This window comes from Streptomyces sp. NPDC042259, assembly GCF_055582085.1.
Map to the genome: position 1 here is coordinate 167,974 of NZ_JBVJDW010000003.1, position 47,079 is coordinate 215,052.

The following is a 47,079-nucleotide window of genomic DNA, read 5'->3' on the forward strand; positions in this document are numbered from 1 at the left end:
CGTCGTCCAGGGCGGCGCACATCCGGGCCGCGATCTCCTGACGCCCGGCCAGGCGACCGTCGAGGCGGGTGAGCTGAGCGCGGGCGAGCGCGGCGGCGAGGGGGTGGATGCGCAGTTTCAGGCCCATGCCGGTGACCGCGAAGCGGGCGAGCGGGTGGCTGTTGGGGATCTCGCGGCGGCACCGCTTGTTGTACTGGCCGTGCAGCAGCACGCGGTAGTACAGCTCGGTGTCGTTGGTGGCGACGAACCCGCCCTCGCCGGCCGAGAGTGGCTTGGGACCGTTGAGGCTGAAAGCGGAAGCGGTGCCGAATGTGCCGGCCATCTGGTGGTTCCAGGTGGCACCGTGGGCGTGGGAGCCGTCCTCCAGCAGCATCAGCTCGTGCTCGTCGGCGAACGACACCAGCGCGTCCATGTCCTCGGGCAGCCCCCACAGGTGCACCGCGACGACGGCCTTCGTCCGGGCGGTCAGCCGCCGCGCGGCGTCGTCGAGATCGAGCTGGCCGCGGGCGTCGACGTCGGTGAGCACGGGGTGGGCGCCGAGGTGGAAGAGCGGGGTGGCGGTGGCGTGGAAGGTCAGGGCCGGGACGATCACCTCGTCACCGGGGCCGAGCCCTGCGGCCGCGTACATCGAGTGCAGCGCGGCCGTTCCCGTGCAGGTGGTCACGGTGTGCCGGACCCCGAGGTAGGAGGCGAGTGCGTCCTCCAGGTCGGCGACGATGCCGGAGCGGTCGGGGATCGAGACGGCTGTCTCCAGCTGAGCTGCGACCGCGCGCCGGTCGGCGTCCTCGATCGGCGGCCAGGCGAAGTGCGGCCCCGGGGCGGTGACGGCCGGCTCGCCGCCGAGCAGGGCAAGCGGGGAGACGTTCATGCCAGGAACTCCTTCGGGTCGGCTGGGCGGTTGGCGGTGGCGGAGGCGTAGGCGGCGGCCAGGAACGCGGTGTGCGGCAGGTGGGCGGCCGGGCCGGACGGGTTGGGGGCGGTGCCGTCCAGGACGCGGCAGAAGCGGTCGATCTGCACGGCGGGTGGGCAGGGCCAGGCCGGCTCGCGCAGCAGCGACTCGATCACCTGCCCGCCGGGGGCGAGGAGGCGGGCGGTGCCGCGCTCGACGGCGAGCGTGCCGTGCGGGCCGGTGATGGCCAGGCGCTCGGTCTTCGGGCCAGCGGAGCGGGAGACCAGCAGCGAGCCGTACAGGCCGCGGTCGTAGGCGAGGTGGACCAGGGCGGTGTCCTCCGCGTCGTATCCGGCGCCGGGCACGGCGGCGGTCGAGGTGTCCGCGAGGACGCGGTCGGGCAGCCCGAGGTACCAGATCAGCAGGTCGATGAGGTGGTAGCCCATGTCCGCCAGGCACCCGCCCCCGGCGAGTTTCGCGCGGCCGCGCCAGCCGGCGGCCGGTTCCGGGCAGTGGAAGGTGTAGCGGCCCTCGACCAGGTAGGGGGTGCCGATCCGCTCCAGCAGTTGGAGGGCGGCGGCGTAGACGGGGTGGAAGCGGCGCTGGACGGTGACCATCAGCTCGATCCCCGCTTTTGCGCACAGCGCGGCCAGCTCGGCCGCTTCGTGGGGGTCGGTGGCGAACGGCTTCTCCTTGAGCACGTGCACCCCGGCCTCGGCGCACGCGGCGATGACCTCCCGGCCGGCGTAGTGCGGTACCGCGGCGACGACGAGGTCCGGCCGGACCTCGGTCAGCAGGCGATCGACGGTGGTGAAGCCGGGCACCCGGTGCACGTCGGCCGCGGCGGCGACCCGGTCGGCGTCGACGTCGCAGACCCCGGCCAGTTCGGCGAGGTGGCACTGGGCAAGCCCGGGCAGGTGGTCGCTGGTGGCCTGGCCGCCGAGCCCCACTATCGCGGCCCTCTTGCGTACGCTCATCGCTCACATCCCCTTTCGGATGTGCGGCGGCGGCCCGCCGTCCGGGGCGCCTGCCTTCCGAGAACACCGCGACCGCGACGTCGGCGGCAGGGGCGTTGCCGTGCACCGCAAAGCCGTTTGCATCCCGTGCAAAGCCCCTGTCCCGCAGCTGCCGGCGCCGGTACGGTGAGCGGCGGCCCACCTCTCGCCGACGAGCGGGGACGGTATGGACGCGGTCCGAGCGCAGCCGGTGGCGGACATGACCGCCGGCGACCTGGTCCGGCAGACACGCAAGAAGCAGGGCCTGACCCTGGCCCGGCTCGGCGCGCTGACCGGGTTCTCCGCGGCCCAAGTCTCCCGGTACGAGCGCGGCATCTCGCCGCTGACCGACGTCACCGTGCTGCGGCGCTTCGCCGACGCCCTGGGCATCCCGCCGCAGACCCTCGGCCTGACCCCGCAGCCGGACCTCCGGCACGGACGCGCGATCGGCCCGACCACCGCATACCCCCGCCTTCCGGGCCCTAGGGTGGCAGGAACGGCTCGTCGAGAAGACGGAGAGGCCCCGGTGCAGCGCAGGAAGTTGCTCGCGAACCTCGCGGCCACGGCAGCCGCGGCCGTCGGCGCCCCCATCCTGCCCGCCGGCAAGACACCCTCCGAGAACGTCGCCGTAGGCGAGGCCCTGGTCGCGCGCGTTCGGGACGCCATGCTCGGCCTCCACTGCGACGTCACCGTGCCATCCGCAGCGGTCCTGTACACGGATCTGGCCCGGGCCTTCGCCGACTTCCATACCTGTGCGTACGGGAGCCTGGCCGTGCGGCTGCCCCGGCTGATCTGTGCGGCCCACGCCCGGGCCGGAGGCGCTGAGGACGACGGGCTGCTGGCGCACAGCTATCTGCTGGCCACACGCATGCTGATCAAGCTGGACGAGCAGCAGCTCGGCTGGATGGCCGCCGACCGTGCCCGCCAGGCCGCCGAAGCCGTCGGCCGGCCCCTGCTGGTCGCGGAGGCTGCGCGGCAGCTCGCGGTTCTGGCCCGTAAGGCCGACTGGCACGAGCAGGCGCTGTCCATCGCCCTGGCGGCCGCCGACCACCCCGCCCTCCGCGGCGGTGAGCCGGCCTTGGCAGCCCAGCGGGGCCTGCTGGTCCAGTCCGCCGCGTACACCGTCGCCCGCACCGGCGACGCGGCCGGGATGCGGGAGCTGACCGGTGAGGCCGCCGCCATCGCCAGGGGGCTCGGCCCGGCCGCCGTGCTGCGGGATCACGGCGGCGGCTTCAGCCCCACCACCGTCCAGCTCCATCTGATCTCCGCGGAGAACTCCGCCGGCGACCCCTCCGCCGCGCTCGCCGTGGCGAAGACGGTGGCGCCCGGGAGCCTGCCGAGCACCGAGCGGCGGGCCCGCTACTACACCGACGTCGCCACCGCCTTCGCCCGCTGGAACCGCCGGGACGAGTGCATCCGCGCACTCCTGGCCGCCGAACACCACGCCCCGGAAGAGACCCACGCCCGCCCCGCCGTGAAATCCCTGGTCTCCGGACTCCTGGTCTCCGGACGAACGACCACCGAGCTACGCGGACTCGCCGCCCGCATCGGTGTCATCGTCTGACGGTTCGCTCACCGTGCAGGACGGGGCATCATCGCCGTACGGTCCGAACGGGTCTTCCTCTCCCGGTTCCGCGCCCAGGTGCGGGGCGCCGCCCTTGGTGCGGTGCGGGCCGGGGATCACCGGTTGCCGCCTCCGAGCCGGCGGGCTACCTCCTCACTGCCCGGCGCGTAGTCGACCGTAGGGCGTGCGCGGTGTCGATGGCCGCGGTACGCGTGCGGTGAGCGGCTTCCCGCAGCGGGCTGAGTGAGCGTTTGCCAGGGCCGCGCTTGAGCAGGTCCTGGTAGAGGGCGAGGTGTTGCTCGGCTATGCGGTCCGGGGTGAAGCGGACCGAGTTTCGCCGGGCCGCCTCTCCCATGCGCCGGCGCAGGGAAGCATCACGAATGAGGTCGCACAGCGCGGCGGTGAGCCCTTCGACGTCGCCGGGGCGGACCAGGCGTCCGTCGACGCCGTCGGTGATGATCTCGCGCGGCCCGTTGGGGCAGTCGGTCGAGACGACGGGGAGGCCGCAGCGCATGGCCTCGGCGATGGTCATGCCGAAAGACTCCCGGTCGGAGGCGGAGACGGCGATGGACGCCTTCCCCAACTCGGTTGCCAGTTCGCGGACATGGTCGTTGAGGAACACGTGGCCGTTCAGCCCGAGACGGTCGATGAGGGCGGTCAGGGCGCGTTTTTCGTTGCCGGTGGTGTCGCCTCTGCCGAAGATCCGCAGCTGCCAGTCCGGGTGGGAGGCGACGACGTCGGCGAAGGCCTCGATGAGGAGGTCGTAGCGTTTCACCGGGACGAGCCGTCCAGCGGCTACGACGATCTTTCCGGTGCGTTCGGCCGGCCTTGCGGTCATGGCGGGGACGCTGTTCGCGATCGCCCGCACCCGCACGCCGGGCAGACCGAGTTGCCGGTAGGCATGCGCGTCGGCTTCGGTCACGGTGGTGAGCGCGTCGAGCAAGGGGTAACGGTGGCGTATCTCGTGGCGCATGCGCAACCCGTGGCCGGAGAGGGTGAGGTGTTCTTGCCCCACTCTGATGGCGGCGGGGTGGGCCTGCCGGGCGACGTGCACGTTCAGCCCCGGTCTGGTGCCGACGATCACGTCCGCCTCCAGGCGGGAGAGATGGCGGCCGATGCGTTCATCCGTGAGGCGGCTGTACTGCCTGTGACGGCCGTCCGCGCGGGGAAAGACCCGGGCGGGCTGGGCGTGGCGGGGATCGTCGCCGTCGTAGTGCGCGGAATCGCGGCACAGGTCCACCAGGTGTGTCAGCCGCACCCGCGGTGGTGCGCCCATCGCCGGGGTCTCGCGGTAGCGGAGGACCGAGACGATCTCCACGTCGTGGTGGTCGGCCAGTGCGGAGGCGAGGTTGAACGTCGATCTGATCGTGCCGCCAATGGTGTAGGCGTTGTGGAGCAGGAACGAAATACGCATGCGTTTGCACACCTCCGGCTGGCTGGTGGAGAGGGTCACGGGCGGTGGACGGTGCCGGGACGCGGAGCGGCCGGGGACAGAAGCCGGGTGAAGGTGACGAAGTCACCCCCGGGCACCTGCCCCCTCGACAGTCCTGGGGACGGCGGGGGCGGTGCCGACGGGGAGGTCGGGGAACGGGGCGGGCGATGTCCTCGCGGTCACCTGACCGAGGACGCGGGCGCCGATCCCCAGCCCGCGCCTGGACCGATGCGAGCCGTCGTGGCCCGCACCTGCCGTCACAGCATGCGCGAACCAACCCAAAGATGATCTAAAAAACCTAAAGGTGATCTTTAGGGACAAGGCGTACAGCGTGACAGGCTGCATCCTGTGAAAGGCATCCTGGTCGTCGAGGACGATCCGCAGCTCGGGCCCGCCCTGCACCGCGGCCTGACAGCGGAGGGCTACCGCGTCGAACTCGTGCGCGACGGCACCACCGGACTGGAACGAGCCCTGACCGGCGACCACTCGGTCATCGTGCTGGACATCATGCTCCCAGGCCTGAACGGCTACCGCATCTGCTCCGCGCTGCGCGCCGCGGGCGTCCACACGCCCGTGCTGATGCTCACCGCGAAAGACGGCGAGTACGACGAGGCGGAGGGTCTGGACACCGGCGCCGATGACTATCTGGTCAAGCCGTTCTCCTCGGTGGTCCTGCTCGCACGGCTGCGGGCCCTGCTGCGCAGGGGCACCACCGCCGCGGCCGGCGGGTCCGTGCTGCGCGCCGGTGACCTGTGGGCGGACGTGACCTCCCGCCGCGCCGGCCGGGGCGACGTCGAGTTCGCCCTGACACCGAAAGAGTTCGCGATCCTCACCTGTCTGCTGCACGCACCGGACCACCCGGTGTCGAAGGAGGAGATCCTCGACGAGGTGTGGGATCCGGCCTACACCGGGGGCACCGCCATCGTGGAGGTCTACATCTCCGCACTGCGCAAGAAGGTCGACGCCCCCTTCGCCACCCACAGCATCGAAACCGTGCGCGGACGCGGCTACCGCCTCACGCCCCGTGAACAGCCCTGATGACCGCCCGGCAGCATCCCTCGCGTCGCACACCCGCCCTGCTCCACCGCCTGCCCGGACAGGTGCGCATCGCACTCGTGGCGGGAATCACCGCCCTCGTGCTGTTCGGCACCGGGGCGTGGTGGCTGTTCCAGCACGTCCGTGCCGACGCCTTCCGGACGACGGACAACCGGGCATTCGAGCTGTCCACTCAACTTGCCGCCCAAGCGGCCGAAGGCAAGGAAATCCTCAGCGACCCCCTGCGCGGCTGGCCGCTCATCGAGATCGACCGGGCCGGCCGCACCATCGCCGCGGCCGGCGGCACCCAGCACCTCACCGACCTGCCGGCTCTGCTCCCCCCACCCCCCGTCCCGCCTCCCCGCCGGGCAACCGGCAGCCCGCAGCGGGGTACGGTCCACATCGGCGCGGTCGACGAACGCGACCACGGCCGCTTCCACCGTCCCGACGGCGCGCTGAAGCCGCCACCCAGCAGTGACACCTCCGCCGAGCAGAAGGCTCTCATCGCCCACCGGCACGCCCACGTTCTCGCCCACCGCGCCACCACCGTCTTCGCCACCGCCGTGCACACCCCCGCGAACGCGTGCCGCCTGCCCACGGAAGCCGACGGGTCGTGCCGCTCCACCCTCTACGTCCTCGTGCCCTCCGAAGACGCCGAGCGCGCCACCACCCCCTTGCGCACCCCGCTCATGGCGGGAGTCCCGCTGGCCGCGCTGCTGGTCGCCACCCTCGCCTGGACCGCCGCACGCCGCTCCCTGCGCCCGGTCGAGGCCATCCGGCGGGAGGTCGCCGAAATCACCGATACCAGCCTCGACCGCCGGGTCCCCGTCCCCGACGCCCGCGACCCCGTCCGCCGCCTCGCACTGACCACCAACACCACGCTGGACCGGCTGGAAACCGCCGTGGAACGCCAACGCCGCTTCGTCGCGGACGCCTCGCACGAACTGCGCTCACCCGTCGCCGCGCTCCGCTACGAACTCGAAACCGCTCTCACCCACCCCGACACCATCGACGCGCACCAGACACTCCACAACGCCCTCTCCGCCACGCGGCGCATCCACACCCTCACCGAAGACCTGCTCCTGCTGGCCCTCCCCGACCATCCCGCCGCCCACTCCCTGGTCGACCTGGCCGGCCTCGCCGCGGAACTCGTGCACGAGTACCAGCACCGCGGTCACCCCGTCTCGCTGCGCCACAGCCCTGACCAGGTCCCCGTCCGCGGCGACGGAGTACAGCTCCACCGCCTGCTGCGCAACCTCCTCGACAACGCCGTACGGCACGCGCACACCGCGGTCGTCCTGGACATCACCACCGACGGCCGAGCACACACCGTCACCATCCACAACGACGGCACGCCCTTGGCCCCGGACGAGTACGAGCACGTCTTCGAGCGGTTCACCCGTCTCGACGAGGCCCGCGCTCGCGACACAGGCGGCAGCGGCCTCGGGCTCGCCATCGCCCGCGACATCGCCGAACGCCACCACGGCACCCTCACCGCCCATTCCGACCACCCCCACCCCGGCACCACCTTCACCCTGGTCCTGCCCGGCCCACCGGATACGAGTCCAAGCTGAGCGAGGTCGGAGGCCGGCACGGGCGGCACCCGGCAACACCGCTCTCCCCGCGACGAACCGCCACCGCGGCCCCGGTACAGTCGGCCCGGAGGCGCGGCGCGGGGGTCGGGCCCGGGGTGCCAGGGACGTACGTACGCATGACAGCAGTGGACCGGCTCGCCGGGCGGGAGAGCGAACTCGCGGAGATCGACGCGTTTCTGACCGGTGTGCGGGCCGGCGCCGGGCGGGCGCTCGCGTTGCGGGGTGAGCCGGGGGCCGGGAAGACCGCGTTGTTGCTGTGCGCCGTCGAGCGGGCCGCTCCCGCCCGGGTGCTGCGGGCGACGGGCGCCGAGCCGGAGGCGCAGATGGCGTTCGCCGCGCTGCACCAGCTGTTGCGGCCCGTCGGCGCACTGGTGGACGCACTGCCCGAGGCGCAACGCGAGGCCGTGCGGGGGGCGTTGGGGCTGGCCGCGCCGGTGCGGGAGCCGGATCGGTTCCTGGTGGCGGCCGGTGTGTTGTCGCTGCTTTCGGAGGCCGCCGTCCCCGATGGGCTGGTGTGTGTCGTCGACGATTTCCAGTGGGTCGACCGGGCGTCGGCCGACGCCTTGCTGTTCGCGGCGCGGCGGCTCGGGGCGGACGGGGTGGGGTTGCTGTTCGCCGCGCGGGACACGGCCGAGGCCCGGCACGCGCTCCGGGACGTGCCGGGCATGGACATCGGAGGGTTGGGCGCGGCGGACGCCGCGCGGGTGCTGGCCGCGAGGTCGGCCGTGCCGCCCGTGGCGGACGTCGCCGCGCTCGTCGCGGCCGCCACCGGCGGCAACCCGCTCGCGCTGCGGGAGACGGCGGAGTTGCTGACGCCCGAGCAGTTGACCGGGCGTGCGCCGCTGCCCGATCCGCTGCCGGTCGGTGACGGCATCGGCGCGGTCTACGGCGAGCGGATGGCCCGGCTGCCCGAGGACACCCGGCGCGTCCTGCTCGTCGCCGCGCTGGAGGGCCTGGGCGACCCACGACTGGTGCTCGGCGCCGCCGCGCGCCTCGGGGTGGCGGCGGACGCGCTGGACGGCGCGGAGGCGGCGGGGCTGCTGGAGATACGGCCAACGGGCATCCGCTTCCGGCATCCGCTGATCCGGTCGGCCGTCCACACGGGGGCGAGCGCCGCCGACCGGCGGGCGGCGCATCGCGCGCTCGCCGCCCAGGCGCAAGAGGCGGGCGACACCGGACGCCGGGCCCGCCACCGGGCGGAAGCGGCGCTGGGCCCGGACGAGGACATCGCCGGGGAACTCGCGGCCGCCGCCGGCCTCGCCCGGGCCCGGGGCGGTTACGCGGACGCCGCGCGGACGCTCCTGCGGGCGGCGGAGCTGACGCCGGATCCGGGGACGCGGTCCCGCAGGCTGACGGACGCGGCCACCGCGGCCTGGCTCGGTGGCCGGCCGGGGCAGGCCCGCAGTGCGCTGGCCGCGGCCCGTGAGGCCGCCGGGAACAGCGGGCCGGTCGCGGAGATCGCCCGGCTGGGCGGCCGGTTCGAGCTGCACTCGGGGGACGCGGCGGAGGCGTTGCGCATCTTCCTGACGGCGGCCGAACACAGCCGGGAAGGGAGCCTGGCGATCCTGGCGGACGCCGCCGAGGCCGCCTCCTACGTCGGGGACACCGACGCCGCCGTCCTCATCGGCCGGCGCGCCGAGGCGCTGCCGGAACCCGGTGATCCGGCCGAGGTGTTCCTCCGGGACGTCCTGATCGGCATGGGCGCCCCCCAAGGGGACGGTGGTGGGGCGCGGCGGTTGCGCCGCGCGCTCGACGCCGTCCCGGACGACGGCTTCGACGCCGCGCTCCTGCTGTGGGCGGCGGCCGCCGCGAGCCTGCTCGGCGAAGGCGACGCCGCGGCCCGTTTCGGTGCCCGCGCGGGCCGTGCGGGCCGGGTCTCGGGCATGGTCGGCACGCTTCCCGTCGTGCTGGAGAACACCGCCACCGCCGAGCGCATGAACAGCGACTTCACGCTCAGCGCCGCCCTGTCCGAAGAAGGGCTGACGCTGGCGCGGGAGACCGGGCTCAGCAACTGCGCCGCCGCGCACCTGGCGAACCTCGCCGTCTGCGCCGCCGTGCGCGGCGACGAGACCGCCACGCGGGCCCACGCCCACGAGGCGCTGGCCATCGCCATTCCGCACCGTCTCGGGCTGCGGGTGGGCGTCGCCTCGTACGCGCTGGGGCTGCTGGACCTCGGTCTCGGCCGGTTCGAGCGGGCACACGAGCGGCTCACCGCGCTGACCACGGCCGGGCCGGGTGCCGGGCACCCCGCCGCCGTGTGGGGGGCGACGGCGGACCGCGTGGAGGCGGCCGTCGGCGCGGGTGACCTCGACGCCGCCCGTGCCTCCGTCGCCTTCCTGGAGCGGTGGTCGGCCCACGCGACGTCGCCCCGGTCGCGGGCGCTGCTCGCCCGCTGCCGGGCCCTCGTCGCGGCGGAGGGCGCCGCGCCGGAGCTGCTGCGCACGGCGCTCGACCAGCTGGCCGGTGACCCCGGTGCCGCCTACGACCGGGCCCGCACCGCCCTGCTGCTCGGCGAGCGGCTGCGCCGGGAGCGGCGGGCCGGGGAGGCCCGCCCGTATCTGCGGCAGGCCGCGGAGACGTTCGGGCGGCTGGGCGCCGTGCCGTGGGAGCGCCGTGCCCTGGGCGAGCTGCGCGCGGCGGGCGAGGCGGGCGGCCGTGCCGAACCGGCCGCCCTCGCCACCTTGACGTCGCAGGAACTGCGGATCGCGCGGCTCGTCGCCGAGGGGCTGGCCAACCGGGACGTCGCCACCCGGCTGTTCCTCAGCACCCGCACCGTCGAGTACCACCTGTACAAGGTGTATCCGAAGCTCGGCGTCACCTCGCGGACCGAGCTGGCCCGGCTACTGGCATAGGCGATGGCGGACCACGTGGCTGGTGGACTACGTGGATGGCGGGCCACGTAATCACACCAGTGGTCCTACGGATGGGCCACGGGCCGCCGCGCGGCAGAGTTCACCCTTGTCAGCCGGACACCAGCAGCCAGACACCAGCACGGACACAGGAGAACGGCACCGTATGACCGCAGCAGCACAGCTCGTCCGCGTCGGCGACATCGAACTCTGGACCGAGCAGTTCGGTGACCCCGCCCACCCGGCCGTCCTGCTCGTCATGGGCTCGATGAGCCAGGCGGCCCTGTGGCCCGACGAGTTCGTCGGCCGGCTCACAGCCGCCGGGCACCGGGTCATCCGCTACGACCACCGGGACGTCGGCCGCTCGACGGCCCGGGACTTCGCGGCCCACCCGTACACCTGCGCCGCCCTCAAGGACGACGCCGTCGGGCTGCTCGACGCCCTGGGCATCGAGCGGGCGCACCTCGTCGGCCACTCGGCGGGCGGTCTGTTCGCCCAGTGGATCGCGGCGGACCACCCCGACCGGGTCGAGACGCTCACCGTGATCGGCTCCTCGCCGCTCGGCGGCCGGGAGGGGCAGGTCGTCATGCGGGCCCTCAGGGGAGAGCCCCAGCCGGAGGGCAGCCTTCCGGGGCCGCTGCCGGCGTTCGTCGAGCTGTTCCGGCGGGCGGCCGTGGCTCCGCCGCCCACCACCCGCGCCGAGTTGATCGACTTCCAGATCGAGGTCGCCCGGGTGCTGGGCGGTACGGAGCTTCCCTTCGACGAGGACGCCCAGCGGTTGTTGGAGGAACGGCTCCTCGACCGTGCCCGCGACCCCCGGACGACGGCGAACCACCGGCTCGCCTGGGCGGCCGACCCGGAATTCGAGCCGGTGGGCGCACTGGCCCGCGTCAAGGCACCGACCCTCGTCGTGGAGGGCACGAGCGAGCCGGTCAAGCCGGGCCACGCGCGGCTGATCGCACGGGAGATCGCCGGCGCGCGGACGGTCATGGTGCCGGGGATGGGCCACATGATCACGCCCCCGGTGGCCGGGCCCCTCGCGGAGGCGGTCACCGCCCACCTCGTCCCGGCCGCCGACGGCGTCTGATGACCGGTGGTGCCGGCGCCCGGGCCGGGTCTCGGCCCTCGTGGTGGCGCGGCCTACGCTGGGCGTGATCACGAAGGGGAAGGCGGTGCGCCCCATGGGCACCTGGAAGTTGAGCAGGACATTCGGCAGCAGCGCGGGCGAGGTGCGGTGGGACAGCCTCGGTGAACCGGGGCGGGATCCGGTGGTGTTGCTGCACGGCACGCCGTGGTCGTCGTACACCTGGCGGGCCGTGGCGCGTGGGCTGGCGCGGCGCCATCAGGTGTTCGTCTGGGACATGCCGGGCTACGGGGCGTCGGAGAAATTCGCCGGCCAGGACGTCTCGCTCGGCGCGCAGGGCACGGTGTTCACCGAGCTGCTCGCCCACTGGGGGCTCGCCGAACCGGCCGTCGTCGCCCACGACTTCGGCGGAACGGTCGCGCTGCGCGCGCGTCTGCTGCACGGGGCGCGGTACCGGCGGCTGGCGCTGGTCGACCCGGTCGCCCTGGCGCCGTGGGGGTCGCCGTTCTTCCGGCTGGTCGGCCGGAACGCCGACGTCTTCGAGGCGCTGCCACCGCCGTTGCACGCGGCGCTGGTCCGGGAGTACATCACCTCGGCCAGCTCCCCCGGGCTGCACCCGGGGACCTTGGACGGGCTGGTGGAGCCGTGGCTCGGGGAGGACGGCCAGCCTGCCTTCTACCGTCAGATCGCGCAGGCGGACCAGCGTTTCACCGATGAGATCGAGGGCCTCTACGGCACGCTCGACCTGCCGGTGCTGATCTGCTGGGGTACGGACGACACCTGGATTCCCGTCGACCGCGCCCACCGGCTGGCCGCCGCGATCCCCGGGGCGCGGCTGGAGCTGATCGAGGGCTCGGGCCATCTCGTCCAGGAGGACGCCCCCGCCGAACTGGCGTCCGTGCTGGGGGACTTCCTCTCCCCCGTCTGATCCCGGAACGTATCGGCGCGCCGATGGCGGTGCGCTCTCCGGACGGAGGGCGCACCGCCATCGGCGCGTCAGCGGAACGTCACCGTTCCCGGCAGAGGGGGAGCCGGGATCCGGGGCGCCCGCTCACGCGCCCTGGAGCTGCTTCCGCAGCTGTGCGATGTCGATCGACTCGGCCGGGGAGGGCGTCGTCGTCGGCACGGGCTTGTCGTAGTCCGTGATGACCGTCGTGGTGGTCTTGCCGCCCTCGGTCTGGACGATCTTCACCGGGTAGGGCGTGCCCTCGGAGGCGACGTACACGGTCGTCGTGTCACCCTTGCCGCTCTTGCCCTCCAGGGGGACGACCTTCGTGCCGTCGACCGTGGTCGGCTTGCCCTTGGTCATGTCGTCGCCGGAACCCTTGATCGCGGCCTGGAACTTCGTGAGGTCGCAGGTGTTGGCCATGCCGGCCAGCAGCGGGTCGCTCGTCGGACCGTGGATGTAGCGGCCCTTGGTGACGCCCTCGATGGTCGCCGCCTTCGTCGCGCCGATCTGCTCCTCCCACGTGGCGTGGTCGGGCTTCATCCAGACCTTGTCACCGAGCTTGATGACGTCGGTGGAGCCGCCCTTCGCCCCGCCCGCCTGTCCGGCGCAGGAACCCTGGCGGTCCAGGATGAGGTTCATCTTGACGGGCTGGCCCTGGGTGAAGCCGTCCTGCTTGAAGCGCAGCGACTTCGCGTCGCGCAGTGCCTGCATCGCCTTGTCGGATATCTGCCGGGCGGACATCGCGTCCAGCCCGCTCTTGCCGCCGCTCTTGCCGCCGCTGTCGCCGCCGCAAGCGGTGACACCGATCAGCGCCGCCGCACAGGCGGTCGCGGCCACGGTCACCCGCACCTTGTGGATCTTGTTCATTCGGGTGACGCTAACAAACCCGGGGCGCCGCCCGCTCGGCGAGGCGGTCCCAGGGCGGCCCGCGCGCGTCTTCCGCCTCACCCGGGGGTGTCGGCGACCGCCAGGGCCGCCGCGTAACCGGGGTCCACGGGGATGTCGGTCAGGGACCAGCCCGCGGGGGACGCCGGCTCCGGGCCGGAACCGACGTACGTGACCGAGGGGTCCTCCGAGAGCCCCGTGCCGATGCCCTTGAGGTAGGCCTCCTTGCGGGTCCAGCAGCGGGCGAACGCGGCGACGCGCGCCGCGTCCGGGAGCCCGGTCAGCTCGGCGGCCTCGGCGGGGTGCAGCGAGGGCGCCACCTCGGAGACGACGGCGGCGGGCTGCCGTTCCTCGACGTCCACACCGACGGGGGTGCCGGCGAAGGCGAACAGGGCCAGGTCGCCCGCGTGCGAGAGGTTGAAGTGCGGGGACGCCCCGGGGAGGGCGGGCCGGCCGTGCGGCCCGCCGCACCCGGGGCACGGCTCGCGGACCAGCTCGACCGCCGCCGGGTCCAGGCCCAGATAGGCGCCGAGGAGCCGCCGCAGCCCGACGTGGGCGGCGGCGTAGCGCGCACGGTGCTCCTCCCGGACGAACGCGGCGGCGCGGGCCCGTTCGCGGGCGTCGAGGATCCGCTCGTACCCGGCGGGCGGCCGCGGGGCGTGGCCGGGGATCCGCAGCAGCCAGACGTGCGGCGGGCCGGGGGTCCACCGGCCGGGCAGCGGGTCGCGGCCGAGGACCCGGGGCCGCGTCCCGCCGGCCCGCTCATCGCCGTCCACGACGCATCAGCCCTCTTCCAGGTGGCCGGCCACCGCCTCGGCGACCTCCGCGATCGGCCCCGGGCGGGTCATCCGCGAGTGCGGACAATCGATGTCACGGTTGATCAGGCTACCGGTGACGTAGGGGCGCCAGGCGTCCCGCGACAGCCAGTGCTCGGCGCGGGGCACGGCGGCGGTGAGGAAGAGGACGTCACCGTCGAAGACGCGGTGGCGGTGGGCGCGCATGAGGGTGACGTTGTTGACGGTGACGTCGAGGACGGCGGCGAGCGTGTCGTCGTCGAGCGCGGCGAGGGCACTGCCCTCGGCGCGCAGCCGGGCGGTGACCTCTCGGCGGGTGAGCGGCCCGCCTTCCGGGGTGCCCGGGCCGCCCGGGCCGCTCCGAGGGGCGCCCGGCGGGTCGTCCGCGGCCATGCTCAGCAGGGTGGCGAGGGCGTCGGCCTCGCCGGGGGCGGGTGCCTCGCGCCACTGGTCGGCGGGGTAGGCGTCCATGAGGGCGAGCAGGTCCACCTTCTCGCCCGCCTCCTGGAGGAGGACGGCCAGGGTGTGGGCGGCGACACCGCCGACGGACCAGCCGAGCAGCCGGTAGGGGCCGTGCGGCTGGATCCCCCGGACGTGCTCCAGCCAGCCGCGGGCCTGCTCCTCCAGGGTGGCGGGCAGGGTTTCCCCGGGGTTCAGGCCGCGGGCCTGGAGCCCGTACACCGGCTGGTCCGGGCCCAGCCCTTCGAGCAGCCCGGTGTAGCACCAGGCGAGGCCGACCGCCGGGGGCAGGACGAACAGGGGTGTGCGGCCGCCGGTGCGGCGCAGGGGCAGCACGGCGTCGAGCGCGCCCTCCTCGCCGTCACCGTGCAGCAGGCCGGCGAGCGAGGCGGGGGTGGGGGCGCGGAACAGCGTACCCAGGGCGAGGTCCACTCCGAAGGTGGCCCGGATGCGGGCCACGAGCCGGGCCGCCAGCAGCGAATGGCCGCCGAGGGCGAAGAAGTGGTCGTCGACCCCCACGCGCGGCAGCCCGAGCGCTTCGGCGAAGAGCCGGGTGAGCGTCTCCTCGCGCGGCCCGCGCGGCGGACGGCCGCCGGGGCGGGCGGCGGGCGCGGGGGCGGGGAGCGCCGCGCGGTCCAGCTTCCCGTTGGGGGTGAGCGGGAAGGCGTCCACGACGACGATCGCGCCGGGCACCATGTGCTCGGGCAGATGGGCGGCGAGCCGCGCCCGCAGGGCGCCGGGATCCGGCAGGGCCCCTCTTCCCGCCCCTCTTCCCGCGGATCCTCCCGCCGGGGAAGGACCGGCCTCGGCGGCGGCATCCACCGAGGCCGGAGTCACATGGGCGACCAGACGGCGGTCGCCGGGGCGGTCCTCGCGGACCGTGGCGCAGGCGGCGCCGACCCGGGGGTCGGCGGTCAGGGCCGCCTCCACCTCGCCGAGTTCGACGCGCAGGCCGCGCAGCTTCACCTGGTGGTCGGTGCGGCCGAGGTAGTCCAGGGTGCCGTCGCGCCGCCAGCGGGCCACATCGCCCGTGCGGTACATGCGCTCGCCGGGCCGCCCGGCGGCCTCGGCGAACGGGTCGCGGACGAAGCGTTCGGCGGTCAGGTCCGGGCGGCCGAGGTAACCGGTGGCGAGCTGGGCGCCCGCCACGTACAGCTCGCCGGGGATGCCGGGCGGGCAGGGCCGCAGGCCGGGGTCGAGGACGTAGAGCCGGGTGTTCCAGACGGGCCGGCCGATGGGCACGGGCCCCTCCTCGCCCGGCACGCAGGCGTGGTGGGCGACGTCGACGGCCGCTTCGGTGGGCCCGTACAGATTGTGCAGCTCGACGCCGGGGAGCGTGCGGTGGAAGGCATCGGCGGCCGGGCGGGGCAGTACCTCACCGCTGCACAGGACGCGGCGCAGGCCGGTGCAGCGGGCGGCGGCCGGCTCGTCGAGGAAGAGCCGCAGCATGGAGGGCACGAAGTGGGCGGTGGTGACGCCCTGTTCGCGGATCGTGCGGGCCAGGGCGGCGGGATCCTGGTGGGCGCCGGGCCCGGCCAGGACGAGCGTGGCGCCCACGCGCAGCGGCCAGAAGAACTCCCAGACCGACACGTCGAATCCGGCCGGTGTCTTCTGCAGCACCCGGTCCTCGGGGGTGAGCCCGTACCGGTCCTGTGCCCAGCGCAGCCGGTTGTCGATCGCGGAGTGCGGCACGACGACGCCCTTGGGGCGGCCGGTGGAACCGGAGGTGTACATCACGTACGCGGGGTGGTGCGGGGTGAGCGCGCGGCCCGGGTCGGTCGGCGGGTAGGCGGCCAGCCCGTCGCGCAGGGCCGGGTCGTCGAGCGTGAGGACGGGCAGCGCGGTGTCCGGCAGCGTGGCGCGGGTGGCGGTGTCGGTCAGGACGCAGACGGGGGCCGCGTCGTCGAGCATGCGGGCGAGCCGCCCGGCGGGGTGCCCGGGGTCCAGCGGCAGATACGCGCCGCCCGCCTTGAGGACGGCGAGGAGGGCGACGACGAGATCGACGGAGCGGGGCAAGGCGACGGCGGCGATGGCACCGGGGCGGACGCCGAGGGTGGCCAGGTGCCGGGCCAGCCGGTTGGCACGGGCGTTCAGCTCGCCGTAGGTGAGGGTCACCTCGTCGGCGACGAGCGCCGTCGCGCCGGGCCTGCGGGCGGCGCGGGCCTCGACCGGGCCGATGAGGGTGGTCGGCGGCACCGGCACGGCGGTGTCGTTGAACTCGACGAGCACGCGCTCGCGCTCCTCGGCGGTGCCCGGGGACAGCGCGCCGAGCGGCTGGTGGGGGTCACTGTCGGCGATCCGGGCCAGCAGATCGAGGAACCGCTCCAGATGGGCGGCGACGTCGGCGGCGTCGTAGAGGGCCGGGTTGGCGTCGTAGTCGATGTGCAGCCCGGTGCCGTCGACCCGGTCGTGGATGTGGACGGTGAGGTCGTCCACGGGACCGGCGGAAAGGTTGTACGCCGTCGACCGCGCGCCGGCGAAGGTGAGCCCGTAGTCGAACGGCATGACGTTGACGAGCGGGCCCACGAGCGCCCGGCCCTCACCGAGCAGCCCGAGGTCGCGGCGGATGTCCGCGTAGCGGTAGCGGCGGTGCCGGCGGGCCTCGCGGATGCCCAGGTCGGCCTGGCGGGTCAGCTCGGCGAAGGTGGTGTCGGGGGTGAGGGTGAAGCGCAGCGGCAGCACGTTCATGACCATGCCGGGGACGCGCAGCGCCACCGATCCCATGCGGCCCATCATGGGCAGCCCGAGGACGACGTCCTCGCTGCGGGTGGCGCGGGCGAGGTAGAGCGCCTGGGCGGCGAACAGGACGTCCGGCCAGGTGGCCCGGACCGAGGCGGCCAGCTCGCGCAGCCGCTCGGTGGCCTCGGGCCCCAGGTGGGCGGAGTGCCGCAGGGCCGTCCGCGAGGGCAGTGCGGTGCGGCCGGCGAGGGTGGGCACGGCGGGCCGGTCGCCGAAGCGCTCTTCCCAGTGGGCGCGGTCGCGGTCGTGGGTCGCCGAGTCGCGGTAGGCGGCGTCCTCGGCGACCAGCGCGGCGAGCCGCCCGAAGGGGCTCGGGCCGGGTGCGGTGCCGGCGGCGAGGGCGGTGTAGACCTCGGCGACGCGGCGGGCGATGAGGGAGTAGCCGTAGCCGTCCATGACGGCGTGGTGGACGCGCTGGTACCACAGCCAGCGCCGGTCGCCGACGCGGAAGAGGGCGTGGGCGAACAGCGGGCCGGTGGCCAGGTCGAAGGGCACGGCGAGGTCGGCGCGCATCCAGGCCCGGGCGGTGGCGTCGGGGGCGCGCTCGCCGCGCAGGTCGGCGGTGTGCAGCGGGAAGCCGCGGCCGGGCGGCTCGATGGCGATGGGCAGTTGACGGGGGCCGCTCTCGCCCTCGGCGGGCGCCACCAGCCGTACCCGCAGGGCGTCGGCCTCGCCGACGGTGCGGTGCAGGGCCTCGGCGAAGTGGCCGGGGTCCACCTCGCCGTGGATCTCGACGCACTCGGCGGTGTTGAGCGCCGGGCTGCCGGGGTCGAGGGCCTGGGCGAACCACATGCCCGACTGGGCGGCGGTCAGGGGCAGCCCCTCCGGCGCCGCCGGGCGCGGTGCGCCGGCGGCGGGCCGGTCGAGGGTGCGCGCGGCTCTCACGCCCCGACCCCCAGCAGCGGTGCCCATTGCTCGATGGCCGGCTGCTCGGCGAGGTCCACGAAGGTGACCTCGGTGCCGTGCTCGCGGCGCCAGCGCTCGACGAGGGTCATGATGCGCACGGAGTCGAGGCCGTAGTCGACGAGGTTCTCGTCGTCGGGGATGTCCGCGGGGTCCTCGCCGAGCACGTCGGCGACGTCGGCGCGGATCCGGTCCAGGGTGAGTGCCATGAGGGTCAGACCTTTTCGAAGAGGCGGTCGGTGGTCGTCACGACGGCGCACTTGGCGGCGGCGTAGCGCAGGGCCATCTCATGGTCGTCCGCGGAGAAGTCCGCGACGGCGTCGGCGACCAGGAAAGGCCGGATATCGCGCATCCAGGCGTCGCAGGCGCTCATCAGGACGCCGATGTGGGCGTAGACACCGACGATGATCAGCTGGTCGCGGCCCTGGGCCGCCATCCGCTCGGCGAGGTCGGTGCGGACGAAGGCGCTGTACTTCCACTTCGTCAGGACCGTGTCGCGCCCGGTGGGGGCGACGGCGTCGGCGATCGCCTTGGCCCGCTCGTCGTCCGGCAGGCCGGGGCCCCAGAAGTCCTGCTGGAGGCCGCGCTCCTCGGCGCTCTGGCCGCCGGGCTGGGCGGAGTAGACGACGGGCACGCCGAGGCGCTCGCAGGCGCTCTTGACCCGGGCGGTGTTGGCGAGGAGTTCGGTGAGCGGTGAGGCGTCCGGGGTGAAGGCGCCGAGGAAGTAGTTCTGCAGGTCGTGCACGAGCAGCACGGCACGGTCCGGGTCGACGGTCCAGTCGACCTTGTTCGCCGGGAGGTCGGCCGCGGTGGGCATGGCGTAGGGGGTGATGGCAGGGAGCGCCATGGTGGTGGGGAGCCTTTCGGAAAGCGTGCGGTGGGCCGGGGCCGCCGGGACGGGCAGGCGCGCGGGCGGCGGGCGGCGGGCGGCGGGCAGTTCAGGAGGTGGCGAGGCGGGCGGCGATGGCCGCGCGGAGGTCCTTCTTGGAGACCTTGCCGATGCCGGTCTGCGGGAACTCCTCGACGAACTCCACCCGGTCGGGGACCTTGTAGGCCGCGAGGCCGCGTTCGCGGACGAACTTCTTGACCGCGATCGGCTTGACCGGCCCGGCGCCCTCGCGCAGCACGACGTACGCGCAGGTGCGCTCGCCCAGGTAGTCGTCGGGCATGGAGACGACGGCGACGTCGTGCACGGCGGGGTGGGCGAGGATGTGGTTCTCGATCTCCTCGGCGGCGACCTTCTCGCCGCCCCGGTTGATCTGGTCCTTCGCCCGGCCCTCGACCACGATGTGGCCGGTTTCGGTCAGCCGGACGACGTCACCGGTGCGGTAGAAGCCGTCGGCGGTGAAAGACCTGGCGTTGTGCTCGGGGGCCCGCCAGTAGCCGCGGATGGTGTAGGGGCCGCGGGTGAGCAGATGGCCGGTGGCGCCGACGGGCAGCTCGTTGTCCTCGTCATCCACGACGCGGATCTCGTCGTCCGGGGAGATCGGGCGGCCCTGGGTGGTGACGATGGTCTCCTCGGGGTCGTCGAGCCGCGTGTAGTTCACGAGGCCCTCCGCCATCCCGAAGACCTGCTGGAGAGTGCAGCCGAGCGCGGGCCTGACGCGCCGCGCGGCCTCCTCGCTGAACTTCGCCCCGCCGACCAGCAGCACCTCCAGGCTGCTCAGGTCGTGCGGGCTGCTCGGGGCGGCCTCGGTCCACACCAGCGCGAGCGGCGGCACAAGACCGGTGATGGTGACGCCCTCGCGCTCGATGAGCGGGAAGGCGACGTCCGGGCTGGGCTGCGGGGCGAGGACCACGCGGGCGCCAGCGTAGAGCGCGCCGAGCGTGCCGGGCGAGCTGAGGGGGAAGTTGTGGGCGGCGGGCAGGGCGCAGAGATAGACGCTGTTCTCGTCGACCGCGCAGTGCTCGTTGGAGCCCCACAGCGAGTAGATGTAGTCGTCGTGGGTGCGCGGGATGAGCTTGGGCACGCCGGTGGAGCCGCCGGAGAGCTGGAGGAAGGCCAGGTCGCCGGGGGCCGGGCCGTCGGTGATGGCGACGGGCTCACGGGGCACCTCGCGCAGCGCGGTGTGCTCACCGGGCTCCCCCGCCACGAACACATGGCGCAGGGTGGGCACCTCGGCCCGTACCTTCGTCGCCAGGTCGCGGTAGTCGAAGCCGCCCGCGGTGTCGGCGATGACGTAGGCGACCGCCTCGGTGAACTCGCAGAAGTAGCGGATCTCCGTCTCGCGGTGCGCGGGCAGCGCGAAGACGGGGAGGGCGCCGATGCGGAACAGGCCGAAGATCACCTCGAAGAACTCGGCGATGTTGGGCAGTTGGACGACGACGCGGTCGCCCTTCGCGATGCCCCGGGCGAGGAAACCGGCGGCGAGGCGGTCGGCCCGGTCGTCCAGCTCGCCGTACGTCCAGCGCCGGCCCGCTCCGGCGGGGTCGACGATCGCGACGCGGTCGGGGTGGTTCAGCGCCCGCTCACGCAGCATCTGCCCGAACGTCTCGCCGCGCCACCAGCCGGCGGCGCGGTAGCGCTCGGCGAACTCGGCGGGGTAACCCGGGGCGTCGGCGGTGGGGGTGGGCTGGGTGCTCATCGGCCGGTCTCCTGGTGGTCCGCGCCGACGGCGTCGAGGAAGGTACGGAACTTCGCGCCGGTCTCGGCGGTCTCGGCCTCCGGTGTGGACCGGTCGACGACGCCCGCGCCCGCGTACAGCCGCAGGGTGCGCTCCTCGGCATCGGCCTCGGCGCAGCGGATGGTGACGACCCATTCGCCGTCGCCGCTCGCGTCGCCCCAGCCGACCATGCCGGTGAAGTTGCCCCGGTCGAAGGGCTCCAGTTCCTTGATGACCTCGCGCGCGGTGGTGGTGGGGGTGCCGCAGACGGCCGGGGTGGGGTGCAGCGCGCAGGCCAGCTCGAGGGCGGAGACGGCCGGGTCGGACAGCTCGCCGGTGACGGTCGTCGACAGGTGCCACATGGCGGCGGTCCGCACGAGGGTGGGGCGCGCGGGAACGTCGAGGGTGCGGCAGAACGGGGCGAGCGCCGCGCGGACCGCGTCGACGACGACGGCGTGCTCGTGCAGGTCCTTCTCCGACCGCAGGAGCGCCGCGGCCCGGCGCACGTCCTCGGCGAGATCGGCGCTGCGCGGGGTGGAGCCGGCGAGCGGGTTGGCGATCAGGGCGCCGCCGCGCCGGGCGACGAGCAGCTCGGGGCTGGCACCGAGGAGGGTGCGGCCGGGGCCGGTCGGCAGGGCGAAGGTGTATCCGGCCGGGTCGCGGCGGGCGAGCCGCTGGAGGAGTGCGGGGAGGTCCAGTTCGCGGGAGGAGCGCAGTTCCAGGGTCCGGGCGAGGACGACCTTGCTGAGGTCGCCCCGTCTCATCCGGCGGACGGCCTCGGCGACGGCGGCTCCGTAGACGCCCGGCTCGGGTATGGGCCGGATGTCCCAGTCGGCGGCGGCGGGGGCGGCGGCGGGCAGCGCGATCAGCGGGTCCTCGGACAGCGGCGGCGCCCAGCGGACGGCCTGCGGCACGGCGAGGGAAGCGGGGGCGCCGTGGTCGAAGGGGACCGCGCCGACGACGACGGGCGCCGGGTTGCCGGCGAGCAGTTCGGCGTCGAGGGTCTCGGTGACGCGCCGCGCCAAGGGGGTCTCGCCGTGGGGCACTTCGGCGCGCGTCCCGTGGGCGAGGAGCGTGCGGGTCGGCGAGGCGAAGAAGCGGGCCCGGCCGGGCTCGTAGGCGTCGAGCAGCGAGGTCGCGGCGCCGACGGTGTCCTCGGGCCGTCCGGTCCGCTGACCGGCGCCTCCCGGCACTGCGGCGAGGCGGCCGTCCGCGCGGGCTTCGGGCTCGCGCGGCCGGTCGGCGACGTGGTGAACCGTGGTCACCTGCTGCTCCGTTTCCTCCGGTGGGTCGCACCGGCGTGGTGTGAAGGGGGTCGGGCGGGGCCGGGCCGGCCGGATCCCGGTGGGGCGGGCCGCGCGCGGTGCTGGTGGTGCGGCGGGACCGCCCCGGGTCGGGCGGGGCCCCGGTGGCGATCGGGTGGACCGGGTGGGGGTCCGGTCGGGGGGAGGGCGTCGTGGGGGCGGGCGGCGGAGCGGCCGAAGGCCGGTCGGCCGGCCCTGTCGGTACCGGGCGGGCCGTCAGGCGCGCAGGGTGGCGCCGCCGTCGACGTACAGGTCGTGCATGGTGATGTGCCGGGCCCGGTCCGAGACGAGGAAGGTGACGGCGTCGGCGATGTCGGCCGGGGCGGCGATGCGGCCGAGGGGGATGCCGACGCGGTAGGACGCCAGGTCACCGTCGATGACGCGCTGGGGTGCCTGCTCGTCGGCCCACAGGCCGCGCTGCATGGCGGTGTCCGTGGAGCCGGGCGAGACCACGTTGCAGCGGACTCCGCTGCGGGCCAGCTCCAGGCCGAGGCACTTGGTGAACATGGTGGCGGCGGCCTTGGAGGCTGCGTACGCGGCCATGCTGGTGCGGGGCACGCCCGCGGCGTTGGAGCCGACGGTGACGATGCATCCGTCGCGGCGCTCGCTCATCCTGCGGGCCACGGCCCGGGAGGCGTTGAAGACCCCGGTGGAGTTGACGGCGAAGGTGCGGTCCCACACCTCGTCGGTGATGTCCACCACGGGGGAAGTGCGCAGCACACCGGCGACGTTGACGAGGATCGCGATCGGCCCGAGGGTGCGCTCCACCTCGTCGACGACGGCGTCGACGGCGCGGCTGTCGGCGACGTCGGCGCTGTGGGCGACGACCCGGTCCGCACCGAATTCCGCTTCGAGTTCCTTGACGCCCTCCGTGGCCCAGTCGACGGCCGCGACCCGTGCTCCACGTTCGACGAGGGCGCGGGTCACGGCCTCGCCTATGCCTTGTCCGGCACCGGTGACCAGCGCGACGCGGCCGGCGAGTTCTGCCTGCTGCACGACGGTTCCCCCATTCCATTCGAATTAGGTAAGGCTTACCTTACATGACGGACATGCCCGAAGGGAATTGACCGGCCGGAATGCCGTGTGCCCGGCCGCGCGACGCCGAGGCCCCTCGCACGGAACACCGGGACACCATGCGGAACTCCAGGTTTCGGTAAATGACGGGAAATGCGGAAACGTCAAGAAAGGTGCCGGAAGGCCGCACCCTCGGACCCGCCATGGCTTAGGACAGCCTAACCTCACTCTCTTTGGGGGTGGCAAGCTCCCCCCTCCCCACGGCCTCCCTCCAGCACTCCCACCGGGCCGCCCGTGCGGCCGGCCGCCGGGGCCCGGCCCGACGCGTCGTCATGTGGAGAGCCGGAGAACGGGTATGCCGGGGATGCCGATACCGAAGGTCTGCGCGTAAAGGGAGAGTTCCGCGTGCAAAGCCCGGACCATGGTGTCGGCCCGCCGGAAACCGTGCCCCTCGCCCTCGAAGGTCAGATACGCGTGCGGCACCCCCCGCCCGGCCATCGCCTCGACGAATCGCGCGCTCTGCGCGGCCGGGCAGATGGGATCGTCCAATCCCTGGAGAAGGACGAAGGCCGCGGACACCCGGTCGGCGCGATGCAGCGGCGAGCGGTCCCGGTAACGGTCGGGCACCTCCGCCAACGGACCGATCAGGCTCTCCAGATAGTGCGATTCGAAGTCGTGGGTGCCTCCCGTCGCCCAGGCCGGCAGATCCAGCACCGGGTAACTGATGGTGCCGCAGGCGTAGACGCCGGTGGCGACGAGCGAGGCGGCGGCCGTCCAGCCACCCGCGCTGCCGCCCCGGATGGCCAGCCGGGCCCGGTCGGCACTGCCCTCGTCGGCGAGCACCTCGGCCACGGCCGCGCAGTCCTCCACGTCGACGACGCCCCACCGCTCCCGCAGCCGGTCGCGGTAGGCACGCCCGTAGCCCGTCGAACCGCCGTAGTTGACCTCGGCCACCCCGATGCCGCGCGAGGTGAAATAGGCGATCTCCAGATCCAGTACCAGCGGTGCCCGGCTGGTGGGGCCGCCGTGCGCCCACACTACGAAGGGGGGCAGTTCGTCGGCGGGCGCGGTGTGGTCGGGGCTGTGCGGCGGATAGATATGGGCGTGGATGTCCCGCCCGTCCGGCCCGACGAAGGTGCGGATCAGCGGCTCCGGGTAGTACGCGGGGTCCACGGGATCGCGGTGCCTGGCGCCTATCGCCCTGGCCCGGCCGGTGCGGGTGTCGAGCTCGACCACCTCATAGGCCGTACGGGGGCTCGCCGCGACTCCGACGACGCGGGTGCCGGCGACCGCCAGCGTCGGGGCCCACTCCGTCCACGGGCCGGCCGCGTCGACCAGCTCGCCGGTCTCGGTGTCGAGTATCCCGAGGGCGGTGGCGCCCCGGCCGTGGATCACGGCGATCAGGCCGTGGTCCAGCGGCTGGAACCAGCGGTGGCCCACCCGCCACAGCGGGCCCGCGAACTCCTCCTCGCGCGGGCAGAGGTTGACGCTCTCGCCCGTCTCCGGGTCGAGGCGGTGCAGATTCCACCAGCCGGTGCGGTCGGTCGCGCCGAGCAGCGCGCCGTCGCGGTCCCACTCCACCTGGGCGACGGCCTCCCGGGGGCCGCCCATGACCGTGCGGGCGTCCGTGAGCCGGCCGTCCGCCGTGACGTCGGCGAGCTTCAGCTCGGTGCCCTCCCAGGGCATACGGGGGTGGTCCCAGGCGATCCACGCCGCTCGCAGACCGTCCGGCGAGAGCCGTGGCCCGGTGACGAAACGGTGCCGGTCGTCGGTCAGCTCGCGCACCCTCGCGCGGTCCCCGGCGGCGGAACCGTCCAGGGGGACGGCGGCGAGCACCCGCCGCACCTCGCCCGCCCCTTCCCCGGTGAACTCCTCCAGGACGCACCACACTTCGCCCCGCTCCGGCCGGAGCACCGGATCCGCCCAGCGCAGTCCGCCGCCGACCGGCGAGAGCGGCGTCAGCGGCCTCGGCTCACCACCCGCCGCGCTGTCGGGCTCGCAGACGTACAGCCGCTGGTCGGCGAAGTCGACGAAGACCAGCAGGGGTCCGCCGGTCTTTCGGGGCACCGCCGCCCAGGGCTGCCCCCCGTACTCCAGGAACCGGCTGCGCACGTTCCACGGGGCGGGCAGCGGGCTGGTCTCGCTGCCGTCGGGGCGGCGGCGCACCAGCGTCTGCCGCCCCCGCTCCGCCGGGCGCGGCTCGACCCACCACACCTCGTCGCCGACCGTGCCGGCGTACTCGGGTTTGCCGTCGTGCGACGCGGCGAGCGCGGCGTCGATCGGGGACGGCCAGGCTCCGTAGGGCGCCGTGGACACCATGATTACCGCGCCTCCTTGCGGCCGTCATCGGCCAGAAAGTGGTCCAGCACGCCCACCCCGAAGTGCAGCGCCTCGACCGGGACCCGTTCGTCGACGCCGTGGAAGAGCGCCTGGTAGTCGAACCCCCGGGGCAGCCGGAGCGGTGCGAAGCCGTAGCCGGCGATGCCGAGCCGGGCGAACTGCTTGGCGTCCGTGCCGCCGGACATGCAGAACGGCACCACGTGGCCGCCCGGGTCGAACCGCTCCAGGGCCGCCCGCATCCGTGCGAACACCGGGGCGTCGACGGGCGCCTGGAGGCCGTTCTCCCGGTGGTAGTACTCCCAGGCCACCTGGGGTCCGGTGAGCCGGTCCATGGTGGTGCGGAACTCCTCCTCGCCGCCGGGGACCATCCGCCCGTCGACGAAGCCGACGGCGGTGCCGGGGATGACGTTGACCTTGTACCCGGCGTGGAGCATCGTCGGGTTGGCGCTGTTGCGGACCGTCGGGGTGATCAGCGCGGCGGCGGACCCCAGCTTGCCCAGCAGCCCGTCGGCGTCGAACTCGGCGTCGTCCGGGTCTGTTTCGATGTCGTACAGCGCGGCGATCTCCCGCAGCGAGGCCCGCACGGTGGGGGTGAGCCGGACCGGCCACCGGTGTTCGCCGATGCGGGTGACGGCGGCGGCGAGCGCGCTGACCGCGTTGTCGGTGTTGACCTTGGAGCCGTGCCCGGCGGTGCCGCGTGCGGTGAGCTTGAGCCAGGCCGTGCCGCGCTCCCCCGCCGCCACGGGGTAGATCCGCAGCCCGCCGTCACCGTGGAAGGTGTACGCGCCGGACTCGCCGATGCCCTCGGTGCAGCCCTCGAACAGCTCCGGGTGTTCGTCGGCGAGGAAGCCGGAGCCGACGGCGGCGCTGTCCTCCTCGTCGGCGGTGAAGGCCAGCACGATGTCCCGCCGCGGCCGGAAGCCGGCCCGGGCCCATGCCCGCACCACGGCCAGGACCATCGCGTCCATGTCCTTCATGTCGACCGCGCCCCGGCCCCACACCACCCCGTCGCGGACCTCTCCCGAGAAGGGGTGGACGCTCCAGTCGGCGGGCTCGGCGGGGACGACGTCGAGATGCCCGTGGACCAGCAGCGCGTCCGCGCCCGGATCGGTGCCGGGAATCCTGGCGACCACGTTCGTACGGCCCGGCTCCTTCTCCAGCAGGGCCGGCTCGATGCCCGCCTCGGCGAGCCGCTCAGCGACGTATTCCGCGGCCGGGCGCTCCCGGCAGTCCCCACCGCCGCGATTGGTGGTGTCGATACGGATCAGCTCCGAAGTGAAGCGCACGGCCTCCTCCAGCGCCTGTCCGTCGACCCGCTCCGTCATGACGTCAGCCATATTGCTCCTCCACCGCGGCCGACACGACGGTCGTGACCGCCTTGAAGCAGCGGATGCCCTCGTACATGGTCGGCGTGGTGTAGGAGACCCGGCGCTCACCCGTGTGCTCGACGCCCGGCACGGCCGTCGCCGCCCCGGCCAGATGGGTGGCGTCGAACTCCAGCTCCACCGTGAACGGGCCGCCTTCGACGGGCTCGTGCCGCATCGCGAGCGCGGCGCCCCGGGACGCCGCAGCCCTGATGTCCGCGGCGGTACGGGCCGGGGTCCGGCACACCGCCGCGTACCGCGAGACATAGTCCTTGACCGCCACCGAAGGGGCCAGCGGCGCATATCCCTCGGCGTCCTCGCATGTGCGGTCGTCGCCGGTCACCAACACCACGGGAACACCGTATTCGGCCACGACCAGCGAGTTCAGCAGACCCTCGCTGGCGCGCTCACCGCTCACCCATACGCCGGTGAGGGAGTTGGCGAGATAGGTGTGCGCGAGGACCCCCTCCGCGCCCGCCGCCGCGTGGTAGCCGACGAAGGCGACACCGTCCACGTCACCGTGCTGGACGCCCTCCACCATGCTCAGCGTCTTGTGCTTGCCGGTGAGCATCTCGGCCCGCTCGTCCAGCTTCTCCAGCAGCAGATTGCGCATGCTCCAGTGCGCCTCATTGACGAGGACCTCGTCGGCGCCGCCGTCGAAGAACCCGGCGATCGCCGCGTTCACATCCGACGTGAACATATGGCGGCACCGCTCCCACTGCGGCGTGCCGGGCAGCACATCGGCGGGCCAGGTGACGCCGGTGGCGCCTTCCATGTCCGCGGAGATCAGGATCTTCATGCCCCGTCACGTTACGCGTCGGCGAACACCCGGACCAGGCCTGTGGATAACTCCGGAGGTCCAGACCACCGAAGGTCGACCCGGGTGGCCCAAAGGAAGGAACCGCATGCGGCCCACCATCGTGCTTCTGAGTCCCCTGAGCGATCACCGGGAGGTCGTGGCCAGGCTACGGCGAGCCGGCTCGTACACCGAGGGGACGGTCTTCGACCGTCTGGAGCGGGGAGAGGACGTTTTCGGGGTGGACGTCTCCGGTGACGTTCTCGACGAGTACGAGGAGGAGGAGACCGCGGCGATCTCCGGCCGACTCGGGGAATTCGGTGCGGTCCTCCTCGAATACCCGGCCGTACCCGCCGTGCGGGAACTCCTGATCGGGACGGTGCGGGGAATGCATGGGCTCCTGGACACCAATCACGGCGAACTCGTGCCGTTCGCCGACGTCCTGGCCCGTTTCCGGGCCGACCCTTCCTGGGACTGGAGACGCACCACCGCGCAATGAGCGACGAGATGAACGCTCACACATGCGTGTCGAGCAGCTCGCGCCGCCCCCGCCGCGCGCAGGGCCCCGGCATCCAGCTCGCCCCGTATGCGCGGGGCGAGCTGGGCCCGGTACATGTCCGGGCTGTTCGGGCGTGCTGTCGAGCGAGGGCGGTACCCGTCAATTCCGTCCGACGACGAACCAGTGGGCGGGCAATTCGATGCGCCTGCCGTCCGCGTGGAACTCCTCCATCGCCAGATCGATGTCCCCTTCGGCGAACGACTCCAGGCCCGCCGTCCGCAACAGCCGGCGCACCTCGTCGTCGGCGACCTCCGCGGGCCGCAGACCGTGGGCGAACACCCGCTGGAGCTTGTGCGACGGACCGCCCGGCTGCCGCGCCACCTCCTGGAGGACGTCCTTGGCCCGCCCCCGCAGCTCGACCACGAAGCCCCGCCCGCGGGTTCCGACCAGCTCGGCCACCGCCCCGGCGACGGCTGCCCGGTCCTGCGGATCGCTCTGGTGGATCACGGCCCGCATATAGACGTTGCAGTCCCCGAGCCGCTCGTGGAGCGCCCGCACCGCCTCCGTGTCCACCAGGTCGAGCTGCTCGAACGCGACGTTCGCGGCGGTGCCGTACGTGCGTCGCGCGTGCTCCACCGCGGCCCGCGAGAGGTCCACGCCGAGCACGCGGGGGAAGCGGGTGGCGAGGAAGCGGGTCTGGGTGCCGTTGCCGCAGCCGAGGTCGACGACCGGCAGCGCCGGGTCCATGTACGGTGCGAGCAACGCCAGATGGGGCGCCGCGGTCAGGGCGGGGTCCGAGTCCCAGATCGCGTCACCCGGGACGTCGGAGGTCTCCTCCCAGAACCCTTCCCAGGCCTTGCTGTACCGGTCCGACACACTCATGGGCACTCCCGATGCCGAGGGGCGACGACTCGTCACGATCTTGACTACGCCGTCGCCGGTCCCCCGGCAAGAGTCACCCGCCCACATTCACCCGGCCGAGGCCCGCCGTGGCGGGCGCGGCAGCGCTTGTTCGCACCAGACCGTCTTGCCCCGCCCCGAGTGGCTCGCGCCCCACGCCCGCGCGAGAGCGCCCACCACCCGCAGTCCCCGGCCGTACTCGTCGCCGGCGCCCGTGCTCAGCAGCGCGGGCAGCGTGTGGTCGTCGTCGGTGACCTCGCACAGCAGCACGTCGGTCCGCACCAGCCGGAGCCCGATCCGGTCGGTGCGGGCGTGCCGTACGGCGTTGCCGACGATCTCACCGACGAGGAGTTCGGCGGTGCCGACCGCCTCCGACAGCCCCCATGCGACCAGCCGGTCCGCCACGAGCCGCCGGGCCCGGCCCGCCTCGCGCGGGTCCGCCCCCAGCTCCCACTCGGCGACGTGCTCCGGCGCGATGCCGTTGAGCCGGGCCATCAACAGGGCCACGTCGTCCTTGCGCCCCTCCCCCGTGTTGAGGGCGCGGATGATGGTGTCGCAGGCGTCGTCCATGGAGGCCGCCGGGTGCGCGGCGGACTCGCACAGCGCCGCGAGGCCGGTGCCGATGTCCTGGCCGCGCACCTCCACCAGGCCGTCGGTGCACAGCACGAGCCGGTCGCCGGGTGCCACCGGCACCACCGCCTCCTCGAAGGGCACTCCGCCGACTCCTATCGGCGCGCCCGTGGGCAGCTCCAGCAGCACGCTGCGCCCGTCCTCGGCCCGCACCAGGACGGGCGGGATGTGCCCCGCGTTGGCGATGGTCAGCTCCGAGCGGACGGGATCGTAGACGGCGTAGAGGCAGGTGGCGAGATAGTGCTCGCCGAGGCGTTGCGCGATGTCGTCCAGATTGCGCAGCAGCTGCGCGGGCGGCAGGTCCAGGGCGGCCATGGTCTGCACGGCGGTACGCAACTGGCCCATCATGGCGGCGGAGTTCAGGCCGTGGCCCATGACGTCGCCGACGACGAGGGCGGTGCGCGAGCCGGGCAGTTTGACGCTGTCGAACCAGTCGCCGCCGACCCGGCCGAGGCGGGTGCCCGGCAGATAGCGGGTGGCGGTGTCGCAGCCGGCCATGCGCGGGTCAAGCCGCGGCAGCATGCTGTCCTGGAGGGTGTCGGCGACGTTCTCCTGGTAGGTGTACATACGGGCGTTGTCGAGGACGAGCCCGGCGCGGGCGGCGAGTTCGGCGCCGGTCGCGCGGTCCATGTCGTCGAACGGCGCGCGTCCGGCGCGGCGCATCAGGACCATGAAGCCGAGCACCACGTCACGGGCCTTGAGGGGCACGATGAGCATGGACCGGCCGTTGATCAGCGGCCGCAGGTCCCGCTTCTCGAACTGCCCGGAGATGCGGTTGCCCATCTCCTCGCTGACGTGGGGGATCAACACCGGCTCGCCGCTGACCATGCACCGGAAGAACGGGGTGTGCTCGGGGAAGGCGATGGCCTCGCCGACCGGCACCGTGTCGTCCCAGCGGCCGGGCTCGTCGTTGTGCTCGACCCAGACCCGGTGCCAGACGGTGGTGACGTCGGGCGGACCGTCGGGGAAACCCTCTCCCGCCAGGACGGCGGCCCGCAGATGGGTACCGGCGAAGTCGGTGAAGCGCGGTACGGCGGCGCTGGTGACCTCGCGGATGGTGCGTTCCAGATCGAGGGAGGTACCGATGCCGCCGCTGACCTCGTTGAGGAACTCCAGCCGTTCGCGCACGGCCGCGTATTCGAGGTCCTCGCCCTCGTACGCCCCTTCCGGCCCGGCCGGCCCGTCCCTCCCCACGGCACCGCCGGGCTCCTCGGCCCGGTCCGCGCCGGCCCGCGGGTCCGGGATCCGGCCGTCCGCCGACGGTAAGCCGCGGCGCCGCCGGGCGCGCCGCCCCGCGTACCTGGGCGTGCCCCAGTCCGGGGTCACGGGGACCCGCTCGGACCGGCTGAACTCCAGGGCGGGATAGCCCAGTTCGAGTACCTGCTCGACGATGCGGCCGCTCGCGGTGGGGCCCATGTTGGGCAGGATGTCCGGCAGTCGGTCGGCGAGGCCGTCGGCGCCGGACAGCTCGGTGTGCGGGGCGAAGCAGGGGGCCACCCGCTCCCCCTCCCCGCAGGGCAGGCCGGAGGTGTCCGCGGCCACCACCAGCAGCCGCTCCGGCCCGGGACCGGCCAGGGGGTACGCCCACCACAGCACGTCGAGCGGGCCGCGCCCGGGGCCGGCGAGACGGGCCCGGCCGGCCCTGGGGTAGCCGGGGGCCGGGTCCGCGCCGGCCGGCGGGGTCTCGTCCCAGTCGAGGGAGTCGTGCGCGGCGTAGCCCTGGAAGCCGTCGGCGCCGGGCAGGGCGCCGTGCACGGGCAGCAGATCGGTGGCGGCGCTGCCGACGGCCTCCTCACGCGTAGGTCCGAACAGCCTGCGGGCGCCGGTGCTCCAATGGGTCACCGACCCCGCGGAGTCCACGACGACGACCGCGAGCGGCAGCCGCCCGAGGGCGGCCTCCCGCTGCGCGAAGGCGGGCTCTGACGTGCCACGGTCCATGAGCGGTTGCTCCTTCGTACGCGTACGCAAGATCTGCGCCACCACTACCACGGTAGGCCCAGGGCGGGTCCTACCGTGGTCCATTAGCGGAATCCGTCGTGCGCTTTGCCTGGCCGGCGGTCGTTCGGCGACGAACGGGCGCCCTTCGGGCGTGTCCTCGAGTGCCGGACAGGCTCAACAGCCCGTCACGGCTGGTCGGCGTAGCCGAGTTGGAGGTCGCGCTCGGTGCGGCCGCCGCCCGCGATCTGGAGGACCGTGGCGACGGGCGGGTAGCCCGTGGCGACGACCGTGTACTCGCCCGCGGACAGGTCGACGAAGCGGAAGGCCCCGTCCGTTCCGGTGGTGGCGGTGTCCACCACATTGCCCCCGGCGTCGAGGAGGGTCACCCGGGCGTCCTCCACGGGCCGCCCGGCGCCCGCCCGCACGGTTCCGCGCAACACCGCGCCGCCCGCGAGTTCGACGTCCTGCCGGGTCTCGCGGGCGGACTGCACGGTGACCGGCAGCGCGGCGGGGCGGAAGGCCGGGGCGCTGGCCGCGAGGGTGTACTCGCCCGACACCAACTCGCTGATGACGTAGCCGCCTTCGCGTCCGGTGCGGGTGGAGGCGACGACCTCGCCGTGCACATTGGTCAGGGTGACCATGGCCTCGCGGACGGGGATGCCGTCGCCGGTGTGCACGGTGCCGGCCAGCCGTCCGGCGCCGCCGAGGACGACGTCGAGTTCGACCGGCCGTTCCCCGACGGTGACCGTGACGGCCTGCGGCTGGTGGCCGCCGGCGGCGGCGATGAGGACGTAGGCGCCGGTGCCGGGCGTGCTCAGCGCGTACCGCCCGTCCTCCCCCGTCGCGCCGCGGCCGATCTGGCGGCCCTGGACGTCGATGAGGGTGAGGGCGGCGCGGGGCACCGTGGTGCCGTCGGGGTGCTGGACGGTTCCGGTGACGGGGATGCCCGCGGTGAGCGGCGCCTGTTCACCGGCCGGGGGGAGGGCGGTGGCGCGGGGGGACGGGACGACGGGGGCCTCGGGGGCGTTGTGGGACACCAGTGGTTTCTCTTTCAGCAGGAAGGCGAGCAGGACGCCCACGATGAGGACCGGCACGAGGCAGAGGAAGACCCGCGGCATGGCCTCGGCGTAGGGCCGGCGGGCACCGAGGGTGCCGAGGACGGCGGCGCCGGCGAGACCGCCGAGCTGCAGGAAGTAGGCGTGGGCACCGGTGGCCGCGCCGATGTCGGCCGGGTGTACGGAGTTCTGCACGGCGAGGACGAGGACCGGCAGCACGAGGCCGACCCCCAGGCCGAGGACGGCCGTCCCGAGGCTGTGGGCCGGCCGGCCGGTGCCGGCGTCGGGACGGGAGAGCAGGTACAGGCCCCCGGCGCCGAGGGCGCAGCCGAGGGCGGGCAGGAGGGTGTGGCGTCCCGCGCGGCCGACGAGGCGGCTCGCCGCCGAGGAGCCGAGGGCGAGGCCTCCTGTCAGCGGCAGCACCAGCGGTCCGTACGCGGTGGCGCCGGCGCCGTCGGCCAGGTGCGCGAACGCCGTCAGGTAACCGGCGGCACCCATGAGGACGGCACCGACGACCGCGCCGAGAAGCGCGCTGCCGACGAAGACCCGGTCCCGGAAAAGGCGCGGTGGGATAATCGGTTCTGCTGCGTAGGACTCGACCACGACGAAGAGCAGCGCGGTGCCCAGTGCGCCCGCCCCGAGGCCGAGGACGACGTGGGAGCGCCACGCGTAGGCGGTACCGCCCCAGGTGGCCAGCAGCACCAGACAGGTCGAGGACGCCACGAGCAGCAGGGCCCCGAAGGCGTCGAACCGTGCCGCCCGGCGCGGCGGCCGGGGCAGCCTGAGGGCGGTGGCGACGACCACGAGCGCGAGCAGGCCGAGGGGGACGTTGCCGTAGCAGCACCAGCGCCAGGAGACATGGTCGGTGAGGTAGCCGCCGAGCGGCGGCCCGGCGAGGGCGGCGATCGCGTAGGCGGCGCCGAGGACGCCGAGGAAGCGGCCGCGCTCACGGGACGGGACGATGTCGGCGATGACCGCCTGGGCCCCGATCACCAGTCCGCCGCCGCCGATCCCCTGGAGCGCGCGGAAGACGACGAGTTGTTCCGTCGTGCGGGACGCACCGGCGAGCGCGGAACCGGCGACGAAGACGACGAGCGCGAAGAGGAAGACGCTCTTGCGCCCGTGGAGATCGCCGAGCTTGCCGTGGAGGGGCAGGGCCACCATGAAGGCCAGCAGGTAGGACGTCACGGCCCAGGACGGACCGCCCACGCCGTGCGGCACACCGGCGGCCCTCGGCAGGGCGGTGGCCATGACGGTCTGGCCGAGCGCCGCGAGGAACAGGGTGAGCAGCAGAGCGGTGAAGACGAGGCGGACCCGGACCGGCCCGGGGTGTGGCTCCCGGACGGCCGGCGCGGGCTCGGCGGCGGGCAGGGCGAGCGGTTCCCCGCTCCTCACCACGATGGTCTCGAAGGTGGTCACGCCCACGTACGTCTCCCCTCGTCGCGCCTGCGTCGCCGCCCATTTCTCGCATTACGCGACAACGGCGAGCAAGCGCGACGATTGACCGGAGAGGGCCCGAGAGGGGTGGCTGTGCGGCTTTCGTGCCGGTCGGAGGCGTACGGCACGTTGAGGCGCCGCTATGAAAACCACTCGAATCGGTGAGCCCGAACCGTGCGGGGTCCGGGCATTTCCGCAGACCGCCGCTACTTCTCGACCTCGTCCGCGAGCTTGTCGAGGACGGCGTCGTAGATCCGGCCGAGGCCCTTGGGCGCGAAGGCCCGCTCGAAGAAGCCGCCGATGCCGCCCGCGCCCTGCCAGACCGTGGTGACGACGACGTTGGCCTTGCCCTCGCCGGCGGGGGTGACGGTCCAGGTGGTCACCATGGAGGAGTTGAGGTCCTTCTCGACCAGCTGTCCGGTGGTCGGCTCGGTGACCTCCAGCAGGCAGTCGCGGACCCGCTTGCTGGTGGCCTGGAGCTTCCAGTGCACCTGGGTGCCCTCGCCGTCGCCGCCCTTGCGCACCTCGTACTCGCTGAAGTGCTCGGGGAGCAGCTTGGCGCGGGTGCCGCTGTAGTCCGCCAGCGCGTCGAACACCTCCTCCGGGTCCGCCGCGATGATCCGCTCCGTGGTGGCCTCGACCTGGCCCATGGCTTGTCCTCCCGGACGTCGTGCTTGGCATATCCGCCTGTCCGGCAAAGCCAACCATCATCGCCACACCCGCCCAAATCCGGGGCGGCCCATCGAGGACGAACGCATGTGCCACTCTTGCCTGGCCGGCGGATCTTCGGCTACCGGCCGTCTGTGCCGCCTGCGGCGGCTGAGCGCCCTGCGGGCGCGTCCTCAATCGCCGGACGGGCTCGAATCGAGCCCGCTGGGGGTCCCCCCAGCGGTAGCTGGGGGAGATTGAGGACACCGCCGCGCAGCGGAGGTGCGCCCTAGCCTTCATCCCCGCGGACGCGGGCCAGCGATGCGTCGGCCGCGGCGCGCAGCCGCTCGTGGGCCCGCGCGGCGCGGAGCACGGGCGTGGCACGGTCGTCGCCGAGGAGGCCGAGTCCTTCGACGCAGGCCCTGGCCACCGGCCAGCAGTGGTCCGGGGCGGCCAGCAGCCGTTCCAGGGTGGACGTCAGGGCGGGCACGGACTCGGGCGCGCGCAGTTCGGCGAGCAGCCGGACGGGGTGCACGGCGTAGGCGGTGCGCAGCGGGTTGGTGGCGAGGGCGGCGGCGGCCCGGGCGGTGCGGGGGTCGCGGAGCCGGCCGAGGGCGTGGGCGGCGGTCGCGCAGCGGACGGGCTCGCGGTAGTTGAGGAGGAGGACGAGGGTCTCGAAGGCGCGGCGGTCGCCCCAGGCCCCGAGGGTGAAGGCGGCGATCTCGCGGGCCCAGAGCGGCTGTTCGGCGGCGACCAGGATCTCGGCGAGCCGGTCGGCGCGCTCCGCGGCGGCCGGGGAACCGGTGGCCGGGGCGCCTTCGACGGCGAGTTCGAGCAACCGCTCGTACGCCGAGAATTCGGCCGGGGTGACCAGTTCGGCCCGCACCCGCCTCAGCAGTGCGCGGAATTCCTCTTCCATGTACCGCTTCCCTCCCGGAGTGGCCCAGGCCACATGGTATGTGGCGCGCACGCCCTCTGGCGCTCTCGGTTACCGGTAAGTTAATCTCCCGGACAAGAGCAGCACATCCGCTCGGCGGCCTGGTGACGCAGCCGCCGCGGCACCCTTGGGCGCTCTCGTTCAGCACTCTCGATGGCGGTTCGTCGGTTCGGCGCTTCGAGTACGGCACGGCCCCGGGACAGGGCCCGCCGGTCGCACAACTCCCTTTCCGTGGCCGTTCCTTACCCGCGCCCGGAAAATCCTCAGTCGCCGCAGCCCGGCCAGGGGCCCCTCCTTCGACATCCCCCTGCGCACGGGAACACATCCTGGAGTCTCGCGATGGACCGTACGTCCAGCCCTGAGCCGTCCCCTCTGTCCCCTTCCTCCCCCCTGCCCGCGCCCCGGCTGGGGACCGTCGCCGTGGTCGGCCTCGGCACCATGGGCACCGGCATCGCCGAGGTGCTGGTGCTGGCCGGCCGCGAGGTCGTCGGCATCGACGTCCGCGAAGCCGCCGCGGTGCGGGCCACGGCGGCCCTCGACGCCGCCACCGCCCGGGCGGTGCGGCGCGAGCGGATCACCGAGGCGGAGCGGCGGGCCGCGCTGGCCCGCTTCCGCACCTCCCGTGAGCTGACGGCCGCCGCCGACGCCGATCTGGTGATCGAGGTCGTGCCGGAGGACTACGCCCTCAAGCACGAGGTCTTCACCGCGCTCGACGCGGTCGTGCGGCCCGACACCATCCTGGCGACCGGCACCAACGCCCTGTCGGTGACCCGGCTCGCCGCCGACTCCGCGCGGCCCGAGCGCGTTCTCGGGCTGCACTTCTTCAACCCGGCGCCGGCGATGAAGCTGGTCGAGATCGTCTCCTCGGTGCTCACCGCGCCGGCCGCCGTCACCGCCGTCACCGATCTCGCCCGCGAGCTGGGCAAGGAGCCGGTCGCGGTCGGCGACCGGCCGGGGTTCGTCGCCGACGGCCTGCTGTTCGGCTACCTCAACCAGGCGGCCGCGATGTACGAGGCGCGCTACGCCACCCGCGAGGACATCGACGCGGCGATGAGGCTGGGCTGCGGTCTGCCGATGGGCCCGCTCGCGTTGCTGGACCTGATCGGCATCGACACCGCCCGCACCGTCCTGGAGGCGATGTACGCCGCCTCCCACGACCGGCTGCACGCTCCCGCGCCGATCCTCGGCCAGCTCGCCGAGGCCGGGCTGACCGGCCGCAAGGCGGGGCGCGGTTTCTACACGTACGAGACGCCGGGCTCGGCCACCGTCGTCGCGGACGCGCGGACCCCGGGCCCGCGGCACGAGGTGGCCGGGGCGCGGGTGGTGACCTCGGTCGGTGTCGCCGGTTCGGGGACGATGGCCAGTGGTATCGCGGAGGTGTTCGCCAAGGCCGGGTACCGGGTGGTGCTCGCGGCGCGCTCGCCGGAGAAGGCCGAGGCGGCCAAGGCCCGGGTCGCGAAGTCCCTGGCCCGCTCGGTGGACAAGGGCCGGCTGACGGCCGAGGCACGGGAGGCGGCGCTCGCGGCGATCACCCCGGCGGGTTCGCTCGACGCGTTCGCGGAGGTCGATCTGGCCATCGAGGCGGTCGCCGAGGACCTGGCGGTCAAGCAGCGGCTCTTCGCCACGCTCGACGAGGTCTGCAAGCCGGGCGCGGTGCTGGCCACGACCACCTCCTCGCTGCCCGTCATCGCCTGTGCCCGCGCCACCTCGCGCCCGCAGGACGTCGTCGGCATGCACTTCTTCAATCCGGCGCCGGCGATGAAGCTGGTCGAGGTGGTCCGCACGGTGCTGACCTCCGACGAGGCGCACGCCACCGTCCGCGCGGTGTGCGCCGCGGTCCGCAAGCACCCGGTGGACTGCGGCGACCGGGCCGGGTTCATCGTCAACGCGCTGCTGTTCCCCTACCTCAACAACGCGATCAAGATGGTGCAGGAGCACTACGCGACGCTGGACGACATCGACGCGGCGATGAAGCTCGGCGGCGGCTACCCGATGGGCCCCTTCGAACTGCTCGACGTCGTCGGTCTCGATGTCTCGCTGGCCATCGAAAAGGTGCTGCACCGCGAGTTCCGCGACCCGGGACTGGCACCGGCGCCGCTGTTGGAGCACCTGGTGGCGGCGGGCTGCCTGGGCCGCAAGACGGGCCGCGGCTTCCGTGAGTACGCCCGGCGCTGACCCGGCCGTGCCCGGCCGAGGGGCGGGGTGGGGCGGACTGCTCGAACCGGTCGGCAGTCCGCCCCGGCACACCCATACGGACGCGTGTTACGTTCCCCACATGTCCCAGCCCGTGAAGCCCGCTCGACCGTCGCGCGCCAAGAAGGAGCCCGCGGAAGGCTCCGAGAGCACCGGCACCCGCCGTGCCGCCGCCCAGCGACTGACCATGCGCCGCAAACTCGCGGTGGCCGCCATGGAGTTGTTCGCGACGAAGGGCTACGAGGCGACGACCGTCGACGAGATCGCGGCCGCGGCCGGTGTCGCCCGCCGCACCTTCTTCCGCCACTTCCGCTCCAAGGAAGAGGCCATCTTCCCCGACCACGACGACACGCTCGTCCGGGCCGCGGGGGTGCTGGACGCCGCCCCGCCGCAGGAGAACCCGCTGGACACCGTCTGCCGGGGCATCAAGGAGGTCATGCGGATGTACGCGGCCTCCCCCGCCGTCTCCGTCGAGCGCTACCGCCTCACCCGCGAGGTGCCCGCCCTGCGGGAACGCGAGATCGCCTCGGTGGCGCGTTACGAGCGGCTGTTCACCCGCTACCTCCTCGGTCACTTCGACGAGGGCGCCCACCACGTGGGCGACGACGATCCGCTGCTCGCCGAGGTCGCCGCCTCGGCCGTGGTCACCGCGCACAACCACGTGCTGCGGCGCTGGCTGCGCGGCGGCGGCGAGGGCGACGTGGAGGCCCAGCTCGACCACGCCTTCGCCATCGTGCGGGACACCTTCGGCTCGGGCATCGGCGCCGGGCGCACCACATCGGCCGGCACCCCGGCGAGCGGGCCGGCCGCCACGGCGCGGACGGCGGGCGCCGAGGGCGAGGTGCTGGTCACGGTGGCCCGTACGGACGCCCCGCTGGAGGAGGTCATGCGCGTGATCGAGAAGGCGCTCAAGAAGAGCTGAGCACGCGATTCCGCACCCCCACCGCATCCCATAGCGGATATTTTCCGCCGAACCACCACAAAGGCCGCCCCGATCGGGGCGGCCTTTGCCGTGCCCCCGTCGTTCGCATGCCGCCCCGAATGTTGCTCATACGTGCCCGGCGGATGACATCTGAGAGAAATTGTTGGCACCCAGTGTCTTGTCCAGTGGCACGCGGTGCCATACCTTGTGGGTGTCCGGGCGGCCGGCGCGTCTGACACAACCGTCGCGCGTCGGCTGTCCCCACAACCCCGTTGTGCGCCCGGACGCCTGCGTCACAGGCTCCCAGTCACAGCTGGGCTACACCGCAAGCGCTCACCCGCGCAGCCGAGCACCACCCGCCGAACCGACGGCACCGCCTCTGCACCACCCCCGACGTTCCCTCAAGCCGTTCCCACGACGCGCTTCGCCGGAGGCCACACCGTGAACCACATCCTGGACGCGATCCTCGCGACCGACAGCACAGCCGAAGACTTCGCCGCCCTGCCCCTCCCCGAGTCCTACCGCGCGGTGACCGTGCACAAGGACGAGGCGGAGATGTTCGCCGGCCTCTCCACCCGGGAGAAGGACCCGCGCAAATCCCTGCACGTCGAGCAGGTGCCGCTGCCCGAACTCGGCCCCGGCGAGGCGCTGGTGGCCGTCATGGCCAGCTCGGTGAATTACAACTCCGTCTGGACCTCGATCTTCGAGCCCGTCTCGACCTTCTCCTTCCTCGAGCGCTACGGGAAGCTGTCCCCGCTGGCCAAGCGGCACGACCTCCCGTACCACGTGATCGGCTCCGACCTGGCGGGCGTGGTGCTGCGCACCGGGCCCGGCGTCAATGCCTGGAAGCCCGGCGACGAGGTCGTCGCGCACTGTCTGTCCGTCGAGCTGGAGTCCGCCGACGGGCACAACGACACGATGCTCGACCCCGAGCAGCGGATCTGGGGCTTCGAGACCAACTTCGGCGGCCTGGCCGAGATCGCGCTCGTGAAGTCCAACCAGCTGATGCCCAAGCCCGGCCACCTCAGCTGGGAGGAGGCCGCGGCCCCCGGGCTGGTCAACTCGACCGCCTACCGGCAGCTCGTCTCCCGCAACGGCGCCGGGATGAAGCAGGGCGACAACGTCCTGATCTGGGGCGCGAGCGGTGGACTGGGCAGCTACGCCACCCAGTTCGCGCTGGCCGGCGGCGCCAACCCGATCTGTGTGGTCTCCAGCCCGGAGAAGGCCGAGATCTGCCGGCGGATGGGCGCGGAGGCGGTCATCGACCGCAACGCCGAGGGCTACCGGTTCTGGAAGGACGAGCACCACCAGGACCAGCGCGAATGGAAGCGCTTCGGCAAGCGCATCCGCGAGCTGACCGGCGGCGAGGACGTCGACATCGTCTTCGAGCACCCGGGCCGCGAGACCTTCGGCGCCTCGGTGTACGTCACCCGCAAGGGCGGCACGATCGTCACCTGCGCCTCGACGTCGGGCTACAACCACGAGTACGACAACCGCTACTTGTGGATGTCGCTGAAGAGGATCGTGGGCTCGCACTTCGCCAACTACCGCGAGGCGTGGGAGGCCAACCGCCTGATCGCCAAGGGCAAGATCCACCCCACGCTGTCGAAGACGTACACGCTGGAGGAGACCGGCCAGGCCGCGTACGACGTGCACCGCAACCTCCACCAGGGCAAGGTCGGCGTGCTCGCGCTGGCCCCCGAGGAGGGGATGGGCGTGCGCGACCCGGAGATGCGTGAACAGCACATCGAAGCCATCAACCGCTTCCGCAACGTCTGAATCCGCGCCGTCTGACCACCGAAAGACGAAGACCACATGACTGAGCGTCAGAAGGATCGTCCGTGGCTGATGCGGACCTACGCCGGGCACTCCACGGCCGAGGCGTCCAATCAGCTCTACCGGCGCAACCTCGCCAAGGGCCAGACCGGCCTGTCGGTCGCGTTCGACCTCCCGACGCAGACCGGTTACGACCCCGACCACATCCTCGCCCGCGGCGAGGTCGGGCGGGTCGGGGTCCCGGTCTCCCATCTCGGTGACATGCGGCGGCTGTTCCAGGACATCCCGCTGGAGCAGATGAACACCTCCATGACCATCAACGCCACGGCCATGTGGCTGCTGGCGATGTACCAGGTGGTGGCGGAGGAGCAGGGCGCCGACGTCACCAAGCTCTCCGGGACGACCCAGAACGACATCGTCAAGGAATACCTCTCCCGCGGGACGCACGTCTTCCCGCCGGGGCCCAGCCTCCGGCTGACCACGGACATGATCACCTACACGGTGAACAACATCCCCAAGTGGAACCCGATCAACATCTGCAGCTATCACCTGCAGGAGGCGGGGGCCACTCCGGTCCAGGAGATCTCGTACGCGATGTCCACGGCGATCGCCGTGCTCGACGCGGTGTTCGCCTCCGGCCAGGTGCCCGAGGAGCGCAAGGGCGATGTCGTGGCCCGGATCTCGTTCTTCGTCAACGCCGGGGTCCGCTTCGTCGAGGAGATGTGCAAGATGCGCGCCTTCGGCCGCATCTGGGACCGGGTCACCCGGGAGCGGTACGGCATCGAGAACCCCAAGCAGCGCCGCTTCCGCTACGGCGTCCAGGTCAACTCCCTCGGGCTGACCGAGGCGCAGCCGGAGAACAACGTCCAGCGCATCGTGCTGGAGATGCTGGCCGTCACCCTCTCCAAGGACGCCCGCGCCCGGGCCGTGCAGCTGCCCGCCTGGAACGAGGCGCTGGGCCTGCCGCGCCCCTGGGACCAGCAGTGGTCGCTGCGCATCCAGCAGGTCCTCGCGCACGAGAGCGATCTTTTGGAGTACGAGGACATCTTCGCCGGGTCGCACGTCGTCGAGGCCAAGGTGGCGGCGCTGACCGACGAGTGCCTGGCCGAGATGGCGCGGATCGAGGAGATGGGCGGCGCGATGGCGGCCGTCGAGTCGGGCTATCTGAAGTCCCGGCTGGTCTCCTCGCACGCCGAGCGGCGGGCCCGGATCGAGGCCGGCGAGGAGAAGATCGTCGGCGTCAACTGCTACGAGTCCACCGAGCCCAACCCGCTCACCGCCGACCTCGACGCCGCGATCATGACGGTCGACCCGGCGAACGAGGCCCGGGTGGTGGCGGGCCTGCACTCCTGGCGCGACAACCGCGACGAGGGCCGGGCCCAGGAGTCGCTGTCGGCGCTGAAGAAGGCGGCGGCGGGCACGGAGAACCTGATGGCCGCCACGCTGGAGTGTGTCCGCGCCGGTGTGACGACCGGGGAGTGGTCCTGGGCCCTGCGGGACGTCTTCGGCGAGTTCCGGGCCCCCACCGGCGTGAGCAGCGCCCCGGTGGCGGTCACCGCCGAGGCGGGCACTCCGCTCGCGGCGGTCCGCGAGAAGGTCGCCCGCACCGCCGAGGAGCTGGGCAGCGGCAAGCTGCGCCTGCTGGTGGGCAAGCCGGGCCTGGACGGGCACTCCAACGGCGCCGAGCAGATCGCCGTACGGGCCCGTGACGCCGGGTTCGAGGTGGTCTACCAGGGCATCCGGCTCACCCCGGAGCAGATCGTCTCGGCGGCCGTCGCCGAGGACGTGCACTGCGTGGGCCTGTCCATCCTCTCCGGCTCGCACGCCGAACTGGTGCCGGACGTCCTGGCCCGGTTGCGGGCCACCGGGGCCGACGACATGCCCGTGATCGTCGGTGGCATCATCCCCTCGGCCGATGCCACCGCCCTGCGGGCGGCCGGTGTCGCGGCCGTCTTCACACCCAAGGACTTCGGAATCACGGAGATCATCGGCCGTATCGTCGACGAGATCCGGAAAGCGAACAAGCTCGACCCTCTGGAGGTCTCCGCATGACTGGTATTGCCGCCGGCTCCGTCAACCGCCTGCGTCCGCGCCGCTCCTGCCTCGCCGTCCCCGGCAGCAACCCGCGCTTCCTGGAGAAGGCCCAGGGCCTGCCCGCCGACCAGGTCTTCCTGGATCTGGAGGACGCCTGCGCCCCGCTGGCCAAGGAAGGCGCCCGGCACACGATCGTCGACGCGCTCAACAACGGCGACTGGACGGGCAAGACCAGGGTGGTCCGGGTCAACGACTGGACCACGCACTGGACGTACCGGGACGTCATCACCGTCGTCGAGGGGGCCGGCCCGAACCTCGACTGCATCATGCTGCCGAAGGTGCAGGACGCCCAGCAGATCGTCTCCCTCGACCTGCTGCTGACGCAGATCGAGAAGACCATGGGCTTCGAGGTCGGCCGCATCGGCATCGAGGCGCAGATCGAGAACGCCAAGGGTCTGGTGAACGTCGACGACATCGCCGCCGCCTCGCCGCGGCTGGAGACCATCGTCTTCGGCCCGGCCGACTTCATGGCCTCCATCAACATGAAGTCCCTGGTCGTCGGCGAGCAGCCGCCCGGCTACTCCGCGGACGCCTACCACTACATCCTCATGCGGATCCTGATGGCGGCCCGCGCCAACGACCTCCAGGCGATCGACGGCCCCTACCTGCAGATCCGCAACGAGGAGGGCTACCGCGAGGTCGCCGGGCGCGCGGCGGCGCTGGGCTTCGACGGCAAGTGGGTGCTGCACCCGGGCCAGGTCGAGCTGGCCAACGAGGTGTTCTCGCCCTCGCAGGAGGACTACGACCACGCCGAGCTGATCCTCGACGCGTACGACTACTGCACGTCCGAGGCGGGCGGCAAGAAGGGCTCGGCGATGCTCGGTGACGAGATGATCGACGAGGCCAGCCGGAAGATGGCGCTCGTGGTCGCGGGCAAGGGCCGCGCGGCCGGCATGACCCGTCACTCCAAGTTCGAGATCCCGGAGGCGTGAGCACCATGCAGTTCGGCCGCACCTTCGAGGAATTCACCGTCGGCGATGTGTACAAGCACTGGCCCGGCAAGACGGTCACCGAATACGACGACCACCTTTTCTGTCTGCTCACGATGAATCATCACCCGCTGCACATGGATGCCAACTACGCGGAGCGGACGACCGATTTCGGCCGGAACGTCGTGGTGGGCAATTACGTCTACTCGCTGCTGCTGGGCATGTCGGTCCCGGACGTCTCGGGCAAGGCGATCGCCAATCTGGAGGTCGAGTCGCTGCGGCACATCGCGCCGACCTTCCACGGCGACACGATCTACGGCGAGACGACCGTGCTGGACAAGACGCCGTCGAAGTCCAAGAGCGACCGCGGGATCGTCTACGTCGAGACCAAGGGCTACAAGCAGGACGGCACCGTCGTCTGCGTCTTCCGGCGCAAGGTGATGGTCCCCACCGCCACGTACATCAAGGAGCGCGGCGGGGAACAGCCCGGCCGCCCCGAACCGATCGTCCGGGAGAAGTGAGATGGGCCGCCTCGCGCAGACCGACGGGCTGACGGACGTCCAGCGGGAAATCCTCGCGACCGTCCGTGAATTCGTCGACAAAGAGATCATCCCGGTCGCGACCGAACTGGAGCACCGGGACGAATACCCGACGCGGATAGTCGAGGGCCTCAAGGAACTCGGGCTGTTCGGCCTGATGATCCCGGAGGAGTACGGCGGCCTCGGTGAGTCCCTTCTCACATACGCGCTGTGCGTCGAGGAGATCGCCCGCGGCTGGATGAGTGTGTCCGGGATCATCAATACGCATTTCATCGTCGCGTACATGCTCAAGCAGCACGGTACCCAGGAGCAGCGGGAGTACTTCCTGCCGAGGATGGCAGCGGGCGACGTCCGGGGTGCCTTCTCGATGTCGGAGCCGGGCCTGGGTTCGGATGTGTCCGCCATCACGTCCAAGGGCGTGCGGGACGGGGACGACTACGTCCTGACCGGTCAGAAGATGTGGCTCACCAACGGCGGCTCCTCGACCCTGGTCGCGGTGCTGTGCCGGACGGCCGAGGGGCACCCCGAGGGAACCGCCGCGCACAAGTCGATGACCACCTTCCTGATCGAGAAGGAGCCGGGGTTCGGCCAGGTCAAGCCGGGGCTGACCATTCCCGGCAAGATCGACAAGATGGGCTACAAGGGTGTCGACACCACCGAGCTGATCATGGACGGGCTGCGCGTCCCGGCCGATCGGGTGCTCGGCGGGACCACCGGCCGGGGCTTCTACCAGATGATGGACGGCGTCGAGGTCGGACGGGTGAACGTCGCGGCCCGTGGTTGCGGCGTCGCTCAGCGCGCTTTCGAGCTGGGCGTCTCCTATGCGCAGCAGCGTCACACCTTCGGAAAACCCATCGCGCAACACCAGGCTATTCAATTCAAACTGGCCGAAATGGCCACAAAGGTCGAAGCGGCGCATGCGATGATGGTGAACGCGGCCCGTAAGAAGGACTCGGGCCGCCGGAACGACCTCGAGGCAGGAATGGCCAAGTACCTGGCCTCCGAGTACTGCAAGGAGGTGGTCGAAGACGCCTTCCGTATCCACGGCGGCTACGGCTTCTCCAAGGAGTACGAGATCGAGCGCCTCTACCGCGAGGCCCCGATGCTGCTGATCGGTGAAGGTACCGCCGAGATCCAGAAAATGATCATCGGCCGCCGGCTACTCGAGGAGTACCGAATCCAGGGATAAATGTCCGGTTAGGGGTGTTTTGCTAGAGAAGAAGATCACACCCTGTCATCGGCGTTCGGCCACGGACTGGCCCTGGCGCTTGCCCAGTTGCCGCCGTAAACCGATACCATCCCCGGAAAGCCGCCGTCCCCCAATCGTTACGCGGCACCCTCCGCCACGAAGGTCATCCATGCCCCACAGCTCTTCCTCTGCACCACGCGGCCGCGTCCGCCTTGCGCGCGGAGCATCGCCGTGGCTCCTCCCGACCGTCGCCACCGCGGCGGTCAGCCTCACCCGCGCCCGGCGCTCCGGTCGCTGGGCGGCGCTGGCCGTGCCCACCACCGCGCTCGCGGCGGGCATGCTGTGGTTCTTCCGCGACCCCGAGCGCGAGATCACGCAAGGGCGGGTCATCTCCCCGGCCGACGGTGTGGTGCAGAGCATCATGCCGTGGAAGGACGGGCGCACCCGCGTCGCGATCTTCATGAGCCCGTTGAACGTCCACGTCAACCGCGCGCCGCTGGCCGGCACGGTGACGTCCGTGGAGCACATCCCCGGCGGGTTCATCCCGGCGTTCAACAAGGAGAGCGAGAACAACGAGCGCGTCGTCTGGCACTTCGACACCGAACTCGGTGACATCGAGATGGTGCAGATCGCCGGCGCCGTCGCCCGTCGCATCGTTCCCTACGTTCCGCAGAACACGAAGGTGGAGCAGGGCGAACGGATCGGCCTGATCCGCTTCGGCTCGCGCGTCGACATCTACCTCCCGGAGGGTGTCGAGGTCGCGGTCGAGGTCGGCCAGGCCACCACGGCAGGGGTGACACGCCTTGACCGTGATTGATCCGGAGACACAGACCTCCTGGGTGCCCGAGGTGGAGGCCGACGACACGGACGACATGCCGCTGTCGACCCGGCTGTCGATAGCGGACACCCTCACGCTGGGTAACGCGATCTGTGGCTTCATGGCGGTGTACTTCACCACCACCGGCGTCCTCATCCCGCATCTGACGGGCAACGAGGACGGCGGCATGGCCCGCCACAGTGCGGCCACCGCGGTGATACTGATGCTCCTCGCATCGGTCTTCGACCTGTTCGACGGGCTCGTGGCGCGCAAGCTCCGCAGCTCGGCGATGGGCGCGGAGCTGGACAACCTCTCCGACCTGATCAGCTTCGGGCTGGCGCCCGCGTACTTCGTGGTCGTGTGGGGCATGGTCGCCGACGACGCGCACCAGCGGGTCTCGGCGGTGGCGGCGATCGTGGTGCTGCTCGCGGTCGTCCTGCGACTGGCGCGCTTCAGCTGCGTCCAGCTGCGGGACGGGATCTTCCAGGGCATGCCGAGCCCCTTCGGGGCGCTGACGGTGGTCTCGATCGTGCTCCTGGAGCTGCCGTTCATCCCGACGCTGCTCGCGATCGTGGGCGTGGCGTGGCTGATGGTGAGCCGGGTGGAGTACCCCAAGCCGCGGGGCCGCCTGGCGGTGGCGATGCTCGGCTGGATCATGCTCAGCATGGGCCTGCTGGCCGCGTGGGCCTTCGAGGCCCCCGGCGGCGAGCTGCTCCTGCAGACGGGCTGCGCCCTCCAGGTCGTCCTCGGCGCGGTCATCCCGCTCTTCGCGACGGCCCGCCGGGTGAACACCTTCCGCGACAACCGCCGCGAGGCGCGCGCGGCTGCGCGGTAGGCGCGGTAGCGCCTGTAGGAACCGGTCAACGGCGTGGGGGGGGGGGGGGGGGGGCCCCCCCCCCCCCCCCCCTCTTTTCTCTCTGGTGGGATTCTTCCTACCGGAGGGAGCCCTGCTCCCAACTCGCTTCCCGGCCTCCCCCCCTCCT

General features: G+C 72.9%; 35 protein-coding genes (1 of these 35 only partly in view). 16 read left to right on the forward strand and 19 right to left on the reverse strand.

The features are described 5' to 3' along the window. Window positions 1–868, reverse strand: partial view of a DegT/DnrJ/EryC1/StrS family aminotransferase gene (locus tag ACZ6MA_RS09850; RefSeq protein WP_469432511.1) — the 5' portion only. It extends 386 nt beyond the left edge of the window; only the first 868 of its 1,254 coding nucleotides appear in the window; the start codon lies at window positions 866–868; its stop codon lies beyond the left edge, outside the window. Next, on the reverse strand, window positions 865–1,866 hold the full coding sequence (locus ACZ6MA_RS09855) for a Gfo/Idh/MocA family protein (RefSeq protein ID WP_469432512.1): 1,002 nt from the start codon (window positions 1,864–1,866) through the stop codon (window positions 865–867). The genes ACZ6MA_RS09850 and ACZ6MA_RS09855 overlap by 4 nt, the downstream gene beginning before the upstream one ends. A 205-nt stretch (window positions 1,867–2,071) precedes the next feature. Between ACZ6MA_RS09855 and ACZ6MA_RS09860 the strand changes: the two genes are divergently transcribed. Beyond that, complete coding sequence (locus tag ACZ6MA_RS09860) at window positions 2,072–3,448, forward strand: helix-turn-helix domain-containing protein (protein WP_469432514.1); 1,377 nt, start codon at window positions 2,072–2,074, stop codon at window positions 3,446–3,448. Between the two features lie 145 nt (window positions 3,449–3,593). Here the strand turns inward: ACZ6MA_RS09860 and ACZ6MA_RS09865 are convergent, their stop codons facing one another. Then, entirely contained in the window at window positions 3,594–4,862 is a 1,269-nt protein-coding gene (locus tag ACZ6MA_RS09865; RefSeq protein ID WP_469432515.1) for a glycosyltransferase family 4 protein, read from the reverse strand. Window positions 4,863–5,228: 366 nt separating this feature from the next. Between ACZ6MA_RS09865 and ACZ6MA_RS09870 the strand changes: the two genes are divergently transcribed. The 5 genes from ACZ6MA_RS09870 to ACZ6MA_RS09890 all read left to right on the forward strand — a co-directional run bounded on the left by ACZ6MA_RS09870 (window position 5,229) and on the right by ACZ6MA_RS09890 (window position 12,371). Beyond that, window positions 5,229–5,918, forward strand: coding sequence for a response regulator transcription factor (locus ACZ6MA_RS09870; RefSeq protein ID WP_469432516.1), 690 nt, complete (start codon window positions 5,229–5,231; stop codon window positions 5,916–5,918). Beyond that, window positions 5,918–7,489: a sensor histidine kinase gene (locus tag ACZ6MA_RS09875; RefSeq protein WP_469432518.1), complete on the forward strand. Its 1,572-nt coding sequence runs from the start codon at window positions 5,918–5,920 to the stop codon at window positions 7,487–7,489. Before ACZ6MA_RS09870 ends, ACZ6MA_RS09875 begins: the two co-directional genes overlap by 1 nt. 137 nt (window positions 7,490–7,626) lie before the next feature. After that, on the forward strand, window positions 7,627–10,362 hold the full coding sequence (locus tag ACZ6MA_RS09880; RefSeq protein ID WP_469432520.1) for a helix-turn-helix transcriptional regulator: 2,736 nt from the start codon (window positions 7,627–7,629) through the stop codon (window positions 10,360–10,362). Window positions 10,363–10,525: 163 nt separating this feature from the next. Next, entirely contained in the window at window positions 10,526–11,446 is a 921-nt protein-coding gene (locus ACZ6MA_RS09885; protein WP_469432521.1) for an alpha/beta fold hydrolase, read from the forward strand. 94 nt (window positions 11,447–11,540) lie between these two features. Next, a complete protein-coding gene (locus tag ACZ6MA_RS09890) occupies window positions 11,541–12,371 on the forward strand; it encodes an alpha/beta fold hydrolase (RefSeq protein ID WP_469433127.1) in 831 nt (276 codons plus the stop codon). A gap of 123 nt (window positions 12,372–12,494) precedes the next feature. Here the strand turns inward: ACZ6MA_RS09890 and ACZ6MA_RS09895 are convergent, their stop codons facing one another. The 11 genes from ACZ6MA_RS09895 to ACZ6MA_RS09945 all read right to left on the reverse strand — a co-directional run bounded on the left by ACZ6MA_RS09895 (window position 12,495) and on the right by ACZ6MA_RS09945 (window position 27,596). After that, window positions 12,495–13,259, reverse strand: a complete 765-nt coding sequence (locus ACZ6MA_RS09895; protein ID WP_469432523.1) for a hypothetical protein — start codon at window positions 13,257–13,259, stop codon at window positions 12,495–12,497. A gap of 77 nt (window positions 13,260–13,336) precedes the next feature. Beyond that, window positions 13,337–14,053 carry a 4'-phosphopantetheinyl transferase family protein gene (locus ACZ6MA_RS09900; protein WP_469432524.1) on the reverse strand — a complete coding sequence of 239 codons (717 nt, stop codon included), beginning with the start codon at window positions 14,051–14,053 and terminating at the stop codon, window positions 13,337–13,339. A 6-nt stretch (window positions 14,054–14,059) separates the two neighbouring features. Then, window positions 14,060–18,181, reverse strand: coding sequence for an amino acid adenylation domain-containing protein (locus ACZ6MA_RS09905; RefSeq protein WP_469432525.1), 4,122 nt, complete (start codon window positions 18,179–18,181; stop codon window positions 14,060–14,062). Next, the gene (locus ACZ6MA_RS09910) at window positions 18,151–18,381 is read right to left on the reverse strand and encodes a phosphopantetheine-binding protein (protein ID WP_469432526.1); all 231 of its coding nucleotides are present in this window, start codon (window positions 18,379–18,381) and stop codon (window positions 18,151–18,153) included. Before ACZ6MA_RS09910 ends, ACZ6MA_RS09905 begins: the two co-directional genes overlap by 31 nt. Before the next feature lie 5 nt (window positions 18,382–18,386). Continuing rightward, complete coding sequence (locus tag ACZ6MA_RS09915; protein ID WP_469432528.1) at window positions 18,387–19,019, reverse strand: isochorismatase family protein; 633 nt, start codon at window positions 19,017–19,019, stop codon at window positions 18,387–18,389. 91 nt (window positions 19,020–19,110) lie between these two features. Continuing rightward, window positions 19,111–20,757: a (2,3-dihydroxybenzoyl)adenylate synthase gene (locus tag ACZ6MA_RS09920; protein WP_469432530.1), complete on the reverse strand. Its 1,647-nt coding sequence runs from the start codon at window positions 20,755–20,757 to the stop codon at window positions 19,111–19,113. After that, window positions 20,754–21,968 (reverse strand): isochorismate synthase DhbC, encoded by a 1,215-nt coding sequence (gene dhbC / locus ACZ6MA_RS09925; protein ID WP_469433128.1) that lies wholly within the window; start codon window positions 21,966–21,968, stop codon window positions 20,754–20,756. The genes ACZ6MA_RS09920 and dhbC overlap by 4 nt, the downstream gene beginning before the upstream one ends. A 327-nt stretch (window positions 21,969–22,295) precedes the next feature. Then, window positions 22,296–23,075 (reverse strand): 2,3-dihydro-2,3-dihydroxybenzoate dehydrogenase, encoded by a 780-nt coding sequence (locus tag ACZ6MA_RS09930; protein WP_469432531.1) that lies wholly within the window; start codon window positions 23,073–23,075, stop codon window positions 22,296–22,298. 348 nt (window positions 23,076–23,423) lie between these two features. Then, window positions 23,424–25,412, reverse strand: coding sequence for a prolyl oligopeptidase family serine peptidase (locus ACZ6MA_RS09935; RefSeq protein ID WP_469432532.1), 1,989 nt, complete (start codon window positions 25,410–25,412; stop codon window positions 23,424–23,426). 2 nt (window positions 25,413–25,414) lie between these two features. Further along, the gene (locus tag ACZ6MA_RS09940; RefSeq protein ID WP_469432534.1) at window positions 25,415–26,770 is read right to left on the reverse strand and encodes a M20/M25/M40 family metallo-hydrolase; all 1,356 of its coding nucleotides are present in this window, start codon (window positions 26,768–26,770) and stop codon (window positions 25,415–25,417) included. Continuing rightward, complete coding sequence (locus ACZ6MA_RS09945) at window positions 26,763–27,596, reverse strand: M55 family metallopeptidase (protein ID WP_469432535.1); 834 nt, start codon at window positions 27,594–27,596, stop codon at window positions 26,763–26,765. The genes ACZ6MA_RS09940 and ACZ6MA_RS09945 overlap by 8 nt, the downstream gene beginning before the upstream one ends. 106 nt (window positions 27,597–27,702) lie before the next feature. On the opposite strand from ACZ6MA_RS09945, the gene ACZ6MA_RS09950 reads away from it, so the two are divergent. Next, window positions 27,703–28,092: a hypothetical protein gene (locus ACZ6MA_RS09950; RefSeq protein WP_469432536.1), complete on the forward strand. Its 390-nt coding sequence runs from the start codon at window positions 27,703–27,705 to the stop codon at window positions 28,090–28,092. A gap of 159 nt (window positions 28,093–28,251) precedes the next feature. Here the strand turns inward: ACZ6MA_RS09950 and ACZ6MA_RS09955 are convergent, their stop codons facing one another. The 5 genes from ACZ6MA_RS09955 to ACZ6MA_RS09975 all read right to left on the reverse strand — a co-directional run bounded on the left by ACZ6MA_RS09955 (window position 28,252) and on the right by ACZ6MA_RS09975 (window position 35,619). After that, window positions 28,252–28,974: a class I SAM-dependent methyltransferase gene (locus tag ACZ6MA_RS09955; RefSeq protein WP_469432537.1), complete on the reverse strand. Its 723-nt coding sequence runs from the start codon at window positions 28,972–28,974 to the stop codon at window positions 28,252–28,254. An 87-nt stretch (window positions 28,975–29,061) separates the two neighbouring features. Beyond that, window positions 29,062–31,560 (reverse strand): ATP-binding SpoIIE family protein phosphatase, encoded by a 2,499-nt coding sequence (locus ACZ6MA_RS09960; protein ID WP_469432538.1) that lies wholly within the window; start codon window positions 31,558–31,560, stop codon window positions 29,062–29,064. 185 nt (window positions 31,561–31,745) lie between these two features. Then, entirely contained in the window at window positions 31,746–34,040 is a 2,295-nt protein-coding gene (locus ACZ6MA_RS09965) for an MFS transporter (protein ID WP_469432540.1), read from the reverse strand. Window positions 34,041–34,258: 218 nt separating this feature from the next. Next, window positions 34,259–34,702: an SRPBCC family protein gene (locus ACZ6MA_RS09970; protein WP_469432541.1), complete on the reverse strand. Its 444-nt coding sequence runs from the start codon at window positions 34,700–34,702 to the stop codon at window positions 34,259–34,261. A 287-nt stretch (window positions 34,703–34,989) separates the two neighbouring features. After that, window positions 34,990–35,619 (reverse strand): HEAT repeat domain-containing protein, encoded by a 630-nt coding sequence (locus ACZ6MA_RS09975; protein WP_469432543.1) that lies wholly within the window; start codon window positions 35,617–35,619, stop codon window positions 34,990–34,992. Between the two features lie 357 nt (window positions 35,620–35,976). Between ACZ6MA_RS09975 and ACZ6MA_RS09980 the strand changes: the two genes are divergently transcribed. The 9 genes from ACZ6MA_RS09980 (at window position 35,977) to pssA (ending at window position 46,931) form a co-directional block, all read left to right on the forward strand. Continuing rightward, on the forward strand, window positions 35,977–37,812 hold the full coding sequence (locus ACZ6MA_RS09980; RefSeq protein ID WP_469432544.1) for a 3-hydroxyacyl-CoA dehydrogenase family protein: 1,836 nt from the start codon (window positions 35,977–35,979) through the stop codon (window positions 37,810–37,812). A gap of 100 nt (window positions 37,813–37,912) precedes the next feature. Next, a complete protein-coding gene (locus ACZ6MA_RS09985) occupies window positions 37,913–38,752 on the forward strand; it encodes a TetR family transcriptional regulator (RefSeq protein ID WP_469432545.1) in 840 nt (279 codons plus the stop codon). Window positions 38,753–39,193: 441 nt separating this feature from the next. After that, window positions 39,194–40,531: a crotonyl-CoA carboxylase/reductase gene (gene ccrA / locus ACZ6MA_RS09990; protein WP_469432546.1), complete on the forward strand. Its 1,338-nt coding sequence runs from the start codon at window positions 39,194–39,196 to the stop codon at window positions 40,529–40,531. Window positions 40,532–40,567: 36 nt separating this feature from the next. Next, entirely contained in the window at window positions 40,568–42,580 is a 2,013-nt protein-coding gene (locus ACZ6MA_RS09995) for a protein meaA (RefSeq protein WP_469432548.1), read from the forward strand. Beyond that, a complete protein-coding gene (locus tag ACZ6MA_RS10000) occupies window positions 42,577–43,554 on the forward strand; it encodes an HpcH/HpaI aldolase/citrate lyase family protein (RefSeq protein ID WP_469432550.1) in 978 nt (325 codons plus the stop codon). Before ACZ6MA_RS09995 ends, ACZ6MA_RS10000 begins: the two co-directional genes overlap by 4 nt. Before the next feature lie 5 nt (window positions 43,555–43,559). Beyond that, a complete protein-coding gene (locus ACZ6MA_RS10005) occupies window positions 43,560–44,072 on the forward strand; it encodes a MaoC family dehydratase (RefSeq protein WP_469433129.1) in 513 nt (170 codons plus the stop codon). 1 nt (window position 44,073) lies between these two features. After that, window positions 44,074–45,279, forward strand: a complete 1,206-nt coding sequence (locus tag ACZ6MA_RS10010) for an acyl-CoA dehydrogenase family protein (RefSeq protein ID WP_469432552.1) — start codon at window positions 44,074–44,076, stop codon at window positions 45,277–45,279. Between the two features lie 169 nt (window positions 45,280–45,448). Continuing rightward, the gene (locus tag ACZ6MA_RS10015; RefSeq protein WP_469432553.1) at window positions 45,449–46,096 is read left to right on the forward strand and encodes a phosphatidylserine decarboxylase; all 648 of its coding nucleotides are present in this window, start codon (window positions 45,449–45,451) and stop codon (window positions 46,094–46,096) included. Continuing rightward, on the forward strand, window positions 46,083–46,931 hold the full coding sequence (gene pssA / locus ACZ6MA_RS10020) for a CDP-diacylglycerol--serine O-phosphatidyltransferase (RefSeq protein ID WP_469432554.1): 849 nt from the start codon (window positions 46,083–46,085) through the stop codon (window positions 46,929–46,931). Before ACZ6MA_RS10015 ends, pssA begins: the two co-directional genes overlap by 14 nt. Window positions 46,932–47,079: the final 148 nt, after the last annotated feature.

Bases quoted from the DNA above. Each gene is read 5' to 3' on its own strand.
- ACZ6MA_RS09855 (WP_469432512.1), bottom strand. From the start codon at position 1,866: ATGAGCGTACGCAAGAGGGCCGCGATAGTGGGGCTCGGCGGCCAGGCC.
- ACZ6MA_RS09860 (WP_469432514.1), top strand. From the start codon at position 2,072: ATGGACGCGGTCCGAGCGCAGCCGGTGGCGGACATGACCGCCGGCGAC.
- ACZ6MA_RS09865 (WP_469432515.1), bottom strand. From the start codon at position 4,862: ATGCGTATTTCGTTCCTGCTCCACAACGCCTACACCATTGGCGGCACG.
- ACZ6MA_RS09875 (WP_469432518.1), top strand. From the start codon at position 5,918: ATGACCGCCCGGCAGCATCCCTCGCGTCGCACACCCGCCCTGCTCCAC.
- ACZ6MA_RS09880 (WP_469432520.1), top strand. From the start codon at position 7,627: ATGACAGCAGTGGACCGGCTCGCCGGGCGGGAGAGCGAACTCGCGGAG.
- ACZ6MA_RS09885 (WP_469432521.1), top strand. From the start codon at position 10,526: ATGACCGCAGCAGCACAGCTCGTCCGCGTCGGCGACATCGAACTCTGG.
- ACZ6MA_RS09890 (WP_469433127.1), top strand. From the start codon at position 11,541: ATGGGCACCTGGAAGTTGAGCAGGACATTCGGCAGCAGCGCGGGCGAG.
- ACZ6MA_RS09895 (WP_469432523.1), bottom strand. From the start codon at position 13,259: ATGAACAAGATCCACAAGGTGCGGGTGACCGTGGCCGCGACCGCCTGT.
- ACZ6MA_RS09905 (WP_469432525.1), bottom strand. From the start codon at position 18,181: ATGGGCACCGCTGCTGGGGGTCGGGGCGTGAGAGCCGCGCGCACCCTC.
- ACZ6MA_RS09910 (WP_469432526.1), bottom strand. From the start codon at position 18,381: ATGGCACTCACCCTGGACCGGATCCGCGCCGACGTCGCCGACGTGCTC.
- ACZ6MA_RS09915 (WP_469432528.1), bottom strand. From the start codon at position 19,019: ATGGCGCTCCCTGCCATCACCCCCTACGCCATGCCCACCGCGGCCGAC.
- ACZ6MA_RS09920 (WP_469432530.1), bottom strand. From the start codon at position 20,757: ATGAGCACCCAGCCCACCCCCACCGCCGACGCCCCGGGTTACCCCGCC.
- ACZ6MA_RS09935 (WP_469432532.1), bottom strand. From the start codon at position 25,412: ATGGTGTCCACGGCGCCCTACGGAGCCTGGCCGTCCCCGATCGACGCC.
- ACZ6MA_RS09940 (WP_469432534.1), bottom strand. From the start codon at position 26,770: ATGGCTGACGTCATGACGGAGCGGGTCGACGGACAGGCGCTGGAGGAG.
- ACZ6MA_RS09945 (WP_469432535.1), bottom strand. From the start codon at position 27,596: ATGAAGATCCTGATCTCCGCGGACATGGAAGGCGCCACCGGCGTCACC.
- ACZ6MA_RS09950 (WP_469432536.1), top strand. From the start codon at position 27,703: ATGCGGCCCACCATCGTGCTTCTGAGTCCCCTGAGCGATCACCGGGAG.
- ACZ6MA_RS09955 (WP_469432537.1), bottom strand. From the start codon at position 28,974: ATGAGTGTGTCGGACCGGTACAGCAAGGCCTGGGAAGGGTTCTGGGAG.
- ACZ6MA_RS09960 (WP_469432538.1), bottom strand. From the start codon at position 31,560: ATGGACCGTGGCACGTCAGAGCCCGCCTTCGCGCAGCGGGAGGCCGCC.
- ACZ6MA_RS09970 (WP_469432541.1), bottom strand. From the start codon at position 34,702: ATGGGCCAGGTCGAGGCCACCACGGAGCGGATCATCGCGGCGGACCCG.
- ACZ6MA_RS09975 (WP_469432543.1), bottom strand. From the start codon at position 35,619: ATGGAAGAGGAATTCCGCGCACTGCTGAGGCGGGTGCGGGCCGAACTG.
- ACZ6MA_RS09980 (WP_469432544.1), top strand. From the start codon at position 35,977: ATGGACCGTACGTCCAGCCCTGAGCCGTCCCCTCTGTCCCCTTCCTCC.
- ACZ6MA_RS09985 (WP_469432545.1), top strand. From the start codon at position 37,913: ATGTCCCAGCCCGTGAAGCCCGCTCGACCGTCGCGCGCCAAGAAGGAG.
- ACZ6MA_RS09995 (WP_469432548.1), top strand. From the start codon at position 40,568: ATGACTGAGCGTCAGAAGGATCGTCCGTGGCTGATGCGGACCTACGCC.
- ACZ6MA_RS10000 (WP_469432550.1), top strand. From the start codon at position 42,577: ATGACTGGTATTGCCGCCGGCTCCGTCAACCGCCTGCGTCCGCGCCGC.
- ACZ6MA_RS10005 (WP_469433129.1), top strand. From the start codon at position 43,560: ATGCAGTTCGGCCGCACCTTCGAGGAATTCACCGTCGGCGATGTGTAC.
- ACZ6MA_RS10010 (WP_469432552.1), top strand. From the start codon at position 44,074: ATGGGCCGCCTCGCGCAGACCGACGGGCTGACGGACGTCCAGCGGGAA.
- ACZ6MA_RS10015 (WP_469432553.1), top strand. From the start codon at position 45,449: ATGCCCCACAGCTCTTCCTCTGCACCACGCGGCCGCGTCCGCCTTGCG.